Here is a 56,901-nt window from a genome sequence, read left to right on the forward strand (position 1 = left end):
ACGCGGCAAGCAGCAGGATCGCTGCTTGCTGACGGGTCGTAGGTGATGACCCGCATGCGGCGATCCGCGCACCCGATCGAGGTGCGGCAGAAGTGAAGTCGATGAGTGCTCCAGCTTCGATCGAGCGACCGATGCAGGTGAAACGAAGGTGACGCGATCGACGCCGAGCCGCTCATCGACAGCAGTGCAGGCAACTGAAGACGCAGCAAACTGAAGACATGAAGCGAGAGACCCGGCAGCAGAGCGGGGCTCGGCAGTCGGCGGCACCAGACGAAGCGCGCGGCACAGCGCGCTCAGCAAACGGCTTCGAACGATGGACCGCTCAATCAGGTGGCCGCATGCATCGTTCGACATGGCATTGAACTTCACCTCGCTCACGCTGACGAAGTGGCCAATGCGAGGCAGCAGTCAGCAAGCAGTCGGCAAGCGTAAGACGCTGCAAACACACTCCGCGATACAGATAGATAGAGCAGCGAAATGTCGCTTCGACACGTTGCTCTTCGAGCTCGCGAAGCATGTCGACGACACACGTTCAACACGCTTCACTCGAAGCGTCACACACAGTCTGTTGAACAAAGTGTTGTATGAACGTAGCAACGCGAATCGAAAACAGGATTTTTCGCGAGCGAACTCTTTTATCGCTCGTGAAAAGATGGTACAAACCGTTCTAAATTGATGGTGACATTTATGCTCAACTGGGATGACGAGATCACTGCCGTAACTCCCTCGAGCGGCGCGCAACAGAATGCGTTGCGCAACGCAGCGGGACCGGCTGTCGGTTCGCAAGTCGGAACGCGTTCCGCTCCTCATGCTCCCTCGGCTCAAGACGTGTTCGCGAACGACATCGCTGTCGCTCCCGTCGCTCACGCTTCCGGCGCGGCTGCCGTTTCGGAAGCGCGGGTCAATGTCGCCGACAAACGCATCATCAACGGCCAGACCGACGTCAATCAGTTGGTGCCGTTCAAGTACAAGTGGGCCTGGGAAAAGTATCTGGCTGGTTGCGCCAACCACTGGATGCCGCAAGAAGTGAACATGTCGCGCGACATCGCCTTGTGGAAAGACCCGAACGGTCTGACCGAAGACGAGCGCCGCATCGTCAAGCGCAACCTGGGCTTCTTCGTGACGGCCGACTCGCTGGCCGCCAACAACATCGTGCTGGGCACCTACCGCCACATCACGGCGCCCGAATGCCGCCAGTTCCTGCTGCGCCAGGCGTTCGAAGAGGCGATCCACACGCACGCTTACCAGTACATCGTCGAATCGCTGGGCCTCGACGAAGGCGAAATCTTCAACGCGTATCACGAGGTCACCTCGATCCGCGCGAAAGACGAATTCCTGATTCCGTACATCAACGTGCTGACCGATCCGGGCTTCAAGACCGGCACGCTCGAGACTGACCAGACTCTGCTGCGCTCGCTGATCGTGTTCGCCTGTGTGATGGAAGGCCTGTTCTTCTACGTCGGCTTTACACAAATCCTGGCGCTCGGCCGCCAGAACAAGATGACCGGCGCGGCGGAACAGTACCAGTACATCCTGCGCGACGAGTCGATGCACTGCAACTTCGGCATCGACCTGATCAACCAGATCAAACTCGAAAACCCGCAGCTCTGGACGGCTGAGTTCCGCGCGGAAATCCGCGAGATCTTCCAGCAGGCGGTCGAACTCGAATATCGTTACGCAGAAGACACGATGCCGCGCGGGGTGCTCGGCCTCAATGCGTCGATGTTCAAGAGCTATCTGCGCTTCATCTGCAACCGCCGTTGCCAGCAGATCGGTCTCGATCCGCTGTACCCGAACGAGGAAAACCCGTTCCCGTGGATGAGCGAGATGATCGACCTGAAGAAGGAACGCAACTTCTTCGAGACACGAGTGATCGAATATCAAACTGGCGGCGCGCTGACCTGGGAGTGATCCGGGTTCGTGTCGCAGATGCATTCATCGATGGGGATGCCGCCGGCTTCGGCCGCGGCAATTTTGGTTAGGAGCAGAACCGCCTGATGCAAAGCGTGCCCGGTGCCTTAGCGGCCCACAAACATGACAGGCACTTTGCGAACCCTTCAGTGGGATGGGCAGACTTCCCCCCGGAAAAAGTCGCTGGCGACGCCGCCAGCGGCTCGATCAAGCAATTGCCGGCGTTCCGCTTGAACGCCGACCAGATCTGGCGCGCGGTGCCTTGTGGCACGGCGCGCCTTACCGCATTCATTAGCGTAAGCGCGCGGCACCTGCGTACGCCGATGAATAGCCCGCTTCGTAGCGCGCGCCCTGAGAAGCGTCCGCGGGAAGCGGGTTTTGACGAAGGGTGTAGTTTGAACTGACTCTCATCTGAAAACCTGAAGGAGAAAATGATGGCAACTGCAAAGAAAGCCGCCGCTAAGAAACCCGCAGCGAAGAAGGTCGCAGCGAAGAAGGCTGCCCCGGCTAAGAAAGCTGCTCCGGCAAAGAAAGTCGCTGCCAAGAAAGTCGCAGTGAAGAAGGTTGCAGCGAAGAAGGCAGCACCGGCTAAGAAGGTTGCGGCGAAGAAAGCTGCGCCGGCCAAGAAGGTTGCAGCCAAGAAAGTCGCAGCGAAGAAAGTTGCTGTGAAGAAGGTCGCGGCGAAGAAAGCAGCACCGGCGAAGAAAGCCGCAGTGAAGAAGGTTGCAGCGAAGAAGGCAGCACCGGCGAAGAAGGCCGCAGCGAAGAAGGCTGCACCGGCCAAGAAGGCTGCTGCGAAGAAGGCGGCGCCCGCGAAAAAGGCTGCTGCTAAAAAGGCTGCGCCTGCGAAAAAGGCTGCCGCTAAAAAGGCTGCGCCTGCCAAGAAGGCTGCTGCGAAGAAGGCGGCTGCTCCTGCGAAGAAGGCTGCTCCTGCGAAGAAGGCTGTCGCCAAGAAGGCAGCGCCTGCACCCGCAGCGACTTCTGTCTCGAGCGCACCGGCGGCGACGGTGAAGACCGCGCTGAACCCGGCAGCGGCATGGCCGTTCCCGACGGGCAGCCGTCCGTAAGCAGTCGATAAGCAGTAGAAATACTTCGGCACGTCGCACGATGTGTCCGATGATCGAGTGGCGCTTAAGCGGTGGTAAGCGCTACTCGGTCAGGGTCCCGTTGCTGGTTTCCGGCGGCGGGATTTTTTTTGCCCGGCGTTTTGACGAGCCCGTTTGCGATCGATTGAGGAGCGGCTGAGAGTGGTTCGGTGGAAAAAGCTGCAGGCGAAAAAAAACGCATGCACAGGGGAGGGCATGCGTCTGAGGTCGTCGCGGCGGCGTGTCAGCCGGCCGCGCGAGAGGGAAAGCTTGAGTTAGTGCGTGACGCGCGTGACGCCGCCGCTGGAGAGAAGCCGCACGCGGTCGCCCGCGCGGAAGATTTCGCCGGTGGTGGTTTGGGTGACGGCGCGCATGTCGCCATTGTCGAGCCGCACGGTGATCTCGACGCCGTCGCGCATCGCGACGCTGTTCTCGACCGCATTGCCGGCAACCGCACCGCCTATGCCGCCGATGATGCCCGTGGCGATCGAGCCGCGGCCGCCGCCGATCGTGCTGCCGGCCAGTGCACCCAGCGCGCCGCCGCCGACCGCGCCCAGTCCGCTCGGCTGGCCGTTGTTCGAGCTGATGCGTACTGCGCGCACGCTGTCGACCGTGGCCATGCGGACCGTCTGTTCGCGCTGTGCCTGCGACGCCGTGAAGACGTTTGGAGAACTGCTGTTGCTCGCGCAACCCGACATGGCCAGCGAACCGGCGATCAGCGTAGCGACGATCAGGCGACTCGTTGTTCTCATTCCCTAACTCCCATAGCTCTCGGTATCAAGGCAGGCTGTAACCGAACGCCTGCGCGAACCGTTCGTTGATCTCCGCCCGGGTGGGCGCATAGTTTTGCGGGCCTTGCTGCTCGATTTTCAAGGCACCCATCAGACTCGCGAGGCGTCCCGTGGTGGCCCAGCCAAGCTTCTTCTCGATACCGTACAGCAAGCCGCCGCGGAATGCATCGCCACAGCCGGTGGGATCGAGCACCTGCTTCGCCTCGACTGCCGGAATGCTTTCGATGCCGCCGGCATGATGGATCTGTGCACCCTGTGCGCCGAGCGTGATGATCAACGCTTCGACCTTGCCGGCGATCTCTTCGATCGACCAGCCGGTCTTGTTGCTCACCAGCTTGGCTTCGTAATCGTTGACAGCTACGTAGGTGGCAAGTTCAATCATGCGCCGCAGCGTAGCGCCGTCGAAGAGCGGCAAGCCCTGGCCCGGATCGAAGATGAACGGCACGCCAGCGGCCGCCAGATGTTCCGAATGCTGGATCATGCCGTCGTAGCCGTCCGGTCCCACGATGCCGAGCGTGATGCCTTTCGCTTCGTCGGCGCGGTTCAGATGCGACTGCATCATCGCGCCCGGATGGAACGCGGTGATCTGATTGTTTTCCAGGTCGGTGGTGATCATCGCCTGGGCCGTGTAAGTGTCCGGCACGACGAGCACGCTTTCAGTCGACAGCCCGAGCTGCTCGAAGCGCTCGACGTAGCGCTGCGCGTCCACTGCGCCGAGCGTGCCCATGATGCGTGCGTCGCCGCCGAGCAGATGCAGCGCGTAAGCGATGTTGCCCGCGCAGCCGCCGAACTCGCGGCGCATGGTCGGCACGAGAAAGCTCACGTTCAGGATGTGGACCTGCTCCGGCAGGATGTGCTCCCGGAAGCGCCCTTCGAAAGTCATGATGTTGTCGTAGGCGAGCGAGCCGCAAATGAGCGTAGCCAAGGCGAGCGTTCCTGTAAAAATGCGAGGGAGAGAGGGCGCGCGACGATGCGACAACGCCGCGCTCAAGGCGCGGCGCCGGGCTCGTGCGCGAGGGATTTACTTCAGCGCGGCGAGTGCTGCGTCGTAGTTCGGCTCGTTCTTGATTTCGCTAACCAGTTCGGCGTGCACGACCTTGTCGTTCTCGTCGATCACCACCACGGCGCGCGCCGTCAGGCCGGTCAGCGGGCCGCTCGTCACGTCGACGCCATATGCTTGCGCGAACTCATGGCCGCGGAACGTCGAGGCCGTGACGACGTTCTCGATGCCTTCGGTCGTGCAGAAGCGCGACGCGGCGAACGGCAGATCGCCCGACACGACGATCACGGCCGTGTTGGTCAGCTTCGCGGCGGCTTCGTTGAACTTGCGGGTCGAGGTGGCGCAGGTCGGCGTGTCGAGGCTCGGGACGATGTTCAGCACCTTGCGCTTGCCCGCGAAATCGGCGAGCGTCAGCGGCTTCAGATCCTTGCCGACCAGCGAGAAAGCGGCTGCGCTCTGGCCCACCGACGGGAACGTGCCGGCTACTTCGATCGGGTTGCCACCCAGCGTGACTTGACTCATGTTGTTGCTCCGAAAATTCGTCAGTAATGACGGTGAAAGCGCCCAGTCATGGCCGGGCGCACGAGGGTGCGTTACGGATAGAAGATCTGTACGCGGAAATTGGAGGCGACCGCCGTGCCCGTGTCGAGATGCACGATCATGGTTTGCGTCGTGTGCGCCGGCAGGCCGGCTGCGATCGCCGTGCCGGGCGCCACATAGTCTTGCGGCCACAGCACGCGCCGCACGGCCACGTTGTTCTGGTCGTCGAGCAGGGTGAGTTCGATGGCGGGATAGGCGAGCGCGATGCCGTAGCGGTTGTGCAGCGGCATCTTCAGTTCGAGCTTGTGCGGGCCGTCGATCTGCCGCAGATCGGATGGTTCGACCTGCAAACCGTCGATGTCGTGCGGCGGCGTCAGCTGGCAGCCGAGATACGAGCAAGCCTTCACATACAGCGTCTGCGTGCGCGGCAGATACACCTGCACGGTTTCGCGCTGCCACCATGCGAGTTGCGCGAGCAGCAGGAAAACCAATACCAGCCCCACAATCGATGCCGCAATCGCCTGGCCCACGCGCCGCGCGTCGGCGGGGCGGGTTTCGCGCACGACCGGGAAGGGGTCGCTGCCGTCGTTCACGGGGTTGACGGAGAAGGGTTCGCCGCCCGAAGCGGCCGGAGCCGCACCACCGATGCCGGGACCACCGGGACCGCCCGTGCCTGACCCGCCCGCACCCGCAGCTGCGCCGAAACCGGCCGCGCCCAGATCCGCGGCGGCGCCTAAGCCCGAGGTGCCGAAATGCGGTTCATTGTCGGCGATGCCATGCAAGCTCGCCGTTTCACCGAGCGCCGGTTCGGACGCGCGGCCGGTCTTGTGCCAGACCCGCGGCGCTTCTTCCACGGGCGGCTCGTCGTTGGCCCGGTACGCGTAGGGGTCGAGCGGCGCGTCGGCCAGCACGGGTTCGTCGTCGGGGGGCAGGGGCTTGCTGAAGACGTCGGCCGGCAGTTCCGGTTCGACGGGCTGATCGGGTGTGCGCGGGGCGCCCGCGTCGGTCGAGACGGGCGCGAGCGGCACATTGCCGGCCTTGTGCAGCAGACGGTTGTCGATGGAGGCGTCGGGCACGGGCGCCCCCGGGTCCCACGCTTCGGCGCTGAAGTCGGGGTCTGGGTGACGCACGCCCGACAGCGCCTCGATTGCCGCCGCAGCGGCGACCGGTTTGGCGGTGGAGAAGTCACCGCCTCCGGTGACGTCGAACAGGCTGCTCGACGCGTCGAATACTTCGTGGCAATGCCCGCAGCGCACGAGCCCACGGCGCTGCGCGAGCTGCGCCGGTTGCAGACGGAAGACGGTTTCGCAGAAGGGGCAGCGCGTCGCCAGGAGCATATTGAGCCGGTAAGCCAGAAGGCCGATGGTTGGACAATACGCCTTATTCTAATGGCTTTCGCGGCGCGTTCCCGTGAGACATACCCAGCCTTCGTGTTCGCGCCACACGCCGATGTCGATCCAGCGCGCGTAGACCTGCGCGACTTCATCGGCCTGCCGCGCCAGAATGCCGGACAACGCGATCCGGCCGCCCGGCTTGACCTTCGACGAGAGCATCGACGCCATCAACTTGAGCGGGTTGGACAGGATGTTGGCGACCACGATATCGAACTCGCCGGTGGGACATTCGTCAGGCAAACCGTAGGTGACTTCGGCCCGGTTGCGCTCGCTGTTGTGACGCGCCGACTCGACCGCTTGCGGGTCGATGTCGATGCCGTACACGGGATTCGCGCCGCACTTTTTCGCGAGGATCGCGAGGATGCCGGAGCCGCAGCCGTAATCGAGCACGGACTGCTCGGGCTTGACCGATTGCTCCAGCCACTCCATGCACAGACGCGTGGTCGGATGGCTGCCCGTGCCGAACGCGAGGCCCGGGTCCAGTTCCAGCACGAGTGCTTCGGGGTCCGGCGCATCGTGCCACGACGGCACGACCCAGATGCGTTCACCGATCGGAATCGGGTCGAACTGCGATTGCGTGAGCCGCACCCAATCCTGTTCCTCCACTTCCCGCACGGTGAACGACGGCGAGCTTTCCAGCCCGATTTCATTCGACGCGGCGGTCAGCAACACTGCCGGCTCGTGTTCCGGCGCAAGCAGCGCGATTACGCGCGAACGCTGCCAGGCCGTGCGATCCGGCGTGAGACCGGGCTCGCCGAACAGCGGCTGCTCGTCGGGCGTGTCGGCGTCCGCGTCTTCGACCGATACGGACAACGCGCCCAGCTCGAGCAGCGCGTCGGAAAATTCCTCCGCGTGCTCGCGTGCCAGCTCGGCGATCAGTTCCCGGTAGCTCATGACTTACGCTTCTTCCGGCGCGGCCTGCAGCTTCGCTGCCAACCGGTTTTCGAGGTAGTGAATGCTGGTGCCGCCTTCGACGAACTTCGCGTCCAGCATCAGTTCGCGGTGCAGCGGGATGTTGGTCTGAATGCCTTCGACCACCATCTCCGACAGCGCGATGCGCATGCGCTTGATCGCCTGCTCGCGGGTTGCGCCGTAAGCGATCAGCTTGCCGATCATCGAATCATAGTTCGGCGGCACGAAATAGCCGTTGTACGCGTGCGAATCGACGCGGATGCCGGGGCCGCCCGGCATGTGCCACGAGGTCAAACGACCCGGCGACGGAATGAACTTGAACGGATCTTCGGCGTTGATCCGGCATTCGATCGCATGGCCCTTGAACACGATGTCGCGCTGACGGAAGGCGAGCTTCTCGCCGGCCGCGATGCGGATCTGTTCCTGCACGATGTCGACGCCCGTGATCAGCTCGGTCACCGGATGCTCGACCTGCACGCGCGTGTTCATTTCGATGAAGTAGAACTCGCCGTTTTCGTACAGGAACTCAAACGTGCCCGCGCCCAGATAGCCCATCTTCTTGCAGGCATCCGCGCAACGGTCGCCGATGCGGTCGATCAGACGGCGCGCGATACCCGGCGCCGGCGCTTCCTCGATCACCTTCTGGTGGCGTCGCTGCATCGAGCAGTCGCGCTCGCCGAGCCAGACGGCGTTCTTGAACGAGTCGGACAACACCTGGATTTCGATGTGCCGCGGGTTCTCCAGGAATTTCTCCATGTAGACCTGCGGGTTGCCGAACGCGCGGCCGGCTTCTTCGCGGGTCATGTTGACCGCGTTGACCAGCGCCGCTTCGGTGTGCACCACGCGCATGCCGCGGCCACCGCCGCCGCCGGCGGCCTTGATGATGACCGGATAGCCGACCTGGCGGGCAATCTTCACGATCTCTTTCGGATCTTCCGGCAATGCGCCTTCCGAGCCCGGCACGCAAGGCACGCCGGTCTTGATCATGGTCTGCTTGGCCGTGACCTTGTCGCCCATCATCCGGATCGTTTCCGGGCGCGGGCCGATGAACGTGAAGCCGGACTGCTCGACACGCTCGGCGAAGTCGGCGTTCTCCGACAGGAAGCCGTAACCGGGGTGGATCGCTTCGGCGTCGGTCACTTCGGCCGCGCTGATCAGCGCGGGCATGTTCAGATAGCTCAGGTTCGAAGGCGCCGGGCCGATACAGACCGCCTCGTCGGCGAGCTTCACGTACTTGGCTTCCTTGTCGGCTTCCGAATAGACGACGACCGTCTTGACGCCGAGTTCGCGGCAGGCGCGCTGGATACGAAGCGCGATCTCGCCACGATTGGCAATGAGAATTTTTTCAAACATAGCGGGTTTTCGACTCATCAATGGGCGCCGGGTTGGCTGCAACACCGGCCGCCTCAGAGGATCGGTCGCGCGCCTTTCGAACAGCGGGCGCGCGGGCGGCGAACAATGCGTGCCGCGTTAGCCGACCACGAACAGCGGTTGGCCGTACTCGACCGCCTGGCCGTTTTCGACGAGGATTTCCTTCACCACGCCGGACTTGTCCGACTCGATTTCGTTGAGCAGCTTCATCGCTTCGATGATGCAGATCGTCTGGCCTTCCTTGACCGTGTCGCCCACCTGGACGAACGGGTCGGCGCCCGGCGACGGCGCGCGGTAGAACGTGCCGACCATCGGCGAGGTGACCACGTGGCCTTGCGGCGCGGCGACTGCCGGCGTCGCCGCAGCGGCTGCGGGCTGCGCTTCTGCGCCCGGCGCTGGCGGCTGTTGCGCGTATTGCGGCGCATATGAGGCGGACGGTTGCACGTAAACCGGCGGCGCATTCTTGACGATGCGCACCTTGCCTTCGCCCTCGGTCACTTCGAGTTCGGAGATACCGGACTCCGAGACGAGGTCGATCAGAGTTTTCAGTTTACGTAGATCCATCAGGAAGCCCCTTTCAATGCGTAAAGTGCCGGCGTTTGCAATCGTGCAGTGGCCGGCTCAAATTAGTCGTTTGGATTCAGCCGCGCGACGAGCCGGCGGCGAGCCGGTCGAGCGCGAATTCGAGCGCGTACAGATATCCCTTCCAGCCGAGGCCGCAAATCACGCCTTCTGCCTGGTCGGAGAAATACGAGTGATGCCGGAACGGTTCGCGACGATGCACGTTCGACAGGTGAATCTCGACGAACGGGATGCCGACCCCTGCCAGCGCGTCCCGAATCGCCACGCTGGTGTGCGTGTACGCGGCGGGATTGATCAGTATGAAATCGGTGTTTTCAGTCCGCGCGGATTGGATGCGATCGACCAGCGCGCCTTCGTGATTGCTCTGGAACGACGCGAGTTCCACGCCTGCGTCCGCCGCGCGGTCCGCGAGCGCCTGATCGATCTGCGGCAGGGTCACGCGACCGTAGACCTCGGGTTCCCGGGTGCCGAGAAGGTTGAGGTTGGGCCCGTGCAGTACCAGCAGTCGCGTCATGGTCGCTTCTTTTTCCGTGGAATTGGGCGCACTTTAGCGCTGATTAGAGAAACTTGTCTAGTTTCCCGGACGTACGGAGCGACGCTCGCGCCGCTGCGCCGTCGCGCGGGGCGCCCATCTTCTCTCAAATTCACGCGATTTGCGCGTATTTTTGCGCGTTCCGCACGGAATCTGTCAGCAAAAGAATGCGAAATTTAAAGGGCGTCGAGTGTCTGCCGGAGCGCGGTGGGGTCGATTTGCCCTAATTTTGTCGAGCGGACGTTGCCCTTCGCGTCGATGACGACGGTGAACGGCAGCCCGCCCGCGTTGTTACCGAACGCGCGGGCAAGGTCCGCACCGCCGAAGCCGGTCACGTAGACCGGATAGGCCACCTTGACCTTCTGCAGGAACGCCTGGATGTTTTTCTGCGAATCGACGCCAAGTCCGACGAACTGGATCCCTTTCTTCGCATATTCGCGCTGCAGCTGCGACAGTGCCGGCATTTCCTCGACACACGGGCCGCACCACGACGCCCAGAAGTTGACGACGATTGGATGCCCTTTGTGCAAACTTAGCGACTGCGGCTTGCCGTCGACGCTGGTAACCGGCGCGGCCCATAGCTGCTCGACCGCGTTGCGCGGCGAGCCGGCCTGGGCTGCGTGCGCGACCTCGGCGCCGCCGTTGAGCCAATGATTGGCCAGCACGCCGCCGCCCGCGGCAACGAGGGCGACCAGTGCGCCCGCCAGAATCCGTCTCGTGTTCATGCTCGGTGTGTCTAATTAGTGGGAAGGGGTGGCTTCGCTGTTGTCGAGCAGCGCCTGGACCGCCTGCAGATTCGCCCGAGCCGTGCGGCCGCGCGCATCGGCCTTAACGGCGCCGCGCAGGTCATCCGTTTCGTACAGCGCGACATGGATGCCGACCGGTTCCGCGTCGCGCCCCTCGTTTACCGGGCGCCACAGGAAACTCAGCGTCTCGACGTAGCCGCGGCCGGCAAAGTGCCGCGTTTCCGACACGTCGTATTGAATGTTGGCGTTTAGAAAGTAGATCGCGACTTCCTTCGGGTTGTCGCAGAACGCCTGCAGATGCACGTCGGAGTGTTCGCCCGCCGTGCCGCCTAGCACCGCGCCGGTCAGGTAGGGGTTGAACGGCGCGAGCCGCTCCATCCAGTCCAGCGCGATGCGGCGCAGTCGCCGCAGCAGCGCCGGCTGGCTATCGCCCTGAAACAGCGACTGATATTCGCGGATTTCTTCTTCGATCTGGTCGTTATCCGGCAGCCATTCGCCGGCAACACGAGTCTCGCCGACGACTTGGCGCGCCGCTTTGCGCTTGGCCGTGGCGTAGTCCAGACCGTCCTCGGCGATCATGCGCGCAGCCGCGATGGCGATTTCCTCGCGCACGCGCTGCGGATCGAAATGTGATTTGCGGACCATCCGTCAATCATACTAGAGATTGCCGACGTGCCTTTTCGGGCGGGGGCACGCCGCCCGGCGCGCGAGGCGGCGCGGGCGAGCGTGATTGGCTCGCGGGGGGGGCGCGGATGCTGTCGGTTACAATAGCGTCCTTTGCAGACGGTCGTTCCGGCCGCTTTGCAGCACTCCCATCCCTCGCAAAAAACGCCCGCGCGGCACGACAGGCTTATGCACATCCACATCCTCGGCATCTGCGGCACGTTCATGGGCGGTCTCGCGGTGCTCGCGCGCGGCGCGGGCCACACCGTGACCGGTTGCGACGCCGGCGTCTATCCGCCGATGAGCACGCAGCTCGAGGCGCAAGGCATCCGTCTGATCGAGGGTTACGACGCGGACCAGTTGAACGGCCTGAACGCGGACCTGTTCGTGATCGGCAACGTGGTTTCGCGCGGCAACCCGCTGATGGAAGCGATTCTCGACCGCGGCCTGCCGTACGTCTCCGGCCCGCAGTGGCTCGGCGAGCACGTGCTGAACGGCAAGTGGGTGCTGGCGGTGGCCGGCACCCACGGCAAGACCACCACCAGCTCGATGCTCACCTGGCTGCTCGAAGACGCCGGCCTCAATCCGGGTTTCCTGATCGGCGGCGTGCCGCTGAACTTCGGCGTGTCCGCGCGGCTCACGGATTCGAGCTTTTTCGTGATCGAAGCCGACGAATACGACACCGCGTTCTTCGACAAGCGCTCGAAGTTCGTCCACTACCGGCCCAAGACGGCGGTGCTCAACAACCTCGAATTCGATCATGCCGACATCTTCCCCGATCTCGCCGCGATCGAGACCCAGTTCCATCATCTGATCCGCACGGTGCCCGGCATCGGCCGGGTGGTGACGAACGGCCGTGAAGATGCGCTCGAACGCGTGCTGACGCGCGGCTGCTGGAGTGAGCTCGAGCGCTTCGGCGTGCAGGGCGGCTGGGAAACTCTGCCCGCCGAAGACGGCGTGCCGGTCGACGAACGCTTCGCCGTGTATCACAACAGCGAGCGCGTCGGCGTCGTCGAGTGGCAGGTGCAGGGCGAGCACAACCGCATGAACGCGCTGGCGGCGATAGCCGCCGCGCGCCACGTCGGTGTACCGCCGGCGCAGGCCGCGAAGTCGCTGGCGAGCTTCCGCAACGTGAAGCGCCGCATGGAAGTGCGCGGCAGCATCGACGGCGTGACCGTGTACGACGACTTCGCGCATCATCCCACCGCGATCGACACGACCGTGGCCGGGCTGCGCGCGCGCGTCGGCCGCGACAACACGCGGATTCTCGCCGTGCTGGAGCCGCGCTCGAACACGATGAAGCTGGGCGTGATGAAAGCGCAATTGCCCGCCAGCCTCGCCGACGCCGACCTCGTGTTCGGCTACGGCGCGCCGAACGGCCGCGACGCACTCGGCTGGAATCTCGGCGAGGCGCTCGCACCGCTCGGCGGTAAGGCGCAGGCCTTCGACAATCTCGACGCGCTGGTCAAAGCGGTGGTCCATGCCGCGCGCCCCGGCGACCAGATTCTGGTGATGAGCAACGGCGGCTTCGGCGGCGTGCATCAGAAGCTGCTCGACGCCCTTTCCGCGCGAGGCAGCTCGTGATTCTCTACCTGCACGGCTTCCGCTCGTCGCCCAATTCGTTCAAGGCGCGCGTGCTGGCGGCGCGTCTTGCCGAACTAGGCCGCGCCGACGAATGGTGTTGCCCGATGCTGCCCGTTTCACCGTTCGACACGGTCGCGCTCGCCGAATCGCTGGTGGATGCTGCAAAACCGAAGAACGTGACGGTGATCGGCAGCTCGCTCGGCGGCTATTTCGCCACGCATCTGGCAGAGAAGCACGGCTGGCCGGCTGTGCTGCTGAACCCGGCGGTCGTGCCGCAGCGCGACCTGAGCGCCTATCTCGGCGAGCAGCCGTTGTGGCATGGCGGCGGCAGCATCGTCGTCGAACCGCGTCATCTGGATGAACTGCGCGCGCTCGGCGTCGCGTCGATCACGCGGCCCGAACGCTATTATCTGATGGCCGCCACCGGCGACGAAGTGCTCGACTATCGCGAAATGCTTGCGCACTATCCCGGCGCACGCACTACGCTGATCGAAGGAAGCGACCACGCGATCAGCGAGTTCGCGCAATACGTCGACGAGGTGCTGGCCTTTTGCGTCGCCGAAGACGTCGAGCCGCCGGCGCCGCGCGAAGCGGCATGAAGTAATAGCGGTCCGAAGCGTCGTGATGTTGCGTGCCGACGCGGCGGTCCGAAGCGACGTCCTGAGCAGCGGCTCAGGCGCGCGACCTGGCGGCGAAGCCGCCGCCGGTTACCGATGCATCTGACCCGCAGTGAAGCCGCTGCCTGTCACCAGATTGGAATCAGATTCAAGCCGCCGGCGCGCGTATCCGTACGTAAGGCGCCGCGGATCCACTACCACGAACACGTTGCCGTGCCGCGCACGCAGTGACCGATCGCTGAACGAAATCGGGCGCGCCGGCAGATGCAAGTCAGAACGAGAGTATTGAGTGAACGTTTTCTTCGAGGAATCGGGCAGTTTCAAGGCAGGCAGCGTGCTGTCGCGCCAGGGTGACGCGTTTCAGGTCGAGTTGCCGGGCGGCCGGCGTGCGAAGGTGCGCGCCAAAGACGTGCTGATCGAATTCGACAAGCCGAGCGCGGCCGAGCTGATGCAGCAGGCCGACGCCGCCGCGCAGGACATCGACCTGGACTTCCTGTGGGAATGCGCGCCTGACGACGAATTCCCGTTCGCTACGCTGGGCGCCGAGTACTTCGGCGAAAGCTTCGGTTCGATCGAGCGCGCGGCGCTGGTATTGCGCATGCACGGCGCGCCGGTGTACTTCCGCCGCAAGGGCCGCGGCATGTATCAACGCGCGCCGCAGGAACAACTGAAGATGGCGCTGGCCGGCCTCGAACGCAAGCGTCAGCAGGCGCTGGTGCAGCAGGGCTACGAGGAAGAACTGAAGGCCGGCCGTTTGCCGGAAGCCTTCGCGGGCAAGACCGCGCTCGCGTTGCTGACCAAGCCGGACAAGAACACGATCGAATACAAGGCGCTCGAAGGCGCGGCCGCCGCGCGCGGCATTTCGCAGGCGCGCCTGATGCTCGAATGCGGCGCGATCCCGTCGGCGCGCGCGCTGCACGAGGCGAGATTCCTCTCCGAGTTCTTCCCGCACGGCACGGGCTTCCCGCCCGTCAGCGTTGGGAGCCTGCCGGAAGATTTGCCGGAAGCGAACGTCGAGGCGTTCTCGATCGACGACATTACCACCACAGAAATCGACGACGCGTTCTCCGTCGAGCACCTGGCCGACGGCCGTGTGCGGATCGGTGTGCACATCGCCGCGCCGGCGCTCGGCATCCAGCGCGGCGACGAAGTCGACGCGATCGCGCGCACCCGCTTGTCGACCGTCTACATGCCGGGCGACAAGATCACGATGTTGCCCGACAGCGTCGTCGAAGCATTTACGCTGGCTGAAGGCGGCTTGCGGCCGGCGCTGTCGCTGTATGTGATCGTGAATCGCGAGACCCAGGAGATCGTCGCGAGCGAAACGCGCGCCGAGCGTGTGTTCGTGAAGAACAACCTGCGCCATAACACGCTCGACGAACTCGTCACCGAAGACGCGCTCGCCGCCGGCACCGGCGACTATCCGCACAAGGAAGACATCGCCGTGCTGTGGCCGTTCGCGCAGGCGCTGTTCGAAAAGCGCCAGACCGCGCGCGCGGGCTACGGTCTGCGCCGCGAAGTGCAGCGCAATACGGACTTCAACTTCTACGTGGAAGGCGAGCACATCACGATCACGCCGCGCCGGCGCGGTTCGCCGCTCGACACGATCGTCGCCGAACTCGCCATTCTCGCCAACTCGTCGTGGGGTGCGTTCCTGCACGACCACGGCGTGCCGGGCATCTACCGCACGCAGCGCGCGTTCGGCGCGCCGAGCGGCCCGAAGCGCACGCGCATGCAGACCAACGCCGCGCCGCACGAAGGCCTCGGCGTCACGCAATACGCGTGGAGCACGTCGCCGCTGCGCCGTTACGTCGACCTGGTGAATCAGTGGCAACTGATCGCCTGCGTGCAGCATGGCGTGACCGCGAAACTCGCCGCGCCCTTCAAGCCGAAGGACGCCGATCTGTTCGCCGTCGTGCAAGGCTTCGACGACACTTACACCGCGTATGCCGATCATCAGCGCCGCATGGAGTACTTCTGGTGCCTGCGCTGGCTGAAGCAGGAGAACCGCAAGCAGGTGGTGGCGTCGGTGGTGAAGGGCGATCTCGTGCGCCTCGAAGAGATTCCGTTGCTGCTGCATGTGCCGGGCCTCGGCGTGCACGCGCGCGGCACGCGTTTGCAGATGGAAGTGATGTCGATCGACGAGCTGACCGTCGAAGCGTCCGTGCGTCTGTTGCACGTGCTCGACGCGCCGACCGTGACGAGCGGCGCCGAAGCGGAGGAAGCGGAGGAAGCGGAGGAAGCGGATGAAGGCGATGACGAAATCATCGGCGCGGCCGACGACAGCGCCGAAGGCGAAGCCGAGGCGCAGGCCGAAGCCGAACTGGACGGCGACGCCGCAGCGGCCGATGCCGATACCGACAACGACAACGACGACGACAGTGCAAGCGGCGCAGCCGCCGATCAACACATCGCGGAGCCGGGACGATGAGCGCCAGTCAGACACGTGAGCGCTATGCGGTCATCGGCAATCCGGTCGGCCATAGCAAGTCGCCGTTTATTCACGGCCGTTTCGCCGAGCAAACCGGCGAGCCGCTCGAATACGGCGCGCTGCTCGCGCCGGTCGACGCATTCGTGCCGCACGTGCGCGCCTTCATCGACGCGGGCGGACGCGGTCTGAACGTGACCGTGCCGTTCAAGCTCGACGCGCATGCGTTCGCCACGACGTTGTCGCCGCGCGCGGCGGCAGCGGGTGCGGTGAACACGTTGCGCTTCGACTCGAACGGCATCTATGGCGACAACACCGACGGCGTCGGTCTCGTGCGCGACATCGAGGTGAATCTCGGCGTGTCGCTGAAGGGCGCGCGCATTCTGTTGCTCGGCGCGGGTGGCGCCGCGCGCGGCGTGGTGCTGCCGATGCTGGAGCGCACGCCGCATACGCTGACCATCGTCAACCGCACCGCGGCGAAGGCCGAAGCGCTGGTCGATCAATTCGCGCAGGCCGCGCGCGACGCCGCGTGCCGCCTGACCGGCGGCAGCGCGCGCGCGATCGAAGCCGGCCAGTACGACGTGATCGTCAACGCGACGGCGGGCAGCCTCGACGCGTCGTTGCCCGACTGCGACGACCGCGCGTTCGGCAACGGCTCGCTCGCGTACGACATGATGTATGGCGCGCATCCGACCGTCTTCATGGAACACGCACACAAGCTGGGCGCGCGCGGGGCCGACGGTCTCGGCATGCTGGTCGAACAGGCCGCCGAATCGTTTCATGTGTGGCGCGGCGTGCGGCCCGACGGCGCGCCGGTGCTGGCCGAGTTGCGCGCGTTGCTGACGGCGCCGTCGCACGCGTAGAGCCGCGCATCGCCTGACGGTACCGACCATTCGAGAACTGGAACGCACATGACAGCAACGCGGCGCGCAAGCCGGCCCAGTCCGGCGCGATGGGTGGTCTATCTGGGCGCCGTGCTGGTGATCGCCTGGCTCGCGACGCAGGCGTTCTACTTCACGCAGATCGCGCTCTGGAATGACGTGAACCCGCGCTCGACCGCGTTCATGCGCTCGGACGCGTGGCGCCTGTCGCAGGATCGGCCGGATCTCCCGTTGCAGCATACGTGGGCGCCGTACGACCAGATCTCGCGCAATCTGAAGCGCGCGATCATCGCCTCGGAAGACGCGAACTTCGTCAACAACAAAGGCTATGAGACCGACGCGATCCTGCAGGCGTGGGAGCGCAACAAGGCGCGCGGCAAGATCGTGCGCGGCGGTTCGACGATCACCCAGCAGCTCGCGCGCAATCTGTTTCTGTCCCGTGAGAAGAGCTATATCCGCAAGGGCCAGGAGCTGATCATTACCTGGATGCTCGAAACCTTGATGGACAAGGAACGGATCTTCGAGATCTATCTGAACTCCGTCGAGTGGGGCAATGGAGTCTACGGCGCCGAAGCGGCGGCCCAGTATTACTACAGGACGTCGGCGGCCAAGCTGAGCGCGGCGCAGTCCGCGCGCCTAGCCGTGATGTTGCCGCGGCCCAGGTACTTCGACGAACACCGCAGCTCCGCCTATCTGACCCAGCGCGCACGCGTGATCGCGCGGCGCATGGGCGCGGCCGAATTGCCGGACTAAACGTTTTTTGCACCTGCGGCGCGGCCGCGGGTGCATGGCCTCGCGGGAAACTCCGATGGAACTGCGGCAGCTGCGTTACTTCATCAGCGTGATCGAACACGGCAGCATGGGCAAGGCGGCGCTCGAACTGGGCGTCGTGACCTCGGCGCTGAGCCAGCAGATCGCGCGGCTCGAAAGCGAGCTATCGACCCGGCTGTTGCAGCGAACCTCGAGCGGCGTCGTGCCGACCGATGCCGGCCTCGCGTTCTGGCGGCAGGCTCAGCTCGCATTACGCCATATCGACGACGCGGCGCTCGCCGCGCGCGAGGCGCGGCTTTCGGGACACGTCAGCGTCGGGCTCGCGCCCAGCACCACCGGCGTGCTCGGTCTGCCCTTCATGCGCGCGATGCGCGAACGCTATCCGGACATCCGGTTACGCATGGTCGAAAGCCTGTCCGGCTATCTCGCATCGATGCTCGGCGCGCGGACGATCGACCTCGCCATCCTGTTTCAGGAAGCACCCACCCAACGCTGGAGCGTCATGCCGCTGCTCGACGAGCGGCTCTTCCTGATCGGTGCGCGTGACCTGGCCGGCATGCCGACGCAACGCGAAGTGCGTTTGTCGAAGCTCGGCGATCTGCCGCTGATCCTGCCAAGCGGCTCGCACGGCTTGCGAGCCTTGCTGACCTCCGCGTTCAAACGCGCGAAGTACGAGCCGCATCTCGCCGCCGAGGCGGACGGCCTCGCGATCCTGATGGACGCGGTGCGCGGCGGATTGGGTGCGACCATCCAGCCCGGCGCGGCGCTCGCGCGGTCGGAGAACGCGATGCTTGCAAGCAGCCGTATCGCGGACACCGACGCGGTCAGGGCGAACCTGCTGGTCAGCGTGTCCGACGACGAATTGTCCCCGGCTGCGCTGGCGGCGCGTGTCGTGCTCGCGGACGTCGCGCGTACGCTGGTGAAAGAGGGCCGCTGGCCCGGCGCGAAACTCCGATAACTCGATCAATACTGCCCTTCACGAAAACTGAAGACCTCTAGCCCGTTTGCTGATGGCGGCATTTGCCGTCACTGACTACAGTTCGCCTCGAAGCAATTACGTTGCATGGGATCGGAGTCAGCGAGGCGCATGGCCGACAGCCAAAGCGCCAACTCCGGTCGACAGGAGGCAAGCTAGATGGTCGATGTACTCGTGATCGGAGGAGGCAATGCCGCGCTGTGCGCCGCGCTGATGGCGCGCGAAGCGGGCGCGTCGGTCCTCCTTCTCGAATCGGCCCCGCGCGAGTGGCGCGGCGGCAACTCACAACACACCCGCAATCTGCGCTGCATGCACGATGCACCGCAAGACGTGCTCGTCGAGGCGTATCCGGAAGATGAATACTGGCGCGACCTGCTGAAGGTGACGGGCGGCATCACGAACGAGCATCTCGCGCGTCTCGTGATTCGTGCGTCCGCAACCTGCCGTCCGTGGATGCGCAAACACGGTGTGCGGTTTCAGCCGCCGCTGTCCGGCGCGCTGCACGTCGCGCGCACCAACGCGTTTTTCATGGGCGGCGGCAAGGCGCTCGTCAACGCGTACTACCGCAGCGCCGAAGCGCTCGGGGTGCGGGTTCTCTACGACACGCCGGTCGACGCGATCGAACTCGACGATGGCCGCTTCGTCGCGGCGCGCAGTGGCAGCCGTCGTTTCGAGGCGCGTGCCTGCGTGCTGGCGGCGGGCGGCTTCGAATCCAATCGCGAATGGCTCAGACAAGCGTGGGGCCAGAATGAGCGCGGCGAATGGCCGGCGGATAACTTCCTGATTCGCGGCACGCGCTTTAACAAGGGCGTGTTGCTCAAGTACATGATCGACGCGGGCGCGGATTCGATCGGCGATCCGTCGCAATCGCATTGCGTCGCGATCGACGCGCGCGCGCCGCTCTACGACGGCGGCATCTGCACGCGGATCGACTGCGTGTCGCTGGGCGTAGTGGTCAATCGTGAGGCCGAGCGGTTCTATGACGAGGGCGAGGACTTCTGGCCCAAACGTTACGCGATCTGGGGACGCCTCGTTGCGCAACAGCCAGGGCAGACCGGCTATTCGATCATCGACACCAAGGCGATCGGCCGTTTCATGCCGCCGGTGTTTCCTGGTGAGAAATGCGACACGCTGGCCGGACTGGCTCGCCAGCTCGGTCTGCCGGAAGCCGCGTTCGTGCGGACCATCACCGCGTACAACGACGCCTGCCGGGTCGGCACGTTCGATCACACCGCGCTCGACGACTGCCACACCGAGCGGCTCGTCCCACCGAAGACCCACTGGGCCCGGCCGATCGACACGCCGCCGTTCTACGGCTACGCGCTCAAGCCCGGCATCACGTTCACTTACCTGGGGCTCAAGGTCAACGACCGGGCTCAGGTGCATTTTGGCGGCCAGCCGAGCGAGAACCTGTTCGTCGCGGGCGAGATGATGGCCGGCAATGTGCTCGGCAAGGGCTATACGGCAGGGGTCGGCATGTCGATCGGCACGGCCTTCGGGCGCATCGCCGGGACGGAGGCGGCGCGGGCCGCACAGGCGGCTGCGCAAGCGGGGTACGCGGGGCAAGCGGCTCGCAGCGCACACGAATCATCGGGAGCTCTCAGTGCAGAAAATTGAAGCGCTGGCGCGTGAAGCGCAGCAACTGGCGGACTCGCCCGGCCGCGCCGATCCCTCTGTCGAGCGTGATCCGCAGTCGCGAGTCATCCGGATCGTGCCGCTGACCGATAACGAAACCGAAGTCGCGCGACAGATGCAGATATGCAACGCGTGTCGCTATTGCGAAGGTTTTTGCGCGGTATTTCCGGCGATGACGCGCCGCCTCGAATTCGGCAAGGCCGACGTGAATTACCTGGCGAACCTGTGCCACAACTGCGGCGCGTGCTATCACGCGTGCCAGTACGCACCGCCTCACGAATTCGCGGTGAACGTCCCGCAGGCGATGGCGAAAGTGCGGCTCGAAACTTATACCGAGTACGCGTGGCCGCCCGTGATGGGCGTGCTGTACAAACGCAATGGCCTGACCGTCTCGCTCGCGCTGGCGGCGGGGCTCGCGCTGTTCCTGATACTCGGCACCGCGCTGTCGGGTTCGCTGCTCGACTACCGCCCGGGCGCGCGGACGTCGAGCTTCTACGCGATCTTCCCGCACAATCTGCTCGCGCTGATCTTCGGCGCGGTGTTCGGTTTTGCGGCGCTCGCGCTGGGTATCGGCGTGACGCGGTTCTGGCGCGACGTGTCGGCGGGTACGGCCTCGGCGCCGGCGATCGTCGAAGCGACGCGCAACGTGCTCGGACTCACCTACCTCGACGGCGGACACGGCGACGGCTGCAACGAAGCGGACGACCGCTTCACGCTCGCGCGCCGGCGCTTTCATCACTTCACGTTCTACGGCTTCATGCTGTGCTTCGCCGCGACCGTGGTGGCGACGCTGTATCACTACGTGCTGGGCGAGGAAGCGCCTTATTCGATGCTGAGCCTGCCGGTCGTGCTCGGCTCGTTGGGCGGCGTCGGTCTGCTGCTCGGCCCGGCCGGTCTGCTGTGGCTCAACCTGCGGCGCGATCCCGCGCGCGGCGACGCGAAGCAGCGTCCGATGGATCGCGGTTTCATCGCCTTGCTGTTGGTGACGAGCGCCACCGGCCTCGCGCTTCTGATAGGCCGCGACACGTCCGCCATGCCCGCGTTGCTCGCGTCGCATTTGGGCGTGGTGATGGCGCTGTTCGCGACGTTGCCGTACGGCAAGTTCGCGCACGGCATATATCGCAGCGCCGCGCTCCTCAAGTCCGCGATCGAAAAACGCCGCGGTAGCGGCCTGCAAGCCGGCGCCGACTGAGCCTGAAGCGTGAAGCGTCGCCGGCACCGCAAAGACAAAATAACGGAGACTTCGATGATGAACCCCACAAACACGATCGAGACAAGCGCGGGCACGTCCCGCGTGTCCAAAGTCGGCGCGGTACTGCGCGTGACCAGCGGCAACTTTCTCGAACAGTTCGACTTCTTTCTGTTCGGCTTTTACGCGCCTTACATTTCGAAGGTGTTCTTCCCGACGAGCAGCGAATTCGCGTCGCTGATGCTCACCTTCGCCGTGTTCGGCGCGGGTTTCCTGATGCGGCCGCTCGGCGCGATTTTCCTCGGCGCGTACATCGACCAGGTGGGGCGTCGCAAGGGCTTGATCGTGACGCTGTCGATCATGGCGAGCGGCACGATACTGATCGGCTGCGTGCCGGGCTTCACGTCGATCGGTCTGCTGGCGCCAGCCCTCGTGCTGCTCGGGCGGCTGTTGCAGGGCTTTTCCGCGGGCGCCGAACTGGGCGGCGTGTCGGTCTATCTCGCTGAGATCGCGACGCCGGGTCATCGGGGTTTCTATACGAGTTGGCAATCGGCGAGCCAGCAGGTCGCGATCGTGATCGCGGCGGCGCTCGGCTACGGCCTCAATCACTGGATGAGCGCCGAGACGATCGGCGCGTGGGGATGGCGCATTCCGTTCTTTATCGGCTGCGCGATCGTGCCGCTGCTTTTCGCGTTGCGCCGCTCGCTGGAAGAGACGGAGGCGTTCAAGGCGCAGCGGCATCGTCCCGGCGCGCGCGAAGTGTTCGGCACGCTGTTGCAGAACTGGCAGGTCGTGTTCGCGGGCATGCTGCTGGTCGCGATGACCACCACGACGTTCTATCTGATCACCGTCTACACACCGACCTTCGGCAAGACCGTGCTGAAGCTCTCGACGGCCGACAGCCTGATCGTGACGCTGTGCGTCGGCATCGGCAATTTCATCTGGTTGCCGGTTGGCGGCGCACTGTCGGATCGCATAGGACGCCGGCCGATCCTGATCGCGATTACCGTGCTGGCGATCCTGACCGCGTATCCGGCGCTGTGGTGGCTGGCGTCGTCGCCGGGCGTCGGCCGCATGCTGATCGTGCTGCTGTGGTTCTCGTTCTTCTTCGGCATGTACAACGGCGCGATGGTTGCCGCGCTCACCGAAGTGATGCCGGAGAACGTGCGCGTGGCCGGCTTTTCGCTCGCGTTCAGCCTCGCTACGGCGGTCTTCGGCGGCTTTACGCCAGCGGTGTCGACCTACCTCATCCAGGTGACGGGCGACCGGGCGGCGCCGGGCTACTGGCTGAGCTTCGCCGCCGTATGCGGCCTGGTCGCGACGTTGGTCCTCTATCGTCGCAGCGGAGTAGCGAAGCGGTTTGCGACGTAGCTCCGGCGACGATTCTGCCTGGGAAAAGCCCGCGGTCGCGGGCTTTTTTCATGCGCGGCGAAAACGGGCGAGACAGTCCGGTGAGCGCTCTGACGCCGGCCCCGGCGCGCTTCACGCCGCTAATCCGAGCGTCGGCACGTCAGCCTTCTCGCGATCCAATTCGGATCAAAACACCCTAAATCCCATTATTTGAATTCGCCATTCACATATTGGAGATTTCTCAAAAACGGTCCTACAATCCAACCCAACACGCGACGTGAGCCGGAAGCCCTATCCATCCGGCCGCGCAAAAGCGACAGCAAAAAAACTGGAGACAAGGCCAAACCATGCCCGACATCACGAGGCAGCACCCCTGCGCCCGCCGCTTCGCGCGTCCTCAAGGCTTCTCCTCCGGCCCCGCGCTGTAAGCGCACACACCACCGAAAGCCAATCGCCATGAACAAAGCGATGCCTACTCACGCCGCAAGCGCGTCCGAAGCCGATCACGCGGACAACGCCGCGCCGCGCCCGGCCACCGCCGCCAAGGCGCGCGCCAGCGTTCGACCGGCTGGCGTCGACGGAATCGCCGTGCCCAGCACGCTGCTCGACATCACGCCGCAACAGGCCGGCACGCAGACGCTGTTGCGCGGCCTCGCGATTCTCGAAGCCGCCGCCGCCGGCGTGCGCGATCTGCGCACCTTCGGCGCCGCACTCGGCACGACCCGCAGCACGACGCACCGGCTGGTGAGCAGCCTCGTACAGGCGCGCTATCTGCGCCAGGTGCAAGGCGGCTATCTGCTCGGCCCGAAGCTGATCGAACTCGGCACTATCGCGCTCGAACAGATGCCGCTCACGGCGGTCGCGCGTCCGCATCTCGAATCGCTCGCGGAACAGACGCTCGACACGATTCACCTCGGCGTGCGCGACGGCGACGACGTGCTGTACATCGACAAGATTCCCGGCACCCGCGGCCTCGAAATGCGTTCACGCGTCGGGCACCGGATGCCGCTCGCGTCGACGGGGATCGGCAAGGCGATGATGCTCGACCTCGCACCGGACGTCTGGCAGACGCTGTTCGACGCGTCGCGCCGCGCGCTCGCCAGCGTCACGTTCAAACCGGACAACCGCCCCGACGCGCCGACCTTCATGCAGCGCATGACCAGTTACGCAGCCGGCGGCTACACCTTCGACCTCGAGGAGAACGAAGCGTCGATCCGCTGCGTCGCGGCCCCGGTGCGTGATGCGTCGGGCGCGGTGGTGGCTGCGTTGTCGGTGGCGAGCACGATTCCATACATGCCGCTCGAACGCATGGACGAACTGATTCCGGTCGTGCAGCGCGAAGCGCGCGCGATCTCGGAAGAACTCGGTTGGCGCGCTCCCCAACCGACAACCCGCAGGATCAAACGATGACACAGGCGGGTTCTCTCACACCGGCAGGCAGCCATCTGGCCAAAGGTGTCGTCGCCGACGCAGGCTTCGCGAATGCCGCGCTGATCGCGCTCGACTGGGGCACGACCTCGTTGCGCGCCTATCTGTACGACAACGACGGCCAGGTGCTGGCGACGCGCGCGTCGCCGGCCGGCATCATGAATCTGCCGCGCAGCGCGGAGCAGGGCGGTTTCGACGCCGCTTTCGACGACGTGTGCGGCGCCTGGCTCGACGCGGCGCGCGGCGTACCGGTGATCGCAGCGGGGATGGTCGGCAGCGCGCAGGGCTGGCTGGAGGCGCCGTACGTCGATGCACCGGCGAGCGCCGATGCGCTCGTGAGCGGCCTCGTTCGCGTGCAGGCGGCATGCGGCGCGACGCTGCACATCGTGCCGGGCATCCTGCAACGCGGTGAACTGCCCAACGTGATGCGCGGCGAAGAAACGCAGATTTTCGGCGCGCTCAGCGAGGACGCGAACGCCGCGGACCACGGTATGCGCGCGCTGATCGGCTTGCCGGGCACGCACGCGAAATGGGCGGTCGTGCAGGCAGGCCGCATTGAACGTTTTCATACCTTCATGACGGGCGAAGTGTTCGCGGCGCTGCGCGAGCATACGATTCTCGGCCGCACGATGGCCACGCCGGATCGTCCGGATACCGAAGCATTCCTGCACGGCGTGAGCATCGCGCGTGAAAAGGGACAGGCGGGCATGCTCGCGACCGTTTTCAGCGCCCGCACGCTCGGCCTCACCGGACAACTCGCGCGCGACGAGCTGCCCGACTATCTGTCGGGCCTGCTGATCGGCCACGAACTGGCCGGCCTCGACGCCGTGCTGACGCAACAGCAGAGCTCGCTCGCCGCGCAGAGCCTGCGCCTGATCGGCAATGAAGCGCTGTGCGAGCGCTATCGACTCGCACTCGCGCAATTCGGCTGCACCCAGGCGGAACTGGTGAAGCAGGCCACCGAGCGCGGCCTGTGGCGCGTCGCCTCGCAGGCGGGGCTCGTCAATCCGGCCGCTCACGCGGCGCGCGCCGGCTAAGCGGCGCGCAGGCCATCTCCGTGCCGCTCACGAAACAAGGAACCGACATGCAACCTCACATCAATCTGCCCGCACCATACATGCCGCACGCGGGCCTGATCGCGGCGTTCGAAGTCTGTCCGTTGATCGCGATCATGCGCGGCGTGACCCCCGCCGACGCGGCCGATCACGGTCAGGCGCTGTACGAAGCGGGCTTTCGCATCGTCGAAGTGCCGTTGAATTCGCCGCAGCCGTTCGATAGCATCGCCGCGATCCGCAAGGCGTTGCCGGCGGACGCGATTGTCGGCGCGGGCACGGTGCTGCATCCGAGTTTCGTCAACGACGTGAAGTCGGCGGGCGGCGAACTGATCGTCATGCCGCATAGCGATCCCGAAGTCGTCGCCGCCGCGAAAGCGCAGGGCCTCGCCTGCGCGCCGGGCGTCGCCACGCCGACTGAAGCGTTCATCGCGCTGAAGAACGGCGCGGACGTGCTCAAGATGTTTCCCGCCGAACAGCTCGGCTGCCAGGTCGTGAAGGCATGGCGCGCGGTGATCGCGGCGCAGGTGCCGCTGGTGCCGGTTGGCGGCATCACGCCGGACAACATGGGGCCGTTCCTGAGCGCCGGCGCGAACGGCTTCGGCCTCGGCTCGGCGCTGTACAAGCCGGGTCAGAGCGCCGCCGTGACCGCCTCGCATGCGAAGGCGTTCATCAACGGCTTGCGCATCGCCCGCGCAGGCGCGAAGAAATGAAACGGCTCGCCGGCAAAGCCGCCCTGGTGACCGGCGCCGGACGCGGCATCGGCGCGGCGATCGCACTCGCGTTCGCGCGTGAAGGCGCGTCGGTCGTGCTCGCGGAACTGGATATCGACACCGCCCAGCAGACGGCGGCGCACATCAAGGCGCAAACCGGCGCGCGCGTGCTCGCGGTGCGCACGGACGTGACGCAATCGGCCTCGGTTCAGCAGGCGGTGAGCGAGGCGGAGCAGGCATTCGGCGCGGTGGACGTGCTGGTGAACAACGCAGGCATCAACGTGTTCTGCGATCCGCTCACCATGACCGACGACGACTGGCGGCGCTGCTTCGCGGTCGATCTCGACGGCGTGTGGAACGGTTGCCGCGCGGTGTTGCCGGGCATGGTCGAACGCGGCACGGGCAGCATTGTGAATATCGCGTCGACCCATGCATTCAAGATCATTCCGGGCTGCTTTCCGTACCCGGTGGCCAAACACGGCGTGATTGGCCTGACGCGCGCGCTCGGCATCGAATACGCGCCGCGCAACGTACGCGTGAATGCGATCGCGCCGGGTTACATCGAAACGCAATTGACGCACGACTGGTGGAACGAACAGCCCGATCCGGCCGCCGCGCAGCAGGCGACGCTCGATCTGCAGCCGATGAAGCGCATCGGCCGCCCGGAAGAAGTGGCGATGACTGCGGTGTTTCTCGCCTCGGATGAAGCGCCGTTCATCAACGCCAGTTGCATCACCGTGGATGGCGGCCGCTCGGCGCTGTATCACGACTGATTCACGACGGATTTTTGCAGTACGCAGGTTTGCGCAGGGGCGCAAAAGTACACCGGACGACGCGCTGGCCGCGTGTGTCATCACCGGTACAAGAAGACGCGGCCGCTTACCTTCTCGTTATCAATTAGTCAGGAGACACGCATTATGAAACGTAGAATTTTCCTCACGCTGGCAGCAGCGGCGACGGGTGTGCTCTTCAACGCACCGGTCGCGCAGGCGGCCGATCCGGTCAAGATCGGCTTCCTCGTGAAGCAGCCGGAAGAGCCGTGGTTCCAGGACGAATGGAAGTTCGCCGAAATCGCTGCGAAGGAAAAGGGCTTCACGCTCGTGAAGATCGGCGCGCCGTCGGGCGAGAAGGTGATGAGCGCAATCGACAACCTGTCGGCACAGAAGGCGCAAGGCTTCGTGATCTGCACGCCCGACGTCAAGCTCGGACCGGGCATCGTCGCGAAGGCGAAGGCCGACAAGCTGAAGATGATGACGGTGGACGACCGCCTCGTCGACGGCGCGGGCAAGCCGATCGCATCGGTGCCGCATATGGGCATCTCGGCGTACAACATCGGCAAACAGGTCGGCGACGGCCTCGCGGCCGAAATCAAGAAGCGCGGCTGGGACATGAAGGACGTGGGCGCGATCGACGTGACCTACGAACAGCTGCCGACCGCGCATGACCGCACCAGCGGCGCGACCGACGCACTGGTGGCCGCCGGCTTCCCGAAGGCGAACGTAATCGCCGCGCCGCAAGCGAAGACGGACACGGAAAACGCGTTCAACGCCGCTAACATCGCGCTGACGAAGAACCCGCAGTTCAAGCACTGGGTCGCTTACGCGCTGAACGACGAAGGCGTGCTCGGCGCGGTGCGCGCAGCGGAAGGCCGCGGCTTCAAGGCGGACAACATGATCGGTATCGGCATCGGCGGTTCGGACTCGGCGTTGAACGAGTTCAAGAAGCCGACGCCGACGGGCTTCTACGGCACGGTCATCATCAGCCCGAAGCGCCACGGCGAAGAAACCTCGACGCTGATGTACGACTGGATCACGCAAGGCAAGGAACCGCCGCTGCTCACGCTGACGACCGGCATGCTGGCCACGCGTGACAACGTCGCCGATGTGCGCCAGAAGATGGGCCTCGCGTCGAACTGAGCGTGTGACACGCGGTGCGATGAAGTGAACTGCCGGCGCGTCATGGTCGAAACATGACGCGCCGGCGGCAGCGATAAAAGATCAGCAGTAGAGACAAGCCATGTTTGCGCCTGCCCGCGAGGTACGAAGTACGAGGCACGGCGAGGCGCGGTTCAGGTAAAACGGCAACTAACTTGCATGGGACGGGAGTAAGCGCTAAGCGCTCACCCCCGTCGACACAGGAGGCGAAGTGTCAGCGACGCTACGTTTTGACAATATCGGCAAAGTCTTTCCAGGCGTGCGTGCGCTCGACGGTGTGTCCTTCGACGTCAACGTCGGCCAGGTTCACGGCCTGATGGGCGAAAACGGCGCGGGGAAATCGACCCTGCTGAAGATACTCGGCGGTGAATATCAACCCGATTCGGGCCGCGTGCTGATCGACGGCAACGAGGTGCGCTTCTCGAGCGCGGCGTCGTCGATCGCGGCGGGGATCGCGGTGATTCACCAGGAACTGCAGTATGTGCCCGATCTGACGGTCGCGGAAAACCTGCTGCTCGGCCAGCTGCCGAACTCGCTCGGCTGGGTCAACAAGCGCGAAGCCAAGCGCTTCGTGCGCGAACGCCTCGAAGCAATGGGCGTGGCGCTCGATCCGAACGCGAAACTACGCAAGCTCTCGATCGCGCAGCGGCAGATGGTCGAAATCTGCAAGGCGCTGCTGCGCAACGCACGCGTGATTGCGCTCGACGAGCCGACCAGTTCGCTGTCGCATCGCGAGACCGAGGTGCTGTTCAAGCTGGTGCGCGATCTGCGCGCCGACAATCGCGCGATGATATACATCTCGCACCGCATGGACGAGATCTACGAACTGTGCGACGCCTGCACGATCTTCCGCGACGGTCGCAAGATCGCCTCGCATCCGACGCTCGAAGGCGTGTCGCGCGACACCATCGTCAGCGAGATGGTGGGGCGTGAAATTTCGGACATCTACAACTATTCGGCGCGTGCGCTCGGCGAAGTGCGCTTCGCGGCGAAAGCGATCGAAGGCCATGCGCTCGCGCAACCGGCCAGCTTCGAAGTGCGGCGCGGCGAGATCGTCGGTTTCTTCGGACTGGTGGGCGCGGGCCGCAGCGAGCTGATGCATCTGGTCTACGGCGCCGATCACAAGAAGGGCGGCGAACTGCTGCTCGACGGCAAGCCGATCAAGGTGCGCAGCGCGGGCGAAGCGATCAGGCACGGCATCGTGCTGTGCCCGGAAGACCGCAAGGAAGAGGGCATCGTCGCGATGGCGACGGTCTCGGAGAACATCAACATCAGTTGCCGCCGTCACTATCTGCGTGCGGGGATGTTTCTCGATCGCAAGAAGGAAGCGGAAACCGCGGACCGTTTCATCAAGCTGCTGAAGATCAAGACGCCGAGCCGCCGCCAGAAAATCCGTTTCCTGTCGGGCGGCAATCAGCAGAAGGCGATTCTGTCGCGCTGGCTCGCCGAGCCCGATCTGAAGGTCGTGATTCTCGACGAGCCGACACGCGGCATCGACGTCGGCGCGAAGCATGAAATCTACAACGTGATCTATCAGCTGGCCGAACGCGGCTGCGCGATCGTGATGATTTCGTCGGAATTGCCGGAAGTGCTCGGCGTGTCCGACCGCATCGTCGTGATGCGTCAGGGCCGGATTTCCGGAGAGCTGGCGCGCCGGGATGCCACGGAGCAATCGGTGTTGAGCCTCGCGCTGCCGCAAAGCTCGACTGCGCTGCCTGAGACGAGCGCCCCCGCCGCCCAGCACGCGGCCTGAACCTTATTTGGACGCAAGTCCGGCAACCCGTGGGGATACGGGAGGAGTATTGAACATGCAAGCCAGAGAAAACCTCGCGCAACAGGCCGCCAAGAGCGCCGCCGATGCGCTGATTCCGCAAGCCAACGACAAGGCGAAATGGTGGCAGCAGATCACCGAGTACAGCCTCATCGTGATCTTCGTCTTGATGTTCGTCACGATGTCGCTGACCGTCGATCACTTCTTCTCGATCGAGAACATGCTCGGCCTCGCACTGTCGATTTCGCAGATCGGCATGGTCGCGTGCACGATGATGTTCTGTCTCGCCTCGCGCGACTTCGACCTCTCCGTGGGATCGACCGTCGCCTTCGCCGGCGTGTTGTGCGCGATGGTGCTCAACGCCACAGGTAACACGTTTATCGCGATCATCGCGGCGGTCGCGGCAGGCGCGGTGATCGGTTTCGTCAACGGCGCGGTGATCGCGTATCTGCGCATCAACGCGCTGATCACGACGCTCGCGACGATGGAAATCGTTCGCGGCCTCGGCTTCATCGTGTCGCACGGTCAAGCCGTGGGCGTGTCGTCGGATACGTTCATCGAGCTGGGCGGCTTGAGCTTCTTCGGCGTGTCGCTGCCGATCTGGGTCACGCTGCTGTGCTTCATCGTGTTCGGCGTGATGCTCAACCAGACCGTGTACGGCCGCAATACGCTCGCGATCGGCGGCAACCCGGAAGCGTCGCGTCTGGCCGGTATCAATGTCGAACGCACGCGCGTGTACATCTTCCTGATTCAAGGCGCGGTGACCGCGCTGGCCGGTGTGATTCTGGCGTCGCGCATCACGTCGGGTCAGCCGAATGCCGCGGAAGGTTTCGAGCTGAACGTGATCTCGGCGTGCGTGCTGGGCGGCGTGTCGCTGCTCGGCGGACGCGCGACGATTTCCGGCGTCGTGATCGGCGTGCTGATCATGGGCACCGTCGAGAACGTGATGAACCTCATGAACATCGACGCGTTCTATCAATACCTCGTGCGTGGCGCGATCCTGCTCGCCGCCGTGCTGCTCGACCAGTTGAAGAATCGCGGTTCGCGCGACTGACCCCGCGACTGAACCCGTCACTTATCCAATCAGCTCTCAAAGGAATCGAACGATGTCGTCTCCGGCCAATGCAAATGCCCGTCTCGCGGACAGCGCGTTCGCGCGCTATCCGAGTCTCGTCGACCGCACGGTGTTGATCACGGGCGGCGCGACCGGTATCGGCGCATCGTTCGTCGAGCATTTCGCGGCGCAGGGCGCGCGCGTCGCGTTCTTCGATATCGACGCGAGCGCCGGTGAAGCGCTCGCCGACGAACTCGGCGATTCGAAGCACAAGCCGCTGTTCCTGACGTGCGATCTGACCGATGTCGACTCGCTCCAAAAAGCGATCGCCGATGTGAAGGCCGCACTCGGCCCCATCCAGGTGCTGGTCAACAACGCGGCGAACGACAAGCGCCACACGATCGGCGAAGTGTCGCGCGAGTTTTTCGACGCGGGCATCGCGGTGAATCTCCGCCACCAGTTCTTCGCGGCTCAAGCGGTGATGGAAGACATGAAAGCGGCCAACAGCGGCTCGATCATCAACCTCGGCTCGATCAGCTGGATGTTGAAGAACGGCGGCTATCCGGTGTATGTGATGTCGAAGTCGGCGGTACAGGGTTTGACGCGCGGCCTTGCGCGCGACCTCGGGCACTTCAACATCCGCGTCAATACGCTGGTGCCGGGCTGGGTGATGACGGAGAAGCAGAAGCGCCTGTGGCTCGACGACACTGGCCGCCGCCAGATCAAGGAAGGGCAATGCATCGACGCCGAGTTGGAGCCGTCCGACCTCGCGCGCATGGCGCTGTTCCTCGCCGCAGACGATAGCAAGATGATCACCGCGCAGGACATCGTTGTCGATGGAGGTTGGGCGTGAGCGCTGACATGCCGTCGCACGCCGCTGCGTCGCGCGCGTCGCTGCTGATCGACACGCAATGCATGCTCGGCGAAGCAGCGACCTGGTGCGCGAGAACCGGCCGCTTCTACTGGACCGATATCGAAGGCGCGCGCCTGTGGCGCTACGATCCGCGTGACGGCGGCAGCACGTTCTGGCCTATGCCCGAGCGGCTCGCGACGTTCGCGCTGTGTGCGAATCCGCGCTACCTGCTGCTCGGTCTCGCCACGCATCTGGCGTTTTTCGATCTGACGACCGGTGAGACACAGCGCATCGTCGACGTGGAGCCCGGATTGAACACGCGCGTGAACGACGGCCGTTGCGACCGTCAGGGGCGTTTCGTGTTCGGCACGAAAGACGAAAGCGGATTGGCGCAACCGGTCGCCGGCTTTTACCGGTTGAATCACGATCTGTCGCTGGAGCGCCTGCCGTTGCCTGCGCCGGCCATCTCGAACAGCATCGCGTTCAGTCCAGACGGCGCGACGATGTATTACTGCGATTCGAAGGTGCCGGAAATTCGCGCGTGCGACTATCGTGCGGACGGTAGCGTCGCCAACGATCGGCTGTTCACCCGCGTGACGGACGCGGGCGTGGAGCCGGACGGCTCGACCGTCGATCGCGACGGCGGTCTGTGGAACGCCCAGTGGGCTGGGGCGAGCGTAGTGCGCTACGGCCCCGACGGCGTGGAAACCGGGCGCGTCGACGTGCCGACCGCGCAGCCGAGTTGCGTCGCGCTCGGCGGACCGGAATTCGACACGCTGTACATCACGAGCGCGCGCGCCGACCTCGACGCCGCCGCGCTTGCGGCCGATACTCTGGCGGGCGGCGTGTTCGTCGCGCCGGCCGGACGGCACGGTTTGCCCGAGCCGGAGTTCCAGGGCGCGCCCGCATAGCGCAGAATGACGCAGCCCTGCTCGCGGGGCCGCACTGCTGGCACGACTCGCAATGATTTTGAAAGTGAACCAGAAGGTGACGTCGCAATTCCAGTGGCAGCAAATCGGCAGCATGCAGTTCGGACCCAGAGGCGACCCGTTCCAGAAAGTCGCCCTACAGCATCCGTCAGCAATGACGGCAACGTCCCTCGCCTCTCGATGGAGCCAGATATGACTGTTGCGAATCTCGTTTCCGCTTCCTCACCCGTTTCCTCGCTCGCTTCTTCGTCCGCTTCTTCATCCGCTTCTTCATCCGCTTCTTCGTCGACCTCTCAGAGCCGGCGCTCGCGCCTCGCGGCGGCCGCCAATCCGGTGCTGGCCGGGCCGAGCACGTCGGCGGTGGCGGTCGGCGAAGGCAGCGCCGGCGATGTCGCGTGCATCACGCTCGCCAACGCGCATTTGCGGGTCGACGTCGCTCCGACGCTGGGTGGCGGCGTCACCCGTTTCGACTGGCGCAACGACGGCGCGCTCACGCCGATTTTCCGGCGCTGCCGCCATGTCGCCGCCGACACGCAGCCGAACCAGCTTGCCTGCTATCCGCTGCTGCCGTATTCGAACCGGATCGGCGGTGGTCATTTCAACGTGGCGGGGCGGCGCGTCGAGGTGCAGCGCAATCGCGCCGACGAACCCTTGCCGATTCACGGCGACGGCTGGCTCTCGGCGTGGCAGGTGGCGGAGTCGGATCGCGAAAACGTGCGCCTGACGCTCGATCGACATGACGGCAAACCCTACGCGTACCGCGCGGCGCAAACCTATGCGCTGGACGGCCCGACGCTCGTCGTCACGCTGGAGATCGAGAATGCCGGACGCGACGCGCTGCCGTTCGGGCTGGGTGTGCATCCGTTCTTCGTGCGCGACGCGGACACCGAGCTGTCGGCGGCGGCCGGCGGGCTGTGGCTGTCCGGTGAAGACTGGCTGCCGGTGCGCCATGTGCCGACGCCCCCCGCGTGGCAATTCGGCGTCGCGTATCCGTTGCCGGAGACCATCGTCAATCATGCTTTTACCGGCTGGAGCGGCCAGGCGGCGGTGGTGTGGCCGAAGCGCCGTCTGTCGTTGAACATCGCCGCCGACACCGATTACTACGTGCTGTACACGCCTCCCGATGAAGACTTTTTCTGCTTCGAGCCCGTCGATCATCCGATCAACGCGATGAATCTGGCCGGTGGCGCATGCGAAAACGGCATGACGCTGCTCGCGCGCGGCGAGCGGCTGGCGCGTACGTTCCGGTTTACCGTCGAACGTACCGGGCTGCGGTCGATGCCGGGCGCGCGCGGGGCGCGGCGACAGTAAGGAGTGGGGCGGGGCGGCGGGCAGCGGCGGCGTTCGGGCGCGGCCCGCCGCGCAGGACAGGTAAAATACCGGCCTCTTCCGATTACCGGCTCGCCGCGAGACCCACCATGTCCAATTTCATCCAGACACTCAACGATGCCTGGCAGCGCACCAACTCGCTGCTGTGCGTCGGCCTCGACCCCGAGCCGAGCAAATTTCCGGGCGCGCTCGCCGGCCGGCCCGACGCGATTTTCGATTTCTGCCGCACGATCGTCGATGCGAGCGCGCCGTACGCGTCGTCGTTCAAGCCGCAGATCGCCTACTTCGCCGCGCATCGCGCGGAAGACCAGCTCGAACAACTGATCGCCCACATTCACGCGAACCATCCCGGCCTGCCGGTGATCCTGGACGCGAAGCGCGGCGACATTGGCAGCACCGCCGAACAATACGCGCGCGAAGCGTTCGAGCGCTATCAGGCGGACGCGGTGACGGTCAATCCGTACATGGGCTTCGACTCGATCCAGCCGTATCTGGAGCATGAAGGCAAGGGCGTGATCGTTCTGTGCCGCACATCGAATGCGGGCGGCTCCGATCTGCAATTCCTGGACACGGGCGGCCGTCCGCTGTACCAGGTCGTCGCGCAACTGGCGGCGGACAAGTGGAACGCGAGCGGCCAGTTGGCGCTGGTGGTCGGCGCGACGTTCCCGAAGGAAATCGAAGCGGTGCGGGGGATCGTCGGCGATATGCCGCTGCTGATTCCGGGCATCGGCGCGCAAGGCGGCGATGTCGAGGCGACCGTCAACGCCGGGCGCACTGCGAACGGCACGGGCATGCTGATCAACTCGTCGCGCGCGATCATCTACGCGGGCAAGGGCGACGATTTCGCGCAAGCCGCCGCGAACGCCGCGATGGAAACGCGTGACCGGATCAACGCGTTCCGGTGAGTGCGAAAGTGGTTGATGAAGCCTGCGACGCGGTAATAGCGGGTGTTTGAACGGCCCGGGTCCGGGCCGGTTTTAGAGGATGGTTCAGACCGTTGCGCCTGATGAGCGCCGAACGAGGCTCACGAGACCTGGCGGACCGACTGGCCAGCGAGGCACCGCGGCAAACCACCGAAAGCTCGGCTCAACGCACCGGTCCCAGCCGCGCAATCACCCCCGCATGCTGTGGGTGCTCCGCCTTCAGCGCATCCACATCGCCGATCTCGAACTCGCTGAACTCGAATCCCGGCGCGACCGTGCAGCCCACCAGCGCGAACGTCGCCGGATCGGCGCATTCCGCCGCGAACCACAAGCCCGCCGGCACGACCGCCTGAAACACGGCGTCGTGATGCGTCAGCGCATTGCCCAGCTTATGCGTGAGCAGCGCGCCGCTCGCATCGAGCACGTGGACATTCAACGGCTCGCCCGCATAGAAGTGCCAGACTTCGTCGGACCTGATGCGATGCCACGCCGAATGCGCGCCGTCGCATAGCAGGTAGTAGATCGCGGTCGACGCCGAGCGATTCTGCGTTGAACCGCCGTCGCGGATCACACGCTGCGCCGACCGATACGTTTCGTTAAAAAATCCGCCTTCTGGATGCGGCTTCAGATCGAAGCGGCGGATCAGTTCGTCCCTGCTTGCGTGCGAATCCGGCATCGTTCCCGCCTGTTGAACGAGGGTCAATGTTCACGTTCGTCGAGCAGCGCGAGCACGCCGCGCAGCGCATGCGCCGCGGCCTGCACGCGGATCTGTTCGCGGTCGCCCTTGAAAATCTTCGTTTCCACCGACGTATGCAGCCGGTTGCTCCAGCCGAACGACACCATGCCGACCGGCTTGGTCTCGGTGCCGCCGCCCGGCCCGGCGACGCCGGTGATCGACAGCGACACCTGCGCGCGGCTGTTGCGCAGCGCGCCCTCGGCCATTGCACGCGCGACCGGCTCGCTGACCGCGCCGTGCCTGTCGATCAGATCGGCGGGCACGCCGATCATCTCGCTCTTTGCCTGATTCGAATACGTGACGAAGCCGCGCTCGAACCAGCCGCTGCTGCCGGAGATATCGGTAATGGCGGTCGCCACCATGCCGCCCGTGCAGGACTCGGCGGTGACGAGCATCAAGCGTTCGTCGCGCAGACGGTTGCTCACGCGAATCGCGAGCTGGTGAACGACGGAATCGGTAGGCATGGCGTCAATCCGGAAAACGGAAGCCGGCGGTCAGGCACGGCAGGCGGCGATTGCCGGGTGGCGGTTAAACCGACATGCGCCAAAGCGCGATGACGAGCAATGTGAAAAAAGCGGCGACCAGGTCATCGAACATGATGCCAAAGCCACCTTTCAGACGGCGGTCGAAATAACTGATGGGCGGCGGCTTCACCATGTCGAAGAAGCGGAACACGATGAAAGCCCACAGCTGGCCGGTGAGCGTGGCCGGCGTCACCATCAGCAGCACCAGCCAGAACGCGACGATTTCGTCCCACACGACCGGCGACGGATCGTCGATGCCGAGCCGCTTCGCGGTAAACCCGCAAAACGCAATACCGCCGATGAAGCCCACGCCGATCAGAACGCCCCACTCGATGACGGTGAGATAGCGGCTCAGCACGGCGAACGACGCCCACGCGAACAGCGTGCCGATCGTGCCCGGGGCCACCGGCGACAAGCCGCTGCCGAACCCGAGCGACAGCAGGTGCAACGGATGCGACAGCATGAAGCGCGCGGTGGCGCGGCGCGGCTGTGGCCGCGGCGCACGGGGCGGCTCGCCGCCGATGAGATCGTCGGCGGGGCGGAGCGGAGGGTCAGTCTGCATGGAAGTGATCGAAGCCTTGCAACGTCAGGGTGAGTGGCGCGCCGGCGGCATCGCGCCAGTCGATGGCCGGGCGGTCGTCTGGCGCCGGGAGAGCGCTTATTGTACCGACGCGGGTGACCGGTACGGCCGCCTCGCGCCCTGCCGCTTCGACCGCGGCGCGCGCCGTGGCCGGCGCGGTGAAGCACAGTTCGTAGTCGTCGCCGCCGGCGAGCGTGCAGCGTTGTTGAATTTCGGGTGCGAGGCGGCGCAGCGCGGTGGAGCGTGGCACGGCGTCGGCGTCGACCGTGGCGTGCATGCGCGAGCGTTCGAGAATGTGCAGCAGGTCGCCCGCGAGGCCGTCCGACAGGTCCAGCGCCGCGTGCGCGATGCCGCGCAGCGCCAAGCCGAGCGGCACACGCGGCTCCGGCCGTTCGAGGGCGCGGCGAAACGCCGCAGTGTCGGCCGGGTCTGCCGGCCACTCGCCGCGCAGTACACCGAGGCCGGCGCGCGCGTCGCCGAGGGTGCCGGAAATCCAGATGTCGTCGCCCGACTGGGCGGCGTCGCGACGCAGCGCCGCTTGTGGCGGCACGCTCCCGAATACGGTCACACACAGATTCAGCGGGCCGCCCGTCGTGTCGCCACCGATCAGTTCGCAGCCGTAGCGCGCGGCCAGCGCGAAGAGTCCTTCGCTGAATGCGGCGAGCCAGGCTTCGTCCGCTTTCGGCAGCGAGAACGCCAGTGTGAACGCCTGCGGTTGCGCGCCCATCGCGGCAAGGTCCGATAGATTCACCGCGAGCGTCTTGTGACCGAGCGCCTCGGGATCGACATCGGCAAGGAAATGGCGGCCTTCTACCAGCATATCGGTCGATATCGCCAGCATTTCGCCCGCGCGTGGCGCGAGCAGCGCGCAGTCGTCGCCGATGCCGAGCGTGCCGGCGCCGGCGTCGGATGGGCGAGCGGCGGCGGCGCGGCGGCCAAAGAAACGGTCGATCAGCGAAAACTCGGAGAGCATGGTGGCCATGGGTGAGCGGAACAAGTGCCGCGAACTGCGGCTAACGGCGCGCATTGTACGAAGTTGCCGCGCCATCGGCGCTGCTTCCCCTGCAGCGCGGCTTCGGGTCAAGCCGAGGCGACGCGTGGCAGCCCGCCCGTTGGCTGCGTTTAAGTCGCGGCAGTTGTACCCGTATTGAAGGAATCGCGCAGGCAATTGGGGCTACAATGCCGTCGAACGTCTATTCTAATCCGCACTTCGAAGCCCGCCTTATGTCGAATCCCGTCAATAGCAAACTCCGCGAAGCCGCACTCGATTACCACGAGTTCCCCACCCCCGGGAAGATCGCGATCGCCCCGACCAAGCAGATGATCAACCAGCGCGACCTCGCGCTGGCGTATTCGCCGGGCGTCGCGTTCGCGTGCGAGGAAATCGTCGAAAACCCGCTGAACGCCGCGCGTTTCACCGCTCGCAGCAACCTGGTCGGCGTCGTTACGAACGGCACCGCGGTGCTGGGTCTGGGCAACATCGGGCCGCTCGCGTCGAAGCCGGTCATGGAAGGCAAGGCCGTCCTGTTCAAGAAGTTCGCCGGCATCGACGTGTTCGATATCGAGCTGAACGAGTCGGACCCGCACAAGCTGGTCGACGTGATCGCCGCGCTGGAGCCGACTTTCGGCGGCATCAACCTGGAAGACATCAAGGCGCCGGACTGCTTCATCGTCGAGCGCGAATGCCGCAAACGCATGAAGATTCCGGTCTTCCACGACGACCAGCACGGCACCGCGATCGTCGTCGCGGCGGCGATTACCAACGGTCTGAAGGTGGTCGGCAAGGACATCAAGAACGTCAAGCTGGTGTCCTCCGGCGCGGGCGCGGCTGCGCTGGCCTGTCTGGACCTGCTGGTCGACATCGGCCTGCCGCTCGAGAACATCACCGTCACCGACCTGGCCGGCGTGGTCTACAAGGGCCGCGTCGAACTGATGGACCCGGACAAGGAGCGCTTCGCGCGTGAAACCGACGCGCGTACGCTCGCCGAAGCGATCGGCGGCGCGGACGTGTTTCTTGGCCTGTCGGCGGGCGGCGTGCTCAAGCAGGACATGGTCAAACAGATGGCCGACAAGCCGCTGATTCTCGCACTGGCCAATCCGACGCCGGAAATCCTGCCGGAACTGGCGCTCGAAGTGCGCCCGGACGCCGTGCTGTGCACCGGCCGCACCGACTACCCGAATCAGGTGAACAACGTCCTCGTGTTCCCGTTCCTGTTCCGCGGCGCGCTGGATGCCGGCGCGACGACGGTCACGCGGGAAATGGAAATCGCCGCGGTCAACGCGATCGCCGAACTGGCGCGCCAGGAGCAGAGCGACATCGTCGCGACGGCCTATGGCATTCAGGACCTGTCGTTCGGCCCGGAATATCTGATTCCGAAGCCGTTCGATCCGCGTCTGATCGTCAAGGTCGCGCCGGCCGTGGCGAAGGCTGCGATGGATTGCGGCGTTGCCGAGCGTCCGATCGAGGACATGGATGCGTACGAACAGCATCTGCAGCAGTTCGTGTATCACAGCGGCACAACCATGAAGCCGATTTTCCAGCTCGCGCGCAGCGTCGAGCCGGAGAAGAAGCGCATCGTGTTCGCGGAAGGCGAAGAAGAACGTGTGCTGCGCGCCATGCAGATCATCGTCGACGAAAAGCTGGCAAAGCCGATCCTGATTGGCCGCCCGGCGGTGATCGAGCAGCGTATTGCGCGCTACGGTCTGCGCCTCGCCGCGGGTCAGGACTACACGGTCGTGAATACCGATCATGACGAGCGTTACCGCGATTTTTGGCAGGAATACGCGAAGATGATGTCCCGCAAGGGCATCACCCCGCAAATGGCGAAGCTCGAAATGCGCCGCCGCACCACGCTGATCGGCGCGATGCTGGTGAAAAAGGGCGAGGCGGATGGGATGATCTGCGGCACCGTCAGCACGACGCACCGGCATCTGCACTTCATCGATCAGGTGATCGGCAAGAAGGAAGGCGCCAAGGTCTACGCGGCGATGAACGCGCTCGTGTTGCCGAATCGCCAGATTTTCCTGGTCGATACGCACGTGAACGTCGATCCGACGCCGGAGCAACTGGCCGAAATCACGATCATGGCCGCCGACGAAGTGCGCCGCTTCGGTATCGAGCCGAAGGTCGCGCTGGTCTCGCACTCGAACTTCGGTTCGAGCAACGCGCCGACCGCGCAGAAGATGCGCGATACGCTGGAGATCCTGCGTGAACGCGCGCCGGAACTCCAGGTGGACGGCGAAATGCACGGCGACGTGGCGCTCGACGCGAATCTGCGCCGCGAAGTGCTGCCCGATTCGACGCTCGAAGGCGACGCGAACTTGCTGGTGCTGCCGAACATCGACGCAGCCAACATCTCGTACAACCTGCTGAAGACGGCGGCCGGCAACAACATCGCGATTGGCCCGATGCTGCTGGGCGCGGCCCAGCCGGTGCACGTGCTGACGCCGTCGGCGACGGTGCGCCGGATCGTCAACATGACGGCGCTGCTGGTGGCGGACGTGATCGCCGCCCGTTAATTCCGGTGCGGGTGACGCACGGCGCTGGATGAGCGCGCCGTGCAAAAAAACGGCGTGCCCGCAACGGGCACGCCTCAGGGCGAGCAGGGGATTGCCACCCAAAAAATGGCAAAAGGTACTCAAAGGGCACATTGAACCTTCAAAACGACTGCGGCACGTAGCGCTCGCCACGGACATGAAGGCGCTTCAGGCGGTCTGCTGATCAGCCCAAATTCCCCTTCAAATTGCACAGTCGGGCTAAGTTTAGTCCGCTCGGGCTAAACATTCTGTCAAAAGTCGTCAAAGGCCCGGCTGCGGCCTTTTCCACGCGATCAAGAACGCCTAGGCTACCCGTCGAACGTTGATTCCAAAGGCCATTAGCGATACCCTTACGACTTTCATGGTCGTCAAACTCGTGATCTAACAGCGGGGAACCCTGATACATGGCACGCAAGTGGCTGCGCATCAAAGGCGTGCTGACCGGTGCTCTTACGCTGTGCGCGTTATCTGGCCCCGTGCCTGTCGCGTTTGCACGCGACTTCACGGCGCCCGCCGATGCGAACGCACAAGGGGTGGGTACGGTCGCGCTGGCGCAGTTGCCGCGCGAAGCGGTCAAGACATTGAACTTGATTGCCGCGGGCGGGCCTTACCCGTATGAGAAGGACGGCATCGTATTCGGCAATCGCGAGCGGTTGCTGCCGGCCCATCGGCGCGGCTATTACCACGAATACACCGTTCCCACGCCTCGCGCGCGTAATCGCGGGGCGCTTCGCATCGTCTGCGGAGGTCCGCTACAGCGAACCGATAATTGTTACTACTCGGACGACCACTACACCAGTTTTAATCGTATTGTTGAATGACATCGGGATGAACGGCATGAGCGACAACGTCTACGCGCACGACACCGGAGTCGCGACGGATCTTTTCGCGGCCGGCGACGGCAATTTGTTCCAACGCGTCATGAAGATGCGCGCCGGCGATCAGGGCCGCGACAACCAGGGCGAAGCAGGCACTGCGGTTTCATCGAACGAGGAGCCCATGAGTCTTTTCAAGACCGTGCGACCGAACATCGTACAGTCGATCCGCGCTTTCCGCGTGCAGGATCTCGCCGACGAGGCCGGCCAGCTCGGCCAGCATTTTCTGTATGCGTATTGCGCCAATGCGCTGTCCAAGCAGGAAGTGCTCGAGACGATCGCCACCTCGTTCCTGTTCCCGAAGCATTTTGGCAAGAACTACGACGCGCTCTACGATTGTCTGACCGACCTCGTCCATAAGGCCGGCGCGCAGCCGGGCTTTGTGATCGTGCTCGAGCAGTTGCCGGTTGCGCAGAAGTTCGACAAGGAAGGGCGCGAGACGCTGCTGGACGTCTTCCGCGAGGCGGCCGAATTCTGGGCCGAGCGCAAGGTGGCGTTCCGGGTGTTTTATTCGTTTGCCTGAATTTCGCCTGACTCGGCACGGCGAGTCGCGGTAGACGCCACAGTGAGAGAAAGCAAAAGGCCCGCCAATCGGCGGGCCTTTTGCTTTTTGGCGGCTTGCTTGTGCCTACGCGTGGCTCTTGTGCACCCGCTTACCAACCACCCCAGCGAGCCGCCAGCGCGGAAAGCACCGCTATTCCCGCGGTCTCGGTGCGCAGTACGCGTGGTCCGAGGCCGACGGCGGTAAATCCGTGATCGGTGGCCGCTGCTTCTTCGGCCGCGGAAAAACCGCCTTCGGGGCCCACCAGCACGGTCACGCGGCCCGTCGGATGTGTGACCGGCAGCGCCGAAAAACTGATGCTGGCGCGCGGCGACAGCAGAATACGCAATTCGCCTTCGCCGGGTTCGCGAGGCAGCGCCCCCAGCCAGGTGGCGATCTCGCGCACCGGCATGACTTCCGGCAGGCGATTGCGCCCGCATTGTTCGCACGACGCGCGCACGATGCCTTGCCAATGCGCATGCCGGCGCTGTGCCCGCTCGCCGGAAAGCCGCACGACACTGCGTGTGGTGGTCAGCGGCATGAAGCACGAAGCACCGAGTTCGACCGCCTTTTCGATCAGCCAGTCCATCTTGTCGCCGCTGGCAATGCCTTGCGCGAGCGTGAGGTGATAGGGCGCCTCGACTTCGATCGGGCGGAATTCGTGAATTCTGACTTTGGCCGAGCGGCGTTCTATCTCGACGAGCTCGGCGCTGTATTCGCCGCCCTCGCCGTTGAAAAGCACGATCGAATCGCCGGGCTGCAAACGCAGCACCAGAACATGGCGCACGACGTCATCGGGAAGCGGCATGATGTCGTCGTGGTTCAGCGACGTACCGACGAAGAAGCGGGGCATCAAAAAAATACTCATTAGCTCAGGAAAGGTGGCGAGCGAGCGCCCAGCGATAGCCGTCCAGATCTTCGACCTGAGCGAACCGGTCGCCCCAGAACTGATCTTGCGGCTCGCTCAGCGATTTTGCGCCGGCAGCCAGCGCCCGCGCATAAACCGCGTCGACATCGTCGACATAGACATAGAACGATTGCGGGGCGATTGCGCCCGCGCTTTTGGGTGTTTTCGCAGCCGAGCCGAACGCGCCTTCCGGCGCGAACATCACGATCAACTGGCCTTGATAGGTCATCTCGACGTGCATGACGACACCGTCGTCTTGAACACTGTCGCGCACTTCGAAGCCGAATGCCGCAGAGAAAAACGCAGTCGCGGCACGCGCGTCGCGTACCGTCAGATAGGGGGTCAACCAGGGCACACCGGCGGGGCGGGGGGCGGTCATGGACTTCTCCGGATCTCGAGGGTTGGCGGGACGCATGCTGCGGATTCTGGCGGCTGCGCCTACCGATGTATCGAGACGCGATCCGACCCAGCCGGGCATTGTGCCCACACGTTAGCTTAATGGCTTTAAGAATTGGCTTAGTTTATCGCGCATAGAAGGGGACGCCGAGAAGAGTCCTGCATGCATGGACGGATCGTAGTGCTTCAGCGGTCCGATACGGCGAGCAGCGACGCGCTCCGTCAGCGCGTCAGCGGGGAGTGCGGCGGGATCGAGCGTGTCGCTGGCGGTCGCCATCATCCACAGCGAGCCGTAGAGCGGGACGAAGGTGTTCATCGTACGTACGACGCGGAACGTAGCGCGCAGATCGTCGAACAGGCCGGCAATGCGGCGAGCGTGGAAATAGGGCGAGCCGAGATGCAGCGAGAGGGCGGCGGGCGCACGCATCGTCCGCTTGAGTTGCGCGTAGAAGGCTGGCGTGTACAGGCTAGCGGCGGGCGAATCCGGCGGTGTCAGATCAAACACCACTAAGTCGAACTGCGCCGGCGCCGCGGCCGCGACGTACTGCGCGGCGTCGCCGATCACCAGTTCGACGCGTGGATCGTCGAGTGCGCCGCCGTGCACCTCGGGCAAATGCTCGCGACACAGGCGGACCACTTCCGCATCCAGTTCCGCCACCACGATCCGTTCGATATCCGGATGCGCCAGCAACTGCCGCGCGGCGCCGCCATCGCCGCCGCCCAGCACCAGCGCCGCGCGCGGCGCCGGATGCGCGAGCGCGATCGGATGCGCCATGCATTCGTGATAGATGAACTCGTCGCCGGTGGACGTCATCGGGCGACCGTCGAGCGTGAAAAGCCGGCCGAGCAGCGGCGTGTCCCACACCTCGATGCGCTGAAAAGGCGAATCGACGCGCGCGACGAGCCGCGCATGCGGAAATCCGTAGACGGCGTCGGGACTCGGTTGGAACAGCAGCGGAGCGCTCACGGATGTCGGGGCTCCAGCGGGAGCGTAGTGGGTTGGCTTGTCCGATTGTAAAGGGCCACGCGCGCCGCGAGCCTGGTATGTGCGGTGAAACTCACAGCCAGGCGGCTTTGCGGGCCGGAGGCGGGGCAACGTTCTGTTAGAATGTCTCGCTTTCAGCCTTGTCCGTTTGCTCTGCCCGTTTCGCGCTCCTGGCGCCGCATCGTGCGCCGAAGCGAACTGGCATTCGAGCTCCCGGTCCTCAAGCGCGCACCGCTTTCTGACTCTGTCTCCGGACTCGACATGACGACCTCGTCTCCCGCACCCACCTCTTTGATGGCCAACGCAATCCGCGCGTTGTCCATGGACGCCGTTCAAAAAGCGAATTCCGGTCACCCGGGCATGCCGATGGGCATGGCCGAAATCGGCGTGGCTTTGTGGTCGCGTCACCTGCGTCACAACCCGAAGAACCCGCAGTGGGCCGATCGCGACCGTTTCGTGCTGTCGAACGGCCACGGCTCGATGCTGCTGTACTCGCTGCTGCACCTGACCGGCTACGATCTGCCGATGGAAGAGCTGAAGAACTTCCGCCAGATGCACTCGAAGACGCCGGGCCACCCGGAATACGGCATCACGCCGGGCGTCGAAACCACCACCGGCCCGCTCGGCCAGGGTCTCGCGAACGCGGTCGGCATGGCGCTCGCCGAGTCGCTGCTCGCGACCGAATTCAACAAGCCTGACGCGAAGATCGTCGATCACCACACGTACGTGTTCGTCGGCGACGGCTGCCTGATGGAAGGCATCTCGCACGAAGCGTGTTCGCTGGCGGGCGTGCTGAAGCTGAACAAGCTGATCGCGTTCTACGACGACAACGGCATCTCGATCGACGGCGAAGTGGTGCACTGGTTCCGCGACGACACGCCCAAGCGCTTCGAAGCGTACGGCTGGAACGTGATCCCGAACGTGGTCGGCCACGACGTCGACGCAGTGGACGCCGCGATCAAGCAGGCCAAGCTCTCCGACAAGCCGACGCTGATCTGCTGCAAGACCGTGATCGGCGAAGGCTCGCCGAACAAGGCCGGCAGCCATGATTCGCACGGCTCGGCGCTCGGCGACAAGGAAGTCGCGGCCACGCGTGAAGCGATCGGCTGGAAGTGGGAACCGTTCGTGATTCCGCAGGAAGTCTACGCGGCGTGGGATGCGAAGGAAGCCGGCGCGCACGTCGAAGGCGAATGGGACAAGGCATTCGCGGCCTACGCGGCCAAGTATCCGCAGGAAGCAGCCGAATTCAAGCGCCGTGACGCGAAGCAACTGCCGGCAGACTGGAAGGAAAAGGCGAAGGCGATCATCGCCGGCGCGAACCAGCGCGCGGAAACCATCGCGACGCGTAAGGCATCGCAGCAGGCCATCGAAGGTTTGTCGGTGGTGCTGCCCGAACTGCTCGGCGGTTCCGCCGACCTGACCGGCTCGAACCTGACCAACTGGAAGGCCGCGAAGCCGGTGCGCGTGAATGCGGATGGCAAGGCAACCGGCAATTACGTGAACTACGGCGTGCGCGAATTCGGTATGAGCGCCGCGATCAACGGCATCGCGCTGCATGGCGGCTTCAAGGCGTTCGGCGGCACGTTCCTGACTTTTTCGGACTACAGCCGCAACGCGCTGCGCGTCGCCGCGCTGATGAAAGCGCCGTCCATCTTCGTGTTCACGCACGACTCGATCGGTCTGGGCGAAGACGGCCCGACCCACCAGTCCATCGAACACGTCGCGAGCCTGCGCCTGATTCCGAACCTGCAAGTGTGGCGCCCGGCCGACACCGTCGAAACGGCGGTGGCCTGGACTCACGCAGTTGAGCATCACGGCCCGTCGTGCCTGATCTTCAGCCGTCAGAATCTGGCGTTCTCGGAGCGCACTGACGCGCAGATCGCCAACATCGAGAAGGGCGGCTACGTGCTGCGCGACTGGAACGACGAGATCGTCGCGCGCAAGATCATCCTGATCGCCACCGGCTCGGAAGTCGAACTGGCGCTGAACGCGGTCGAGCCGCTGGCACGCGAAGGCATCGCGGCGCGTGTCGTGTCGATGCCGTCGACCACGGTGTTCGACAAGCAGGACGCCGAGTACCGCGAGCGCGTGCTGCCGCACGGCGTGCGCCGCGTCGCGGTCGAAGCGGGCGTGACGGATTTCTGGCGCAAGTACGTGGGTCTGGAAGGCGGCGTGGTCGGGATCGACACGTTTGGAGAATCGGCCCCGGCTGGCGTGCTGTTCAAGCATTTCGGCTTCACCGTCGAGCATGTGGTAGAGACGGCTAAAGCCGCACTGGGCTGATGTAGGCGAGGCGTTGCCGCATGGCGTATGAACGCGCGGCAACGCAGCCTGTCAGACGAACGAGACGTATTTTTTCAGCCATCAGGAGATAGACCATGACGATTCGCGTCGCAATCAACGGCTACGGCCGGATCGGCCGCAATACCCTGCGCGCCTTCTACGAAAACGGCAAGAAGCACGATATCGAAATCGTCGCCATCAACGATCTCGGCGATGCCAAGACCAACGCTCACCTGACGCAATACGACACGGCGCACGGCAAGTTCCCGGGCGAAGTGTCGGTGGACGGCGATTACCTGGTCGTCAATGGCGACAAGATCCGCGTGCTCGCCAACCGCAACCCGGCCGAACTGCCGTGGGGCGAACTGAACGTTGACGTCGTGATGGAATGCACGGGCTTTTTCACGACCAAGGAAAAGGCCAGCGCGCACATCAAGGGCGGCGCAAAGAAGGTCATCATCTCGGCGCCGGGCGGCAAGGACGTCGACGCAACGATCGTCTACGGCGTGAATCACAACGTGCTGAAGGCATCGGACACGGTGATCTCCAACGCATCGTGCACGACCAACTGCCTGGCGCCGCTCGTCAAGCCGCTGAACGACAAGATCGGCCTCGTGAACGGCCTCATGACGACGATCCACGCGTACACGAACGACCAGGTTCTGACCGACGTGTACCACGAAGATCTGCGCCGCGCGCGCTCGGCGACGCACAGCCAGATCCCGACCAAGACCGGCGCGGCATCGGCAGTGGGTCTCGTGCTGCCTGAACTGAACGGCAAGCTCGACGGCTACGCGATTCGTGTCCCGACGATCAACGTGTCGGTCGTCGATCTGTCGTTCATCGCCGCGCGCGACACGACGGTCGAAGAAGTCAACGCGATCATGAAGGAAGCCTCGGAAGGCGCGCTGAAGGGTATCCTCGGCTACAACGATGCACCGCTCGTGTCGATCGACTTCAACCACAACCCGGCTTCGTCGACGTTCGACGCGACGCTGACCAAGGTGTCAGGCCGTCTGGTGAAGGTGTCGAGCTGGTACGACAACGAGTGGGGTTTCTCGAACCGCATGCTGGACACGGCTGTGGCGCTCGCCAACGCGAAGTAAGCTATGGCGCCTCGTTGCGCTCTGCGCTCGCTGTGAAGCCGGCCTCGGGGCGGGCGGCAGGGCAGCGCAGGGCAAGGGCAAAAAAGCCGCTCCTCGGAGCGGCTTTTTTTACATCTGCGGCGTGGGGAAATGAACGCCGGCGCGTTGCGCGGCATTCGAGATGTGGGTTTCGATCGCCTTGCCCGCGGCTGCGGAATCGCGTGCGCTGAGCGCGTCCAGAATCGCGCGATGCTCGGTGTACGTCGATAGCACCAGTTCGCGGCGGTAGAACGGCATCCGCTGGCTTTCCTTCATGATTTCCGCGCTGCTTTGCAAGATCGATTCGATTGCCGCATTGCCGGCAATGCTCACCATCCGCATGTGGAACGCGTAGTCGAGGCGCGCGGCTTCGTCGAGTTCGTCGCAGGCGAGCGCGGTTTGCATCTCCGTGACGTTGTTCTCGAACCAGGCGAGGTCGGCGTCACGCACGGCAAGCGCCGCCATGCGCGCGACGAAGCCTTCCAGCGCGAAGCGCATCTGATAGGTGTCCGGCAGCGACGACTGCTCGGCGAAACGCCACGATTGTGCAGCCGCGGCCTGCGCGCTTTCCACATACACGCCCTTCCCGGGCCGGATCACCAGCAGACCGAGCGCCTCGAGCGTGGAGAGCGCCTCGCGCAGCGACGCGCGGCTGATCGACAGTTCTTCGGAAAGTTGACGCTGGGCCGGCAGCAGGCTGCCCACCGGATAGTCGCCCGCTTCGATCCGTTCGCGGATGGTCGCGATGGCAGCATCGGTGACGGTATGCGGAACGTTTTTCATCGTGGCTCACTGGGTAGCGCGGTCTGACCAGCATTGTAATAGGCAGTCCGAACCCGTGCGCGGTCGGTCGGCCGGCCTCTGCGATCCCGCGGGGAACGCCCGCAAAAACAACGGGTAAACACTGTTTTATGAATCCTTGACGCCAGTATATCGACTTCCTACTATTAGCCATAACAGCACTGGTCGGACCAGTCTGAACAGGTAGGATCGAAAACCAGGAGGAAGCCGTGTTGAAATTCTTCAATTCGCTGTTTGGCCGGGTCGTCATAGCGCTCGTGGTGGGTGTCGTGATCGGCGCGATTTATCCGCATTTCGCCCAATCGCTGCGTCCGCTCGGCGACGGCTTTCTCAAGCTGATCAAGATGGTGATCGGTCCGATCGTGTTTTGCGTAGTGGTCAGCGGCATGGCGCATGCCGGCGATCTGCGCAAGGTGGGGCGTGTCGGGATGAAGGCGGTGGTCTACTTCGAAATCATGACGACGATCGCGCTCGTAATCGGCGCGGTGCTCGCCTACGTCACGCGGCCCGGCGTCGGCATGAACATCGATCTGCGTTCGCTCGACCCGGCCTCGCTCGCCACCTACACCGAGCACGCGAAGAGTCTCAAAGACACCGCGGGCTTCCTGCTGAAGATCATTCCCGATACGGCGATCAACGCCTTCGCGACCGGCGACATCCTGCAGATTCTGGTGTTTTCGGTGCTGTTCGGCTCGGCGCTGTCGCTACTCGGCAAGAAGGCGCAGCGCGTGAGCAGCCTGATCGACGAGCTGTCGCAGGTGTTTTTTCGCGTGATGGGCTTCATCATCAAACTCGCGCCGCTCGGCGTGCTCGGCGCGATTGCATTCACCACCGGCACCTATGGCGTCGAGTCGCTCAAGCAGCTCGGCATGCTGGTGCTGGTGTTCTACGCGAGCTGCTTCGTGTTCGTCGCGGTGGTGCTGGGCATCGTGATGCGGCTCGCTGGTTTCAGCCTCTTCAAGCTGATTCGCTATCTGCGCGAGGAACTGTCGATCGTGCTCGGCACGGCATCGTCGGACGCCGTGCTGCCGCAGATCATGCGCAAGCTCGAATGGATGGGCGTGAAGGATTCGACCGTCGGCCTCGTGATTCCGACCGGCTATTCGTTCAACCTCGACGGTTTTTCGATCTATCTGACGCTGGCGGTGATCTTCATCGCGCAGGCCACCAACACGCCGCTGTCGATGCACGATCTGATCGTGGTGGTGCTGGTGTCGCTGGTGACGTCGAAGGGCGCGCATGGTATTCCCGGCTCGGCCATCGTGATTCTGGCGGCGACCTTGTCCGCGATTCCGGCGATTCCCGTGCTCGGGCTCGTGCTAATCCTGCCGGTCGACTGGTTCGTCGGCATTGCCCGCGCGTTGACCAACCTGATCGGCAACTGCGTCGCGACGGTGGTGGTTGCCGTGTGGGAAAACGACATCGACCGGGCGCGCGCTCATCGTGTGCTTAACCGCGACGCCGCCTTGCGCTACGTGCCGGCAGGCGACGAAGTGGGCGCCGAGCCGATCGGCGGCGAACACGCCCACGCGATCTGACGCGAGCGGGCCGACACACGCAACCGCTTCGTTATCCGAACCGAGATTTCGCGCGCCGGCTCGGCGCGCTTTCCATAGCGGCGGATGCCGTAACTCCGCCGCTTGCCCTTCATCTTCCGCAGCCTGACCGAGACTATGGCCAATCCGATCCTCGACCCCAACGCTCCTGCCTTCACGCGCCGCTACATGAATCTCGCCGACCCGCGCCTGGGCGCGAAGGCGCTCTTCGCCAGCGACGAATTCTTCGCGCCGAAGGAGCGCATGCTCGAACCGCAGCCGGCGGTCTTCATCGCCGGTAAATACGACGACCACGGCAAGTGGATGGACGGCTGGGAAACCCGCCGCAAACGCACCACCGGTCACGACCATTGCGTGATCCGGCTCGCGCGGCCGGGCGTCGTGCACGGCGTCGACCTGGATACGAGCCACTTCACCGGCAATTTCCCGCCGGCCGCGTCGATCGACGCGTGTTATGCGGACGGCGACGTGCCGCCCGACAACGCTGACTGGCAAACGCTCGTGCCGGCCACGACGCTGCAGGGCAACCAGCACCACTACGTCGAAGTGAACGACGCGCGTGCGTTCACCCATCTGCGTGTGAATCTGTATCCGGACGGCGGCCTCGCGCGGCTACGCGTGTACGGCCAGCCGAAGCGCGACTGGGAGCGCGTCGAGCGCTGCACGCTGCTGGATCTTGCCGCGATCGAAAACGGCGCGTACCTCGTCGCCGCGAATAATCAGCACTTCGGAGCAGCTTCGCAGATGCTGATGCCGGGCCGCGGCGTCAACATGGGCGACGGCTGGGAAACGCGACGCCGCCGCGAGCCGGGCAACGACTGGGCGATCGTCGCGCTGGCGCGGCCGGGCGTGATCCGCAAGGTCGAAGTGGACACCGCGCACTTCAAGGGGAATTTCCCGGACCGCTGTTCGCTGCAGGCGGCGTCGGTGACGGGCGGTACGGACGATTCGCTCGTCACGCAGGCGATGTTCTGGCCGGTGCTGCTCGGCGAACAGAAGCTGCAAATGGACCACGCCCACACCTTCGCGGACGGCCTCGCGTCGCTGGGGCCCGTCACGCATGTGCGTTTCAATATCTTTCCTGACGGCGGCGTGTCGCGCCTGCGTCTGTGGGGTGAGATCGCTTAACGGAGCCGTGTGATGAAGACATTGCAGATGGAACGTTTGACGCGCGCGGCCTTCGCCCCGTTCGGCGACGTCATCGAGCTGGACGGCGCGCGCCATTTCCCAATCAATGGCGGCACCACCGAGCGCTATCACGATCTCGCTGCCGTCGACGTGGCGGCGCAGGGCGGCCGCCCGCTGATCAACCTGTTTCGTGCGCAGTCGCGCACGCTGCCGGTCGACATCACGATGATGGAGCGGCATCCGCTCGGCAGCCAGGCTTTCATTCCCTTGCGGCAGGGCCGCTATCTGGTGGTGGTCGCGCCGCCGGGCGAGTTCGATCCGGCGCGGATGCGGGCCTTCTGGACCGACGCCTGGCAGGGCGTGAATTACGCGAAGGGGGTCTGGCATCATCCGCTGCTGGCGCTCGATCACGTGAGCGATTTCGTGGTGGTCGATCGTGGCGGCGAAGGCAACAATTGCGATGAACGGTCATTGCCCGAGCCGTGGCGGCTGGCGTTTGAAGTAAGCGCCGAACTTATCGCATAGCGGCACATACAGCACCGCCGTGAACGTAAAAAGACCCGGCCGATTCGCATCGGCCGGGTCTTTTTCATGGCCACCTCACGCACCCACGCACCCGGCGCGGGCGGTGCAACGGCGTCAATGCTTGCGATGCGGGCAATTCTCCTTCGTGCAGGCGCCATACAGCGCCAACGCGTGTTCCTGCAGCTTGAAGCCGCGTTCCTTCGCAATAGATTGTTGACGGCTCTCGATTTCGGGATCGAAAAACTCTTCCACAAGCCCGCAGTCGAGACACACGAGATGGTCGTGATGCGACCCTTCGTTGAGTTCGAACACTGCCTTGCCCGATTCGAAATTGCTGCGCGAGAGCAGGCCTGCCTGCTCGAATTGCGTCAGCACGCGATACACGGTTGCGAGACCGATATCGAGTTCCTCGTGCAGGAGGTTGCGGTACACGTCTTCGGCCGTCAGATGACGTACCGGGCTGTGCTGAAAAATCTCAAGGATTTTGAGGCGCGGAAGGGTCGCCTTGAGCCCGATATTCTTGAGATCGGTTGGATTGGTCATGACAAGGGATCCCTAGAGTACAATGCTGGGCTCTCATAGTAATGTGTTTTTGCCGTTCTGGTCATCTTCGATGGAATGAAACTCGCGCGGCTCGTCAGCGGGCCCGCACGGTGAGTGAAATGATTTCAAAATCTCAATTGATCTACCGGGGGAGCCGCATGCGGGGTACCTTGATCGCTGTTGCGACTGTCGCGGTTCTTGCCGGATGTTCCACGTACGACAGTCTTACGCAGCGAGTCGCCCAAAGCATCACGCCGTACCGGATCACAGTGGTGCAAGGCAATTTCGTCTCGAGTGAAATGGCGTCGCAAATGAAGGCCGGCATGACGCGCGCACAGGTGCGCCAGGTGCTCGGCACGCCGCTTTTGACCGACATGTTCCACGCCGACCGCTGGGACTACGTGTTCTATTTCAAGCGCGGCTCGACCGCTGTCGTGCAGCAGCGCGACTTCGTCGTGTTCTTCTCAGGTGACGTCGTCGCCAGCTGGACGGGTGGCGAAGACTTGCCGTCCAACCTCGAATTGCTGGCCGAGATCGACGGCGACCGGCGCGGCAACAAAAGGGCGCTCGCGAGTGCGCCGAGCGCGGCCAGCGCCGCCGCGGCGAACGCCGCAAGCGCGCCGGCGGCCACGGCGCTCGCCCCGGCCACGGCGGACGCCGCGCGTTCGCCGTCGGTCGAGGGCGCTGCCGCAGCCGCTGAGCCGTCCACGGACGCCAACGCGGAGGCCGCGCAAGCCGCCAATCGTGCGACCAATGCGGTGCAATCGCCGTCAAACGCGCGCTCGTCGGTGCGTTCCACGGCGCCGACCCCGAATGCGGGCGGCGTGCCGTCGCAAGGACCGACCTCTGGCGGGCAGCCGCAGTTCCAGTTCCACCGTCCGCCGCCGCCGGCTCCGACTACGCAGAGCAATCCGGTCGGACCGACGGGCCCGCAAAGCAGCAACAGCGGCCCAGCGTACAACGCGCCAGTGACTTCGCCTTCGTCGACGTCGGGAACGGGCGACTAATCTCGCTGTCCCTGTTTTGAGGCGGGCACGGCGCCATGCGCGCGGCGCCCGCCGGATTCTCCGCTTGTCCAATGAGTGCGGCGCCCGGGTGTGCTGTCCGCCGCCGCCGCTTTTGCCCGCATTTGCCGGGTTTTGTCTTTTCGAACCCTCGTAGCCATGAAAATTGCCATTGCTGGCGCATCGGGCCGTATGGGCCGCATGCTCATCGAAACCGTCCTCAATGATCCCGCTGCCACGTTGTCCGGCGCGCTCGTGCGCGCGGGCTCCGCGCAACTGGGGCAGGATGCGGGCGCGTTTCTCGGCAAACAGACCGGCGTGCCGATGACCGACGACATCGAGCGCGTGTTCGCCGAATCCGATTACCTGATCGACTTCACGCGCCCGGCCGGCACGCTGGAGCATCTAGCGGCGGCGCAGCGCCACGACGTGAAAATGGTGATCGGCACGACCGGCTTCGACAACGAGCAGAAAGCGCAACTGCGCGCCGCGGCTGATAAGGTCGCCATCGTGTTCGCGTCGAATATGAGCGTGGGTGTGAACGTCACGCTCAAGCTGCTGGAATACGCGGCGAAGCATTTCGCGACGGGCTACGACATCGAGATCATCGAGGCGCATCATCGTCACAAGGTCGACGCGCCGTCCGGCACCGCGCTGACCATGGGCGAAGTGATTTCCAACGCGCTCGGCCGCAATCTCGACGAGTGCGCGGTGTACGGCCGCGAAGGCGTGACCGGCGAGCGCGATCCGTCCACGATCGGCTTCTCGGCGATTCGCGGCGGCGACATCGTCGGCGACCATACGGTGTTGTTCGCCGGCACCGGCGAGCGCATCGAAATTACGCACAAATCGTCGAGCCGGCTGTCGTATGCGCAAGGCTCGCTTCGGGCAGTGCATTTCCTCGAAGGCCATAAGACCGGCTTTTTCGACATGCAGGACGTGCTCGGCCTGCGTTGAGCTGCCTTGCACGGGTTTTGCACCCGGGCCACAAGGGCATCGCGGCCCGGCATACGCCCTGAATACACTTTCCCACGGTGAGGTCAGATGGCAGGCAGCAGCGGCATCATCCATTACCTGCAAACCAGCGACGCGATCACGCACGGGGTCGCGTATGTGCTGCTGGCCATGTCGATGGCGAGCTGGTGCTTCCTGATCGTCAAGAGCTGGATGCTGACGCGCGCCAAACGTCAGGCCACGCGGGCGATTGCGCAGTTCTGGCAGGCGCCGACGCTGTCCGAGGGCGTCGCGGTGTTGCGGCGCGCGGACCGTGAGCGCGTCTTCCTGCCGCTCGCCGAAGCGGCGCTGCATGCGGCCGAGGTGGATATTCCGGGCGCGCTGCTCGCGCGTGTCGAGCGTGGCGAGCGGGTGCTGCGGGCGTTGCGCCAGGCGCTCAACGCGTCGCAGCGGCGGCTCGAATTCGGCCAGGTGCTGCTGGCGTCGGTGGGCGCCACGGCGCCGTTCGTCGGCCTGCTCGGGACCGTGTGGGGCATCTATCACGCGCTCGGCAGCATCGCCGCGGCCGGTCAGGCGCAGATCGAGAACGTCGCCGGCCCGGTCGGCGAAGCACTGATCATGACGGCGTTCGGTCTGGTGGTCGCGATTCCGGCGGTGCTGGCGTACAACGTGCTCGGGCGCCTCGTGCGGCAGTTGTCCGAAGAACTCGACGGCTTCGCGCATGATCTGCACGCGTACGTGTGCGCGCCCGCGGAGCAGCCTCACGCGCCGGTGCGCACGCAGCAGGCTTCGACCCACTAGGCACGCGGTTCGCAAAGGTCCAGGCATAACGCCGAGGCGGAAGCCCAGCATCAGACTCAAGCGGAAAGCTCAGACGGAAGGAGGCGATCATGGCATTCGGCGGACTCGAGAAAAAGCAGACGGCTGCGCCGATGGCCGAGATCAACATGACCCCGTTGATCGACGTGATGCTGGTGCTGCTGGTGATTTTCATCATCACCGCGCCGTTGTTCACGCACGCGATCCGGCTCGATCTGCCGAAAGTCGCGGCTACGCCCGCGCGCGAAACGCCGCAAACCATTTCCCTGTCGATCGACGCCGCTGGCAAACTGTACTGGAACGGCAGCCTCATCACGCTCGCGCAGATGCGCACGCAGTTCGCGCAAGCGGCGAGCGAAGCCAGGCAGAAGGCGCAGCAGCCGGAGATCCATCTGCGCGCGGAGCGCTCGACGCGCTACGAGGTCATTGCGCAGGTAATGGGCGCGGCGCAGCAGGCCGGCCTCGAGCGGATCGGTTTCGTGACGGACCCGCCGCCCCCGGCGGGCGCGGCGCATTAAACCCTGCACCGCGCTTCACACCCACTGCTCGGCACCGGCGCGCCATCCCGCGCGGCGTAGCGTCCGCGAACGGTATAATCAGCCCTTTCCCCGCCGACGGGGAAACCACGCCATTTCATTTAGCAGAGCACCAAAGCGGCCGGTGCGAAAGCACCGAACCCAGCGATCCGATCACACCATGCACGAAAAATACGTTCCCTCCGACGTCGAATCCGCCGCGCAAGGGCAATGGCGCGCCATCGACGCGTACAAGACGACGGAAACCACCGACAAGCCCAAGTTCTATTGCGTCTCGATGCTGCCGTACCCGTCGGGCAAGCTGCACATGGGCCACGTGCGCAACTACACGATCAACGACGTGATGTACCGCTATCTGCGGATGAACGGCTACAACGTACTGATGCCGATGGGCTGGGACGCGTTCGGCATGCCGGCGGAAAACGCCGCGATGGCCAACAACGTGCCGCCCGCGAAGTGGACCTACGACAACATCGCTTACATGAAGAAGCAGATGCAGTCGATGGGCCTTGCGATCGACTGGACCCGCGAAGTCGCGACCTGCAGTCCCGACTACTACAAGTGGAACCAGTGGCTGTTCCTGAAGATGCTCGACAAGGGCATCGCTTACAAGAAGACCGGCACCGTCAACTGGGACCCGGTCGACCAAACCGTGCTCGCCAACGAGCAGGTGATCGACGGCCGCGGCTGGCGCTCGGGCGCGCTCGTCGAGAAGCGCGAAATCCCGATGTACTACATGCGCATCACGCAGTACGCGGACGAACTGCTGAACGACCTCGACGGCCTCGGTTGGCCCGAGCGCGTCAAGATCATGCAGCAGAACTGGATCGGCAAGAGCTTCGGCGTGAACTTCGGCTTCCCGTATGAAATCGACGGCGAACGGAAGCTGCTGCGCGTGTTCACCACGCGCGCCGATACGATCATGGGCGTGACCTTCTGCGCGATCGCCGCCGAGCATCCGCTTGCCACGCGTCTCGCGCAAGGCAAGCCGGAGCTGCAGGCGTTCATCGAAGAATGCAAGCGCGGCGGCGTGGCCGAAGCCGACGTCGCGACAATGGAAAAGAAGGGCATGGGCACCGGCTTCTACGTCACGCATCCGCTGACGCAGGAACAGGTCGAGGTGTGGATCGGCAATTACGTGCTGATGAGCTACGGCGAAGGCGCGGTGATGGGCGTGCCCGCGCACGACGAGCGCGACTTCGCGTTCGTGAAGAAATACGATCTGCCGATCAAGCAGGTAGTGGCAGTCGAAGGCAAGGAATTCTCGACGCAAGCCTGGCAGGAATGGTACGGCGAGAAGGCCGGCACGCTGGTCAACAGCGGCAAGTACGATGGCCTCGCGTACGAAGCAGCGGTCGACCAGATCGCGGCAGATCTGAAGGAACTCGGCCTCGGCGACAAGCAGATCACGTGGCGTCTGCGTGACTGGGGCGTGTCGCGTCAGCGCTACTGGGGCACGCCGATTCCGATCATCCACTGCCCGGCGTGCGGCGACGTGCCCGTGCCGGAAAAAGATCTGCCGGTGGTGCTGCCCGAAGACCTCGTGCCGGACGGCACGGGCAACCCGCTCGCGAAGTCCGAAGCGTTCGTGAACTGCACCTGC

55 protein-coding genes (1 of these 55 cut by a window edge) are annotated in these 56,901 nt (G+C 64.6%); 36 read left to right on the top strand and 19 right to left on the bottom strand.

Annotated elements, in window-relative coordinates; translation table 11 throughout:
• Window positions 1-687 precede the first annotated feature (687 nt).
• The 3 genes from HV770_RS03220 (at window position 688) to HV770_RS03230 (ending at window position 2,978) form a co-directional block, all read left to right on the top strand.
• A complete protein-coding gene (locus HV770_RS03220) occupies window positions 688-1,911 on the top strand; it encodes a ribonucleotide-diphosphate reductase subunit beta (protein ID WP_121315744.1) in 1,224 nt (407 codons plus the stop codon).
• Between the two features lie 86 nt (window positions 1,912-1,997).
• Entirely contained in the window at window positions 1,998-2,315 is a 318-nt protein-coding gene (locus HV770_RS03225) for a hypothetical protein (protein ID WP_175158075.1), read from the top strand.
• A gap of 30 nt (window positions 2,316-2,345) precedes the next feature.
• A complete protein-coding gene (locus tag HV770_RS03230; protein ID WP_121315742.1) occupies window positions 2,346-2,978 on the top strand; it encodes a histone H1-like repetitive region-containing protein in 633 nt (210 codons plus the stop codon).
• Between the two features lie 293 nt (window positions 2,979-3,271).
• Here HV770_RS03230 and HV770_RS03235 read toward each other — a convergent pair whose 3' ends face one another.
• From HV770_RS03235 to HV770_RS03280, 10 genes are all read right to left on the bottom strand, one after another.
• Window positions 3,272-3,748: an outer membrane lipoprotein gene (locus HV770_RS03235; protein WP_175158076.1), complete on the bottom strand. Its 477-nt coding sequence runs from the start codon at window positions 3,746-3,748 to the stop codon at window positions 3,272-3,274.
• 25 nt (window positions 3,749-3,773) lie between these two features.
• On the bottom strand, window positions 3,774-4,712 hold the full coding sequence (locus HV770_RS03240; protein ID WP_175158077.1) for a carbohydrate kinase family protein: 939 nt from the start codon (window positions 4,710-4,712) through the stop codon (window positions 3,774-3,776).
• Between the two features lie 96 nt (window positions 4,713-4,808).
• Window positions 4,809-5,309: a thiol peroxidase gene (gene tpx / locus HV770_RS03245; RefSeq protein WP_121315739.1), complete on the bottom strand. Its 501-nt coding sequence runs from the start codon at window positions 5,307-5,309 to the stop codon at window positions 4,809-4,811.
• A 71-nt stretch (window positions 5,310-5,380) separates the two neighbouring features.
• Window positions 5,381-6,664, bottom strand: a complete 1,284-nt coding sequence (locus tag HV770_RS03250) for a zinc-ribbon and DUF3426 domain-containing protein (RefSeq protein WP_175158078.1) — start codon at window positions 6,662-6,664, stop codon at window positions 5,381-5,383.
• A 48-nt stretch (window positions 6,665-6,712) separates the two neighbouring features.
• Window positions 6,713-7,615 (bottom strand): 50S ribosomal protein L11 methyltransferase, encoded by a 903-nt coding sequence (prmA, locus tag HV770_RS03255; protein ID WP_175158079.1) that lies wholly within the window; start codon window positions 7,613-7,615, stop codon window positions 6,713-6,715.
• Window positions 7,616-7,618: 3 nt separating this feature from the next.
• Window positions 7,619-8,986, bottom strand: a complete 1,368-nt coding sequence (gene accC, locus HV770_RS03260) for an acetyl-CoA carboxylase biotin carboxylase subunit (protein ID WP_020071265.1) — start codon at window positions 8,984-8,986, stop codon at window positions 7,619-7,621.
• 117 nt (window positions 8,987-9,103) lie between these two features.
• Window positions 9,104-9,568: an acetyl-CoA carboxylase biotin carboxyl carrier protein gene (gene accB, locus HV770_RS03265; RefSeq protein ID WP_175158080.1), complete on the bottom strand. Its 465-nt coding sequence runs from the start codon at window positions 9,566-9,568 to the stop codon at window positions 9,104-9,106.
• A 76-nt stretch (window positions 9,569-9,644) separates the two neighbouring features.
• Window positions 9,645-10,100, bottom strand: a complete 456-nt coding sequence (gene aroQ, locus HV770_RS03270; RefSeq protein WP_121315735.1) for a type II 3-dehydroquinate dehydratase — start codon at window positions 10,098-10,100, stop codon at window positions 9,645-9,647.
• 194 nt (window positions 10,101-10,294) lie between these two features.
• Entirely contained in the window at window positions 10,295-10,843 is a 549-nt protein-coding gene (locus HV770_RS03275; protein WP_175158081.1) for a TlpA family protein disulfide reductase, read from the bottom strand.
• A 15-nt stretch (window positions 10,844-10,858) separates the two neighbouring features.
• The gene (locus tag HV770_RS03280) at window positions 10,859-11,509 is read right to left on the bottom strand and encodes a UDP-N-acetylmuramate--alanine ligase (RefSeq protein WP_175158082.1); all 651 of its coding nucleotides are present in this window, start codon (window positions 11,507-11,509) and stop codon (window positions 10,859-10,861) included.
• Window positions 11,510-11,716: 207 nt separating this feature from the next.
• On the opposite strand from HV770_RS03280, the gene mpl reads away from it, so the two are divergent.
• The 20 genes from mpl (at window position 11,717) to pyrF (ending at window position 34,926) form a co-directional block, all read left to right on the top strand.
• Window positions 11,717-13,111 (top strand): UDP-N-acetylmuramate:L-alanyl-gamma-D-glutamyl-meso-diaminopimelate ligase, encoded by a 1,395-nt coding sequence (gene mpl / locus HV770_RS03285; protein ID WP_175158083.1) that lies wholly within the window; start codon window positions 11,717-11,719, stop codon window positions 13,109-13,111.
• The gene (locus HV770_RS03290) at window positions 13,108-13,710 is read left to right on the top strand and encodes a YqiA/YcfP family alpha/beta fold hydrolase (RefSeq protein ID WP_121315731.1); all 603 of its coding nucleotides are present in this window, start codon (window positions 13,108-13,110) and stop codon (window positions 13,708-13,710) included. Before mpl ends, HV770_RS03290 begins: the two co-directional genes overlap by 4 nt.
• A gap of 307 nt (window positions 13,711-14,017) precedes the next feature.
• Window positions 14,018-16,159, top strand: a complete 2,142-nt coding sequence (locus tag HV770_RS03295; protein WP_175158084.1) for a ribonuclease catalytic domain-containing protein — start codon at window positions 14,018-14,020, stop codon at window positions 16,157-16,159.
• Window positions 16,156-17,019, top strand: coding sequence for a shikimate dehydrogenase (gene aroE / locus HV770_RS03300; protein WP_175158085.1), 864 nt, complete (start codon window positions 16,156-16,158; stop codon window positions 17,017-17,019). The genes HV770_RS03295 and aroE overlap by 4 nt, the downstream gene beginning before the upstream one ends.
• A 48-nt stretch (window positions 17,020-17,067) precedes the next feature.
• A complete protein-coding gene (mtgA, locus tag HV770_RS03305) occupies window positions 17,068-17,790 on the top strand; it encodes a monofunctional biosynthetic peptidoglycan transglycosylase (RefSeq protein ID WP_175158086.1) in 723 nt (240 codons plus the stop codon).
• Between the two features lie 55 nt (window positions 17,791-17,845).
• On the top strand, window positions 17,846-18,766 hold the full coding sequence (locus HV770_RS03310; protein WP_175158087.1) for a LysR family transcriptional regulator: 921 nt from the start codon (window positions 17,846-17,848) through the stop codon (window positions 18,764-18,766).
• A 177-nt stretch (window positions 18,767-18,943) separates the two neighbouring features.
• Window positions 18,944-20,401: an FAD-dependent tricarballylate dehydrogenase TcuA gene (gene tcuA, locus HV770_RS03315; protein ID WP_175158088.1), complete on the top strand. Its 1,458-nt coding sequence runs from the start codon at window positions 18,944-18,946 to the stop codon at window positions 20,399-20,401.
• Window positions 20,388-21,611, top strand: a complete 1,224-nt coding sequence (tcuB, locus tag HV770_RS03320) for a tricarballylate utilization 4Fe-4S protein TcuB (RefSeq protein ID WP_175158089.1) — start codon at window positions 20,388-20,390, stop codon at window positions 21,609-21,611. Before tcuA ends, tcuB begins: the two co-directional genes overlap by 14 nt.
• Before the next feature lie 57 nt (window positions 21,612-21,668).
• Complete coding sequence (tcuC, locus tag HV770_RS03325; protein ID WP_175158466.1) at window positions 21,669-22,979, top strand: MFS transporter; 1,311 nt, start codon at window positions 21,669-21,671, stop codon at window positions 22,977-22,979.
• A 435-nt stretch (window positions 22,980-23,414) separates the two neighbouring features.
• On the top strand, window positions 23,415-24,368 hold the full coding sequence (locus HV770_RS03330; protein WP_175158090.1) for an IclR family transcriptional regulator: 954 nt from the start codon (window positions 23,415-23,417) through the stop codon (window positions 24,366-24,368).
• The gene (locus HV770_RS03335; RefSeq protein ID WP_175158091.1) at window positions 24,365-25,423 is read left to right on the top strand and encodes a 2-dehydro-3-deoxygalactonokinase; all 1,059 of its coding nucleotides are present in this window, start codon (window positions 24,365-24,367) and stop codon (window positions 25,421-25,423) included. Before HV770_RS03330 ends, HV770_RS03335 begins: the two co-directional genes overlap by 4 nt.
• 47 nt (window positions 25,424-25,470) lie before the next feature.
• The gene (locus HV770_RS03340; protein ID WP_175158092.1) at window positions 25,471-26,151 is read left to right on the top strand and encodes a 2-dehydro-3-deoxy-6-phosphogalactonate aldolase; all 681 of its coding nucleotides are present in this window, start codon (window positions 25,471-25,473) and stop codon (window positions 26,149-26,151) included.
• Window positions 26,148-26,924, top strand: coding sequence for an SDR family oxidoreductase (locus HV770_RS03345; RefSeq protein WP_168667247.1), 777 nt, complete (start codon window positions 26,148-26,150; stop codon window positions 26,922-26,924). Before HV770_RS03340 ends, HV770_RS03345 begins: the two co-directional genes overlap by 4 nt.
• A 144-nt stretch (window positions 26,925-27,068) precedes the next feature.
• On the top strand, window positions 27,069-28,067 hold the full coding sequence (locus tag HV770_RS03350) for an arabinose ABC transporter substrate-binding protein (RefSeq protein WP_121315719.1): 999 nt from the start codon (window positions 27,069-27,071) through the stop codon (window positions 28,065-28,067).
• A gap of 229 nt (window positions 28,068-28,296) precedes the next feature.
• Window positions 28,297-29,838, top strand: coding sequence for an L-arabinose ABC transporter ATP-binding protein AraG (gene araG / locus HV770_RS03355; protein WP_175158093.1), 1,542 nt, complete (start codon window positions 28,297-28,299; stop codon window positions 29,836-29,838).
• Between the two features lie 55 nt (window positions 29,839-29,893).
• On the top strand, window positions 29,894-30,910 hold the full coding sequence (gene araH / locus HV770_RS03360) for an L-arabinose ABC transporter permease AraH (RefSeq protein WP_175158094.1): 1,017 nt from the start codon (window positions 29,894-29,896) through the stop codon (window positions 30,908-30,910).
• 52 nt (window positions 30,911-30,962) lie between these two features.
• The gene (locus HV770_RS03365) at window positions 30,963-31,763 is read left to right on the top strand and encodes an SDR family NAD(P)-dependent oxidoreductase (protein WP_175158095.1); all 801 of its coding nucleotides are present in this window, start codon (window positions 30,963-30,965) and stop codon (window positions 31,761-31,763) included.
• 8 nt (window positions 31,764-31,771) lie between these two features.
• Window positions 31,772-32,674 (top strand): SMP-30/gluconolactonase/LRE family protein, encoded by a 903-nt coding sequence (locus tag HV770_RS03370; protein ID WP_175158467.1) that lies wholly within the window; start codon window positions 31,772-31,774, stop codon window positions 32,672-32,674.
• Between the two features lie 210 nt (window positions 32,675-32,884).
• On the top strand, window positions 32,885-34,003 hold the full coding sequence (locus HV770_RS03375) for an aldose 1-epimerase (protein ID WP_175158096.1): 1,119 nt from the start codon (window positions 32,885-32,887) through the stop codon (window positions 34,001-34,003).
• A gap of 107 nt (window positions 34,004-34,110) precedes the next feature.
• Window positions 34,111-34,926 carry an orotidine-5'-phosphate decarboxylase gene (gene pyrF / locus HV770_RS03380; RefSeq protein WP_175158097.1) on the top strand — a complete coding sequence of 272 codons (816 nt, stop codon included), beginning with the start codon at window positions 34,111-34,113 and terminating at the stop codon, window positions 34,924-34,926.
• Between the two features lie 181 nt (window positions 34,927-35,107).
• Here the strand turns inward: pyrF and HV770_RS03385 are convergent, their stop codons facing one another.
• The 4 genes from HV770_RS03385 to thiL form a co-directional block, all read right to left on the bottom strand.
• Complete coding sequence (locus HV770_RS03385) at window positions 35,108-35,620, bottom strand: cupin domain-containing protein (RefSeq protein WP_175158098.1); 513 nt, start codon at window positions 35,618-35,620, stop codon at window positions 35,108-35,110.
• 23 nt (window positions 35,621-35,643) lie between these two features.
• The gene (locus HV770_RS03390; protein ID WP_168667236.1) at window positions 35,644-36,144 is read right to left on the bottom strand and encodes a CinA family protein; all 501 of its coding nucleotides are present in this window, start codon (window positions 36,142-36,144) and stop codon (window positions 35,644-35,646) included.
• Between the two features lie 64 nt (window positions 36,145-36,208).
• Complete coding sequence (locus tag HV770_RS03395) at window positions 36,209-36,766, bottom strand: phosphatidylglycerophosphatase A family protein (protein WP_175158099.1); 558 nt, start codon at window positions 36,764-36,766, stop codon at window positions 36,209-36,211.
• A complete protein-coding gene (gene thiL / locus HV770_RS03400; RefSeq protein ID WP_246290701.1) occupies window positions 36,756-37,766 on the bottom strand; it encodes a thiamine-phosphate kinase in 1,011 nt (336 codons plus the stop codon). The genes HV770_RS03395 and thiL overlap by 11 nt, the downstream gene beginning before the upstream one ends.
• A gap of 197 nt (window positions 37,767-37,963) precedes the next feature.
• Between thiL and HV770_RS03405 the strand changes: the two genes are divergently transcribed.
• From HV770_RS03405 to HV770_RS03415, 3 genes are all read left to right on the top strand, one after another.
• Window positions 37,964-40,303, top strand: a complete 2,340-nt coding sequence (locus tag HV770_RS03405; RefSeq protein ID WP_175158100.1) for an NADP-dependent malic enzyme — start codon at window positions 37,964-37,966, stop codon at window positions 40,301-40,303.
• A 422-nt stretch (window positions 40,304-40,725) separates the two neighbouring features.
• Entirely contained in the window at window positions 40,726-41,142 is a 417-nt protein-coding gene (locus HV770_RS03410) for a ribonuclease (RefSeq protein ID WP_175158101.1), read from the top strand.
• Window positions 41,143-41,158: 16 nt separating this feature from the next.
• Window positions 41,159-41,719: a barstar family protein gene (locus HV770_RS03415; protein ID WP_175158102.1), complete on the top strand. Its 561-nt coding sequence runs from the start codon at window positions 41,159-41,161 to the stop codon at window positions 41,717-41,719.
• Between the two features lie 130 nt (window positions 41,720-41,849).
• Here the strand turns inward: HV770_RS03415 and HV770_RS03420 are convergent, their stop codons facing one another.
• The 3 genes from HV770_RS03420 to speE form a co-directional block, all read right to left on the bottom strand.
• Complete coding sequence (locus tag HV770_RS03420) at window positions 41,850-42,590, bottom strand: 16S rRNA (uracil(1498)-N(3))-methyltransferase (protein WP_175158103.1); 741 nt, start codon at window positions 42,588-42,590, stop codon at window positions 41,850-41,852.
• 19 nt (window positions 42,591-42,609) lie between these two features.
• Window positions 42,610-43,023 carry a VOC family protein gene (locus HV770_RS03425; RefSeq protein WP_121315707.1) on the bottom strand — a complete coding sequence of 138 codons (414 nt, stop codon included), beginning with the start codon at window positions 43,021-43,023 and terminating at the stop codon, window positions 42,610-42,612.
• 111 nt (window positions 43,024-43,134) lie between these two features.
• Window positions 43,135-44,007: a polyamine aminopropyltransferase gene (gene speE / locus HV770_RS03430; protein WP_175158104.1), complete on the bottom strand. Its 873-nt coding sequence runs from the start codon at window positions 44,005-44,007 to the stop codon at window positions 43,135-43,137.
• A gap of 279 nt (window positions 44,008-44,286) precedes the next feature.
• On the opposite strand from speE, the gene tkt reads away from it, so the two are divergent.
• Together tkt and gap are read left to right on the top strand one after the other, a co-directional pair.
• Window positions 44,287-46,308 (top strand): transketolase, encoded by a 2,022-nt coding sequence (gene tkt / locus HV770_RS03435; RefSeq protein WP_175158105.1) that lies wholly within the window; start codon window positions 44,287-44,289, stop codon window positions 46,306-46,308.
• Window positions 46,309-46,403: 95 nt separating this feature from the next.
• The gene (gene gap, locus HV770_RS03440) at window positions 46,404-47,414 is read left to right on the top strand and encodes a type I glyceraldehyde-3-phosphate dehydrogenase (RefSeq protein ID WP_175158106.1); all 1,011 of its coding nucleotides are present in this window, start codon (window positions 46,404-46,406) and stop codon (window positions 47,412-47,414) included.
• 108 nt (window positions 47,415-47,522) lie between these two features.
• Here the strand turns inward: gap and HV770_RS03445 are convergent, their stop codons facing one another.
• Window positions 47,523-48,215 carry a FadR/GntR family transcriptional regulator gene (locus HV770_RS03445; protein ID WP_175158107.1) on the bottom strand — a complete coding sequence of 231 codons (693 nt, stop codon included), beginning with the start codon at window positions 48,213-48,215 and terminating at the stop codon, window positions 47,523-47,525.
• A gap of 227 nt (window positions 48,216-48,442) precedes the next feature.
• Here HV770_RS03445 and HV770_RS03450 point away from each other — a divergent pair, with 227 nt between their 5' ends.
• From HV770_RS03450 to HV770_RS03460, 3 genes are all read left to right on the top strand, one after another.
• On the top strand, window positions 48,443-49,771 hold the full coding sequence (locus tag HV770_RS03450; protein WP_175158108.1) for a C4-dicarboxylate transporter DctA: 1,329 nt from the start codon (window positions 48,443-48,445) through the stop codon (window positions 49,769-49,771).
• Window positions 49,772-49,906: 135 nt separating this feature from the next.
• Window positions 49,907-50,917, top strand: a complete 1,011-nt coding sequence (alc, locus tag HV770_RS03455; RefSeq protein WP_175158109.1) for an allantoicase — start codon at window positions 49,907-49,909, stop codon at window positions 50,915-50,917.
• 12 nt (window positions 50,918-50,929) lie between these two features.
• On the top strand, window positions 50,930-51,442 hold the full coding sequence (locus HV770_RS03460) for an ureidoglycolate lyase (protein WP_175158110.1): 513 nt from the start codon (window positions 50,930-50,932) through the stop codon (window positions 51,440-51,442).
• A gap of 114 nt (window positions 51,443-51,556) precedes the next feature.
• On the opposite strand, the gene fur is transcribed toward HV770_RS03460, so the two are convergent.
• A complete protein-coding gene (gene fur / locus HV770_RS03465; protein ID WP_169499872.1) occupies window positions 51,557-51,985 on the bottom strand; it encodes a ferric iron uptake transcriptional regulator in 429 nt (142 codons plus the stop codon).
• A 158-nt stretch (window positions 51,986-52,143) separates the two neighbouring features.
• Here fur and HV770_RS03470 point away from each other — a divergent pair, with 158 nt between their 5' ends.
• The 5 genes from HV770_RS03470 to leuS form a co-directional block, all read left to right on the top strand.
• The gene (locus HV770_RS03470; RefSeq protein ID WP_175158469.1) at window positions 52,144-52,992 is read left to right on the top strand and encodes an outer membrane protein assembly factor BamE; all 849 of its coding nucleotides are present in this window, start codon (window positions 52,144-52,146) and stop codon (window positions 52,990-52,992) included.
• A 156-nt stretch (window positions 52,993-53,148) separates the two neighbouring features.
• A complete protein-coding gene (dapB, locus tag HV770_RS03475; protein WP_175158111.1) occupies window positions 53,149-53,946 on the top strand; it encodes a 4-hydroxy-tetrahydrodipicolinate reductase in 798 nt (265 codons plus the stop codon).
• Between the two features lie 87 nt (window positions 53,947-54,033).
• Complete coding sequence (locus HV770_RS03480) at window positions 54,034-54,744, top strand: MotA/TolQ/ExbB proton channel family protein (RefSeq protein ID WP_175158112.1); 711 nt, start codon at window positions 54,034-54,036, stop codon at window positions 54,742-54,744.
• Between the two features lie 89 nt (window positions 54,745-54,833).
• Entirely contained in the window at window positions 54,834-55,280 is a 447-nt protein-coding gene (locus tag HV770_RS03485; RefSeq protein ID WP_175158113.1) for an ExbD/TolR family protein, read from the top strand.
• 178 nt (window positions 55,281-55,458) lie between these two features.
• Window positions 55,459-56,901, top strand: partial view of a leucine--tRNA ligase gene (gene leuS, locus HV770_RS03490; RefSeq protein WP_175158114.1) — the 5' portion only. The gene runs 1,149 nt beyond the window's last position; only the first 1,443 of its 2,592 coding nucleotides appear in the window; it begins with the start codon at window positions 55,459-55,461; the stop codon falls past the right edge of the window.

The organism is Paraburkholderia fynbosensis (genome assembly GCF_902859935.1).
Taxonomy (GTDB): domain Bacteria; phylum Pseudomonadota; class Gammaproteobacteria; order Burkholderiales; family Burkholderiaceae; genus Paraburkholderia; species Paraburkholderia fynbosensis.

Bases quoted from the DNA above. Each gene is read 5' to 3' on its own strand.
- HV770_RS03220 (WP_121315744.1), top strand. From the start codon at position 688: ATGCTCAACTGGGATGACGAGATCACTGCCGTAACTCCCTCGAGCGGC.
- HV770_RS03225 (WP_175158075.1), top strand. From the start codon at position 1,998: ATGCAAAGCGTGCCCGGTGCCTTAGCGGCCCACAAACATGACAGGCAC.
- HV770_RS03230 (WP_121315742.1), top strand. From the start codon at position 2,346: ATGGCAACTGCAAAGAAAGCCGCCGCTAAGAAACCCGCAGCGAAGAAG.
- HV770_RS03235 (WP_175158076.1), bottom strand. From the start codon at position 3,748: ATGAGAACAACGAGTCGCCTGATCGTCGCTACGCTGATCGCCGGTTCG.
- tpx (WP_121315739.1), bottom strand. From the start codon at position 5,309: ATGAGTCAAGTCACGCTGGGTGGCAACCCGATCGAAGTAGCCGGCACG.
- HV770_RS03250 (WP_175158078.1), bottom strand. From the start codon at position 6,664: ATGCTCCTGGCGACGCGCTGCCCCTTCTGCGAAACCGTCTTCCGTCTG.
- prmA (WP_175158079.1), bottom strand. From the start codon at position 7,615: ATGAGCTACCGGGAACTGATCGCCGAGCTGGCACGCGAGCACGCGGAG.
- accC (WP_020071265.1), bottom strand. From the start codon at position 8,986: ATGTTTGAAAAAATTCTCATTGCCAATCGTGGCGAGATCGCGCTTCGT.
- accB (WP_175158080.1), bottom strand. From the start codon at position 9,568: ATGGATCTACGTAAACTGAAAACTCTGATCGACCTCGTCTCGGAGTCC.
- aroQ (WP_121315735.1), bottom strand. From the start codon at position 10,100: ATGACGCGACTGCTGGTACTGCACGGGCCCAACCTCAACCTTCTCGGC.
- HV770_RS03275 (WP_175158081.1), bottom strand. From the start codon at position 10,843: ATGAACACGAGACGGATTCTGGCGGGCGCACTGGTCGCCCTCGTTGCC.
- HV770_RS03280 (WP_175158082.1), bottom strand. From the start codon at position 11,509: ATGGTCCGCAAATCACATTTCGATCCGCAGCGCGTGCGCGAGGAAATC.
- mpl (WP_175158083.1), top strand. From the start codon at position 11,717: ATGCACATCCACATCCTCGGCATCTGCGGCACGTTCATGGGCGGTCTC.
- aroE (WP_175158085.1), top strand. From the start codon at position 16,156: ATGAGCGCCAGTCAGACACGTGAGCGCTATGCGGTCATCGGCAATCCG.
- mtgA (WP_175158086.1), top strand. From the start codon at position 17,068: ATGACAGCAACGCGGCGCGCAAGCCGGCCCAGTCCGGCGCGATGGGTG.
- HV770_RS03310 (WP_175158087.1), top strand. From the start codon at position 17,846: ATGGAACTGCGGCAGCTGCGTTACTTCATCAGCGTGATCGAACACGGC.
- tcuA (WP_175158088.1), top strand. From the start codon at position 18,944: ATGGTCGATGTACTCGTGATCGGAGGAGGCAATGCCGCGCTGTGCGCC.
- tcuC (WP_175158466.1), top strand. From the start codon at position 21,669: ATGAACCCCACAAACACGATCGAGACAAGCGCGGGCACGTCCCGCGTG.
- HV770_RS03330 (WP_175158090.1), top strand. From the start codon at position 23,415: ATGAACAAAGCGATGCCTACTCACGCCGCAAGCGCGTCCGAAGCCGAT.
- HV770_RS03335 (WP_175158091.1), top strand. From the start codon at position 24,365: ATGACACAGGCGGGTTCTCTCACACCGGCAGGCAGCCATCTGGCCAAA.
- HV770_RS03340 (WP_175158092.1), top strand. From the start codon at position 25,471: ATGCAACCTCACATCAATCTGCCCGCACCATACATGCCGCACGCGGGC.
- HV770_RS03345 (WP_168667247.1), top strand. From the start codon at position 26,148: ATGAAACGGCTCGCCGGCAAAGCCGCCCTGGTGACCGGCGCCGGACGC.
- HV770_RS03350 (WP_121315719.1), top strand. From the start codon at position 27,069: ATGAAACGTAGAATTTTCCTCACGCTGGCAGCAGCGGCGACGGGTGTG.
- araH (WP_175158094.1), top strand. From the start codon at position 29,894: ATGCAAGCCAGAGAAAACCTCGCGCAACAGGCCGCCAAGAGCGCCGCC.
- HV770_RS03365 (WP_175158095.1), top strand. From the start codon at position 30,963: ATGTCGTCTCCGGCCAATGCAAATGCCCGTCTCGCGGACAGCGCGTTC.
- HV770_RS03370 (WP_175158467.1), top strand. From the start codon at position 31,772: ATGCCGTCGCACGCCGCTGCGTCGCGCGCGTCGCTGCTGATCGACACG.
- HV770_RS03375 (WP_175158096.1), top strand. From the start codon at position 32,885: ATGACTGTTGCGAATCTCGTTTCCGCTTCCTCACCCGTTTCCTCGCTC.
- pyrF (WP_175158097.1), top strand. From the start codon at position 34,111: ATGTCCAATTTCATCCAGACACTCAACGATGCCTGGCAGCGCACCAAC.
- HV770_RS03385 (WP_175158098.1), bottom strand. From the start codon at position 35,620: ATGCCGGATTCGCACGCAAGCAGGGACGAACTGATCCGCCGCTTCGAT.
- HV770_RS03390 (WP_168667236.1), bottom strand. From the start codon at position 36,144: ATGCCTACCGATTCCGTCGTTCACCAGCTCGCGATTCGCGTGAGCAAC.
- HV770_RS03395 (WP_175158099.1), bottom strand. From the start codon at position 36,766: ATGCAGACTGACCCTCCGCTCCGCCCCGCCGACGATCTCATCGGCGGC.
- thiL (WP_246290701.1), bottom strand. From the start codon at position 37,766: ATGGCCACCATGCTCTCCGAGTTTTCGCTGATCGACCGTTTCTTTGGC.
- HV770_RS03405 (WP_175158100.1), top strand. From the start codon at position 37,964: ATGCCGTCGAACGTCTATTCTAATCCGCACTTCGAAGCCCGCCTTATG.
- HV770_RS03410 (WP_175158101.1), top strand. From the start codon at position 40,726: ATGGCACGCAAGTGGCTGCGCATCAAAGGCGTGCTGACCGGTGCTCTT.
- HV770_RS03415 (WP_175158102.1), top strand. From the start codon at position 41,159: ATGAGCGACAACGTCTACGCGCACGACACCGGAGTCGCGACGGATCTT.
- HV770_RS03420 (WP_175158103.1), bottom strand. From the start codon at position 42,590: ATGCCCCGCTTCTTCGTCGGTACGTCGCTGAACCACGACGACATCATG.
- HV770_RS03425 (WP_121315707.1), bottom strand. From the start codon at position 43,023: ATGACCGCCCCCCGCCCCGCCGGTGTGCCCTGGTTGACCCCCTATCTG.
- tkt (WP_175158105.1), top strand. From the start codon at position 44,287: ATGACGACCTCGTCTCCCGCACCCACCTCTTTGATGGCCAACGCAATC.
- gap (WP_175158106.1), top strand. From the start codon at position 46,404: ATGACGATTCGCGTCGCAATCAACGGCTACGGCCGGATCGGCCGCAAT.
- HV770_RS03445 (WP_175158107.1), bottom strand. From the start codon at position 48,215: ATGAAAAACGTTCCGCATACCGTCACCGATGCTGCCATCGCGACCATC.
- alc (WP_175158109.1), top strand. From the start codon at position 49,907: ATGGCCAATCCGATCCTCGACCCCAACGCTCCTGCCTTCACGCGCCGC.
- HV770_RS03460 (WP_175158110.1), top strand. From the start codon at position 50,930: ATGAAGACATTGCAGATGGAACGTTTGACGCGCGCGGCCTTCGCCCCG.
- fur (WP_169499872.1), bottom strand. From the start codon at position 51,985: ATGACCAATCCAACCGATCTCAAGAATATCGGGCTCAAGGCGACCCTT.
- HV770_RS03470 (WP_175158469.1), top strand. From the start codon at position 52,144: ATGCGGGGTACCTTGATCGCTGTTGCGACTGTCGCGGTTCTTGCCGGA.
- dapB (WP_175158111.1), top strand. From the start codon at position 53,149: ATGAAAATTGCCATTGCTGGCGCATCGGGCCGTATGGGCCGCATGCTC.
- HV770_RS03480 (WP_175158112.1), top strand. From the start codon at position 54,034: ATGGCAGGCAGCAGCGGCATCATCCATTACCTGCAAACCAGCGACGCG.
- HV770_RS03485 (WP_175158113.1), top strand. From the start codon at position 54,834: ATGGCATTCGGCGGACTCGAGAAAAAGCAGACGGCTGCGCCGATGGCC.